28 protein-coding genes and 1 pseudogene (1 of these 29 running past the window's edge) are annotated in these 57,671 nt (G+C 63.1%); 17 read left to right on the plus strand and 12 right to left on the minus strand.

Features of this window, described 5'->3' with window-relative positions; translation table 11 throughout:
• Positions 1 to 524 precede the first annotated feature (524 nt).
• The 4 genes from PAN08_RS09155 to PAN08_RS09170 form a co-directional block, all read right to left on the minus strand.
• Complete coding sequence (locus tag PAN08_RS09155) at positions 525 to 1,361, minus strand: IS3 family transposase (protein ID WP_269791884.1); 837 nt, start codon at positions 1,359 to 1,361, stop codon at positions 525 to 527.
• Positions 1,331 to 1,687, minus strand: a complete 357-nt coding sequence (locus tag PAN08_RS09160) for a transposase (protein WP_269791217.1) — start codon at positions 1,685 to 1,687, stop codon at positions 1,331 to 1,333. The genes PAN08_RS09155 and PAN08_RS09160 overlap by 31 nt, the downstream gene beginning before the upstream one ends.
• 86 nt (positions 1,688 to 1,773) lie before the next feature.
• Positions 1,774 to 2,274: a hypothetical protein gene (locus PAN08_RS09165; RefSeq protein WP_269791218.1), complete on the minus strand. Its 501-nt coding sequence runs from the start codon at positions 2,272 to 2,274 to the stop codon at positions 1,774 to 1,776.
• A 446-nt stretch (positions 2,275 to 2,720) separates the two neighbouring features.
• On the minus strand, positions 2,721 to 2,915 hold the full coding sequence (locus PAN08_RS09170) for a hypothetical protein (protein ID WP_269791219.1): 195 nt from the start codon (positions 2,913 to 2,915) through the stop codon (positions 2,721 to 2,723).
• A gap of 786 nt (positions 2,916 to 3,701) precedes the next feature.
• Between PAN08_RS09170 and PAN08_RS09175 the strand changes: the two genes are divergently transcribed.
• Positions 3,702 to 7,631 carry an Ig-like domain-containing protein gene (locus PAN08_RS09175; RefSeq protein WP_269791220.1) on the plus strand — a complete coding sequence of 1,310 codons (3,930 nt, stop codon included), beginning with the start codon at positions 3,702 to 3,704 and terminating at the stop codon, positions 7,629 to 7,631.
• A 383-nt stretch (positions 7,632 to 8,014) separates the two neighbouring features.
• Here PAN08_RS09175 and PAN08_RS09180 read toward each other — a convergent pair.
• Positions 8,015 to 8,239 (minus strand): annotated as a pseudogene (locus PAN08_RS09180) (DDE-type integrase/transposase/recombinase); the annotation flags it as partial.
• 406 nt (positions 8,240 to 8,645) lie between these two features.
• Between PAN08_RS09180 and PAN08_RS09185 the strand changes: the two are divergent.
• The 5 genes from PAN08_RS09185 (at position 8,646) to PAN08_RS09205 (ending at position 33,062) form a co-directional block, all read left to right on the plus strand.
• The gene (locus PAN08_RS09185) at positions 8,646 to 9,221 is read left to right on the plus strand and encodes an ECF-type sigma factor (RefSeq protein ID WP_269791221.1); all 576 of its coding nucleotides are present in this window, start codon (positions 8,646 to 8,648) and stop codon (positions 9,219 to 9,221) included.
• Between the two features lie 22 nt (positions 9,222 to 9,243).
• A complete protein-coding gene (locus PAN08_RS09190) occupies positions 9,244 to 12,006 on the plus strand; it encodes a serine/threonine-protein kinase (RefSeq protein WP_269791222.1) in 2,763 nt (920 codons plus the stop codon).
• Positions 12,007 to 12,198: 192 nt separating this feature from the next.
• Complete coding sequence (locus tag PAN08_RS09195) at positions 12,199 to 12,954, plus strand: SapC family protein (RefSeq protein WP_269791223.1); 756 nt, start codon at positions 12,199 to 12,201, stop codon at positions 12,952 to 12,954.
• 99 nt (positions 12,955 to 13,053) lie between these two features.
• Positions 13,054 to 31,431: a leukotoxin LktA family filamentous adhesin gene (locus tag PAN08_RS09200; protein ID WP_269791224.1), complete on the plus strand. Its 18,378-nt coding sequence runs from the start codon at positions 13,054 to 13,056 to the stop codon at positions 31,429 to 31,431.
• 20 nt (positions 31,432 to 31,451) lie between these two features.
• Positions 31,452 to 33,062, plus strand: a complete 1,611-nt coding sequence (locus PAN08_RS09205) for a ShlB/FhaC/HecB family hemolysin secretion/activation protein (RefSeq protein WP_269791225.1) — start codon at positions 31,452 to 31,454, stop codon at positions 33,060 to 33,062.
• Between the two features lie 27 nt (positions 33,063 to 33,089).
• Here the strand turns inward: PAN08_RS09205 and recQ are convergent, their stop codons facing one another.
• A complete protein-coding gene (recQ, locus tag PAN08_RS09210) occupies positions 33,090 to 34,898 on the minus strand; it encodes a DNA helicase RecQ (protein ID WP_269791226.1) in 1,809 nt (602 codons plus the stop codon).
• 436 nt (positions 34,899 to 35,334) lie between these two features.
• Positions 35,335 to 35,895 (minus strand): Dps family protein, encoded by a 561-nt coding sequence (locus PAN08_RS09215; RefSeq protein WP_269791227.1) that lies wholly within the window; start codon positions 35,893 to 35,895, stop codon positions 35,335 to 35,337.
• 89 nt (positions 35,896 to 35,984) lie between these two features.
• Here PAN08_RS09215 and hrpA point away from each other — a divergent pair, with 89 nt between their 5' ends.
• Complete coding sequence (gene hrpA, locus PAN08_RS09220) at positions 35,985 to 40,082, plus strand: ATP-dependent RNA helicase HrpA (protein ID WP_269791228.1); 4,098 nt, start codon at positions 35,985 to 35,987, stop codon at positions 40,080 to 40,082.
• Between the two features lie 99 nt (positions 40,083 to 40,181).
• On the opposite strand, the gene PAN08_RS09225 is transcribed toward hrpA, so the two are convergent.
• Both PAN08_RS09225 and PAN08_RS09230 read right to left on the minus strand, forming a co-directional pair.
• On the minus strand, positions 40,182 to 40,718 hold the full coding sequence (locus PAN08_RS09225) for a DUF4124 domain-containing protein (protein WP_269791229.1): 537 nt from the start codon (positions 40,716 to 40,718) through the stop codon (positions 40,182 to 40,184).
• 90 nt (positions 40,719 to 40,808) lie between these two features.
• The gene (locus PAN08_RS09230) at positions 40,809 to 41,324 is read right to left on the minus strand and encodes a hypothetical protein (protein ID WP_269791230.1); all 516 of its coding nucleotides are present in this window, start codon (positions 41,322 to 41,324) and stop codon (positions 40,809 to 40,811) included.
• A 63-nt stretch (positions 41,325 to 41,387) separates the two neighbouring features.
• Between PAN08_RS09230 and PAN08_RS09235 the strand changes: the two genes are divergently transcribed.
• The gene (locus PAN08_RS09235) at positions 41,388 to 43,547 is read left to right on the plus strand and encodes a bifunctional (p)ppGpp synthetase/guanosine-3',5'-bis(diphosphate) 3'-pyrophosphohydrolase (RefSeq protein ID WP_269791231.1); all 2,160 of its coding nucleotides are present in this window, start codon (positions 41,388 to 41,390) and stop codon (positions 43,545 to 43,547) included.
• A 60-nt stretch (positions 43,548 to 43,607) separates the two neighbouring features.
• The gene (locus PAN08_RS09240) at positions 43,608 to 45,155 is read left to right on the plus strand and encodes a hypothetical protein (protein ID WP_269791232.1); all 1,548 of its coding nucleotides are present in this window, start codon (positions 43,608 to 43,610) and stop codon (positions 45,153 to 45,155) included.
• 24 nt (positions 45,156 to 45,179) lie between these two features.
• On the opposite strand, the gene PAN08_RS09245 is transcribed toward PAN08_RS09240, so the two are convergent.
• Positions 45,180 to 47,303: a glycosyltransferase gene (locus tag PAN08_RS09245; protein ID WP_269791233.1), complete on the minus strand. Its 2,124-nt coding sequence runs from the start codon at positions 47,301 to 47,303 to the stop codon at positions 45,180 to 45,182.
• A gap of 96 nt (positions 47,304 to 47,399) precedes the next feature.
• On the opposite strand from PAN08_RS09245, the gene mrcB reads away from it, so the two are divergent.
• From mrcB to tsaB, 4 genes are all read left to right on the plus strand, one after another.
• Entirely contained in the window at positions 47,400 to 49,814 is a 2,415-nt protein-coding gene (gene mrcB / locus PAN08_RS09250) for a penicillin-binding protein 1B (protein ID WP_269791234.1), read from the plus strand.
• Positions 49,815 to 49,831: 17 nt separating this feature from the next.
• Positions 49,832 to 50,353 (plus strand): hypothetical protein, encoded by a 522-nt coding sequence (locus PAN08_RS09255; protein ID WP_269791885.1) that lies wholly within the window; start codon positions 49,832 to 49,834, stop codon positions 50,351 to 50,353.
• Between the two features lie 129 nt (positions 50,354 to 50,482).
• The gene (locus PAN08_RS09260) at positions 50,483 to 52,609 is read left to right on the plus strand and encodes an ATP-dependent DNA helicase (RefSeq protein ID WP_269791235.1); all 2,127 of its coding nucleotides are present in this window, start codon (positions 50,483 to 50,485) and stop codon (positions 52,607 to 52,609) included.
• A gap of 10 nt (positions 52,610 to 52,619) precedes the next feature.
• Positions 52,620 to 53,330: a tRNA (adenosine(37)-N6)-threonylcarbamoyltransferase complex dimerization subunit type 1 TsaB gene (tsaB, locus tag PAN08_RS09265; RefSeq protein WP_269791236.1), complete on the plus strand. Its 711-nt coding sequence runs from the start codon at positions 52,620 to 52,622 to the stop codon at positions 53,328 to 53,330.
• A gap of 65 nt (positions 53,331 to 53,395) precedes the next feature.
• Here the strand turns inward: tsaB and PAN08_RS09270 are convergent, their stop codons facing one another.
• Entirely contained in the window at positions 53,396 to 54,286 is an 891-nt protein-coding gene (locus PAN08_RS09270; protein WP_269791237.1) for an energy transducer TonB, read from the minus strand.
• Positions 54,283 to 55,233, minus strand: coding sequence for a glutathione synthase (gshB, locus tag PAN08_RS09275; RefSeq protein WP_269791238.1), 951 nt, complete (start codon positions 55,231 to 55,233; stop codon positions 54,283 to 54,285). Before gshB ends, PAN08_RS09270 begins: the two co-directional genes overlap by 4 nt.
• Before the next feature lie 240 nt (positions 55,234 to 55,473).
• On the opposite strand from gshB, the gene pilG reads away from it, so the two are divergent.
• The 4 genes in view from pilG to PAN08_RS09295 are tightly spaced (at most 42 nt apart) and all read left to right on the plus strand, a layout consistent with a single transcriptional unit that may run on beyond the window.
• On the plus strand, positions 55,474 to 55,875 hold the full coding sequence (pilG, locus tag PAN08_RS09280; RefSeq protein ID WP_057632755.1) for a twitching motility response regulator PilG: 402 nt from the start codon (positions 55,474 to 55,476) through the stop codon (positions 55,873 to 55,875).
• Between the two features lie 18 nt (positions 55,876 to 55,893).
• The gene (locus PAN08_RS09285; protein WP_057632756.1) at positions 55,894 to 56,256 is read left to right on the plus strand and encodes a response regulator; all 363 of its coding nucleotides are present in this window, start codon (positions 55,894 to 55,896) and stop codon (positions 56,254 to 56,256) included.
• Positions 56,256 to 56,786 carry a chemotaxis protein CheW gene (locus tag PAN08_RS09290; RefSeq protein WP_269791239.1) on the plus strand — a complete coding sequence of 177 codons (531 nt, stop codon included), beginning with the start codon at positions 56,256 to 56,258 and terminating at the stop codon, positions 56,784 to 56,786. Before PAN08_RS09285 ends, PAN08_RS09290 begins: the two co-directional genes overlap by 1 nt.
• 42 nt (positions 56,787 to 56,828) lie before the next feature.
• Positions 56,829 to 57,671, plus strand: partial view of a methyl-accepting chemotaxis protein gene (locus PAN08_RS09295; RefSeq protein ID WP_269791240.1) — the 5' portion only. The gene runs 1,194 nt beyond the window's last position; only the first 843 of its 2,037 coding nucleotides appear in the window; its start codon is at positions 56,829 to 56,831; its stop codon lies off the right edge, out of view.

Consider the following 57,671-nt stretch of genomic DNA (forward strand, 5'->3'; position numbering starts at 1 on the left):
GGGCAAGGTCGCGTTGGTGGCCTGCATGCGCAAGCTGCTGGGAATCGTCAATGCCAGGCGACGTGATGAACTGCGTGCCGAGGAGTTAGCCATGGCCTGAGCTGCAGCTTCACAAGACAGTTGCTGAATTAAGCCGAGCCGCGAAGCGGCTTCGGCTTGAATGAATTGTTAGGCCCCATGCGACTGACCGCTGGACCTTGAACTGAGACTCAAAGCCTCGTCAAGCAACTCATACATGAGCTGGCATCCGTCACTCTCTGAAAGGCCGCTACGGATTTCACGGAACTGACCGCGCTCTTTGTAAAGGACTTTCCAAGTGGCCCCGTCCGTTACCAATGAGTAGGACTCACTATCCGACGCCGGTCCGTCAAGCGAATAAAGGCTCAGGTGGACGTCTGCGCGAATCAGTTTGTCTTGGAGCTCTTGTCGGTTCACATGAGTGCTCGGTAATGGGGCCTAACGCCAAAATTAAGCCGCGCCGCGAAGCGGCGGGGACTTCCTTCGAAAAAATGGACACCTGTTGCTCAATGGCAGGTGCGCTCGAATTCCACGGGTGTTTGATAATCCAATGCCGAGTGTAGGCGCTGGTGATTGTAAAAATCCATGTAGCTGCGGACGGCGGCCAGCAGGGATCGGTCGGTCTCAAATACACGTTGGTGGTAGAAGTCGGATTTCATGGATTTGTTCCACGATTCCATATGCGCATTGTCAGTCATCCGGCGAGGTCGATTGGCCGACTGCAAGAATCCTGCCCGCTGCAGGCGCTGTTTGAATTCGCCACTTAGAAACTCGATGCGGCGATCGCTATGGAAGATGATGCCAGGCTTGGGCCGCCGGGTGCGCAGCGCTGAGGCCAGTGCACGCTGCGTCAAAGCGGCCGTCCGGACCTTGCCCAGCGACCAGCCAAGCAGGCGTCTGGAGCAGCGGTCCATGACCGTGGCCAGGTAGCGCCAATGGCCGGCGACTTTCAAGTAGGTGACGTCGCCGACCCACACCTGGTCCGGCTTGCTGGCCTGGACCAGATGCGCACGACTTTCCACGCTGGCAAGAAAGCGCTTCAGTCCCGGGCGCTGCCGATACAGGCCAGCGGAGCGAGCGCGGATGCCTTCCTGACGCATCAATCGTTCAACACGCCGTCGCCCGACTGTCTGGCCGGTTCGGTTGATAGCCGCATGCACACGCGGACTGCCATAGGTGTACCGGCTCTGCGCATGCGCACCGCGAATGCGCTCGATCAGTGCCGCGTCTTCGATTGAACGCGTGCTTGGTGGGCGCTGTAGCCACGCATAGAAGCCTGCGGCGCTGACGCCGAGAAGATGGCACATCGTCCTCACCGGACAGGCTTCTTGATGGTGCGCGATGAAGGCAAAGACATCGCTTTTTGTTTGGAAGTGAACGCGATGGCTTTTTTTAAAAGGTCATGCTCAACCTGCAGTCGCTCATACCTGCGCTTCACTTCGCGCAGTTCCTTCAGCTCAGCGCTGATCGCTTGGTCCAACTCAATCCCCTTGGTCACGATTGATCCTTCGCGGGCAAGCTTGCGCCAACGAGACAACATGAAAGGGTGGATGTAAAGCGAGTGGGCGACATCCCGAACTGACACGCCGGGTAACTCGCTCAAACGCACAGCGGTGGCCTTGAAATGCGCGCTGTAGCGATAGGTGGTTCTGGGACCTGGGGCTGGCATAACGACACTCCTGAGGGTTAGGTCAGGGTGTCCACTAAACCGAAGGAACTACCGCGTCGGCTTGAATGAACTGTTAGGCATGCGTGCTATGGCGCCCATTCTTCTATGTTGCGGATTCTGCCGAACATGCAGCACTCATCCGTGTCCTTTCGCCGATCACCTAACGCATCTGGTTTGAATACTTCGAAGTCGCCCGTCAGTCCGAGTTGGCGGGGCATCGCTTGTGCACCAGACCCTTCCAGAAGTTCAATAATTTCGGAGAGCGCGGGCCCCTCTAAAATCACGGCCGATTGCCTCGCCCCTACTTCAAAATTGTCTTGAGTCAAATACAGCCATACAACAGGTTTGTTTGGATTGTGACGGCCAACGATTGCCCATGCGCGCAAACTGATGCGATGTCCATCGTAAATTTGTGGATTCGCGAGTAGTTGGGTTCCGGTAGTGGCGCACGAGTGGTAATTAGCCCTGTTTCCTACGAAGACGCAAGCACCTGCAGGGGCCCAGCCGCGTTCGAGTGCTGGAGTCGAATCTCTGCTGCAACCAGCGATACTCAGTAGTGTCACAACGATAAGGATACGGATGAGCACGTCTAACTACCTAATAGACGGACCCGTGAGTCCGGTTATACGACTTATCCACAGCACACCGTATGGTGGGCTATCCCCTTGATACGGCTCGATCTTAGGGCGGCGGGGTTCGGCTAACAAGCCAGCGTATAACCGGACCCAGCGTTAAGCTCGGGCGCGGCACCAATGACCGCTTTGGGTCGATTGCGCTCAGCGGCCAGCAGTACGCCTTCTGCCTAGGAGATCCTGGGCTGCCCAGGGCGTTTGGGAAAAACGAAGGAAGAACCATCATGAAAGCCGTCATTTCTGCTTTCGCCTTGGGAAAATAAATTTGGCTAAGCAATTGTTTTTGCAGTTAAGTTGGCAAAACTTTTAATCTTTTGGTCGAAGGTTCGAATCCTTCACGGCCCACCATGAAAACAACAACTTAGGCGCCTCTCAGGGCGCCTTTTTTGTGTCTCCGCAATTCACTCCGTAATTCCAGACGGTTTTACGCGAGAAACATACTTGTCGTAGACCTTCATCATCGCGTCACTGACGCCAAGCGCGTCTTGCCTCTCCGACTTGCTCCCGGCCGCATCGGTACCGCCTTTCCGCTTCAAGTCATGCAGGCTGAAGCGCTCGTCTGCCGCGATGACACCTTCGGCAATGGCAAGCTTCACGAGCCTCTGCCACGCTATCCCTCGACCGCTTGCGGCGGTTCGTCTCCAGCCCCTCTGGTGAGGCCGCTGCCTCTGTGAGGGTCCAAGCAGCTGCCGCGTGCTGCAATCGATCAGCAGCGCAAGGCTGAGCCAATCCTCCCTTAGCCATCCCATACCCGGCACAGGACCGTGGCCCAGTGTTGATCAGGACGCTCGGCTCGGGACACCTTGGCCTCAACTAGAGGGCGCCGGCCGAGTACTCGCTTGCGTACTTGCCAACCTTTGAGTGGGGAGATTTCGATGTCCCGCTTGCCGTCCTCGACCCAGCTCTCGATCTGGGCCGGCCTCAGATCGAACCGGCCGCTGGTAGCGGCCACGCTCGTCGTGCCCTGGATGTTTCAAAGAGCAGCGCTGACTTACATCGGGCCGTCCAGCACTTGATCTCTTCGTCCATCACTTCGCTCATCGGTGTCTCCTTTTGGGGGAAATAACACCTGAGTAGAAAATCAGTGGGTCATTGCACGCTGGTGTTGCGGCGGAGAAATTGGCGGCGCTTGTCTTTTTAGATGCCTGCTTCGGAAAGGCTGGACTACGGCTAATTTCCGGCTGAAATCCTTTCCGGTTGCACCCTAGGACTCATCCCAGTCTCCGCAGCTAGATATCGGGCGAAGTCCGATGTTCCCCGCGTTCCGCAGCAAAGATCATGGACAGCCATACCGGGATAGCTAAGTTCCATGGCTTTCCTCTGCCCAGAATTCCGGAAAAAGCATTCCGGGAAATGCCTCTGACTAGACGAGTAACCTGAGAATGACTGCAACTGTGCGCGTAGGTGCCGATAATTCCATTACAACCAACGGCGAACTGATCGTCGGAGCTGCCGGCATCGCCGCCAGCGTGCGCAGTTCCACACCCGCTGTGGGGGCGGTGTTGGACGACAAGGGGGCCAAGCTGGGCCTTGTTGCAGACGGCGGGTATACCGATGACAGTCGTCCGGAGATCACCGGCAAGGCCGCTGCCGGGACGATGGTGCACCTGTACAACGATTCGGAGCTGATTGGCCGAATCACGGTCGGCGCCAGTGGTGAGTGGTCGTTCATTCCGCGCGCGCCGCTGGTGGATGGGCGTCATGAAATTTCCGTCGTCTATGAATACACCGACGGTGACATCAGTGATCTGTCCGAGCCCTATGTGATCTTCGTGGACAAGATCGCTCCGGACACGCCGATCATTCAGGACATGGTGGATGACGAAGGCCGCATCACCGGCAACCTTGGCAGTGAGGACATTACCGATGACAGCCGGCCGACGGTTGCTGGCACCACCGAAGCGAACGCAACGGTCATTGTTTATGACAAGGGCAAAGAGATCGGCCGCGTGCAGGCCGATGACAATGGCGCGTGGCGCTTCACGCCGGAGCCGCCGCTGGCCGATGGCACGCACATTCTGGAGTACATGGCGATGGACCCGGCCGGTAACCAGAGCGAGAAATCCGAGGCGTTCGAGTTCGTGGTGGATACGCGACCGGAACTGGTCAATATTTTCATGGCCGACGACGACGCGGGCAGCATCACCGGCCTGCTGTTGTCGGGCAGCGCCACTGACGATACGACCCCGACTCTGATTGGCTCGGCCACGGCCGGTGGCATCGTGAAGTTCTACGAAGGTGACGTGTACCTGGGTCAGGTGACGGCAGGAATCGATGGTCGCTGGACGTTCACCCCGATCATCCCGCTGAGCGAAGGTCCACACACCCTGCAGGCCACGGTGACGCTGCCAGCCAAGGGTGAGAGTGACCGGAGCAAGCCCTTCCTCCTCACGGTGGACGTGACCGTGCCGGACAGGCCGAGCATTGACGCAGTAATCGACGACATGGGCGCGGTGACCGGCAACCTGGCACAGGGCCAGAAGACGGACGACATCACTCCGACCCTGTCGGGCAAGGCTGAAGCAGGTAGCACGGTGCATATTTACGACCAGAGTGGTCGGTTGGGCAGTACCCAGGCTGACGTTCATGGCAATTGGAGCTTTACCCCCATGCCATTGGCTGAAGGTGAGCACCGCTTCACCGTGACCAGCGAAGACAAGGCCGGCAACCTCAGTGAGCCGTCCGATCTGTTTGCAATCGACATCGACCTGATGCCTCCGGCCACGCCGAGCATCGAGGCCGCCTACGACGATCACGGCATTGTCACCGGTTCGATCATCAGCGGTGGTTTTACCGATGACACCACCCCGACGCTGTCGGGCAAGGCCGAAGCAGGCAGCACGGTGCATGTTTTCGACCAAAATGGTCGGTTGGGCAGTGTCCAGTCCGATGAAAATGGCAAATGGAGCTTCACGCCAAACGCGGTATTGAACGACGGCGCATACCGTTTCACCGTGACCAGCGAAGACAAGGCCGGCAACGTCAGCGCGCCATCAAATTCGTTCGTAGTGAACGTTGACACCGTGGCGCCAAGCAAGCCGACCATCGAAACGGTTTATGACGATCAGGGTGCGGTGACTGGCAATCTGGTCACGGGTGCCATTACTGATGATGTCCAGCCTGCCATCAGTGGCAAAGCCGTCGCCAATAGCACCGTCATCATCTATGACAAGGATGTTGAAATCGGCCGTGTGCCAGCGGACGCTTCGGGCAACTGGACATTCACGCCGGCCACCGCGCTCAGCGAGGGCGCTCATGGTTTGACGGTGAAAGCTCAGACTGAGGTCAACATCAGCGAGGCATCCGATCTATTTGAATTCACTGTAAGCCTTGTCCCAACCCAGACGGTCACGATTACGTCTTTGGGCAAGGACTCGGGCTTCAGCAATACCGACGGGTTGACCAACGATGGTTCTGCTGGGCGTTTGATGCAGGGCCAACTATCGGCCGCGCTGCGCGCTGGCGAAACGCTGCAGGTGTCCAGCGATGGTGGCAAGACCTGGAAGGCCGCTATTGTGAACGACGTTACGTGGGTGGCGCAGGATGACATGAGCCATGCGGGCAGTTGGACGGTGCAGGCGCGTGTGATGAACGAGGCCGGCAGCACGGGCCCGATGCAGTCGCAGGCGGTTGTGTTGGATTCGGCTCCACTAGGTGTGCCAAATTCGTACAGCACCAATGGCAGTAACCCCTCTCTGATTTCGATCAATATCTCCGGCTGCGGCGCAGAGGAGGGGGACAAGGTGCATGTTATTTATGGCGGAATCAGTGCCGAACATGTTTTGACAAAAACTGATCTGCTGAATCCGAAGGAGATTTCAATCAAGGTCGAGGGGGTCTCTGCAGGCTCCACTGGCCTGATGGTTGGACTGATTGATAAGGCTGGAAACGTTTCAGACTACAGGGTCAATTATGAAAAAAATCTCAGCGAAGATTTTTCCTCTGCTCCTTTGGGGGATATCGGTCATGGCGATTCCATAGATATAGGGTCGATGACGATCAAAAATATCAACGGTCTATTTTCTGTGGACGGAGATGAGGGTGGTGTCAGCTCGGGAATTACAAGTACGGGTAACGCTGCTTTGAATTCAGCATCTCTGGTTGTTTATGAGGGATATTTAAGTATTGATCTGAAAGGAGGAAAGGGTACGTCGCTTTCAGGAATTCTATTTGACGTGCAAACCGGCTTCTTCGATCAAGCCATAAGATTTTATGATGAAGACAATAATCTGGTTCATGTTGAGGATTTGCACAAGTACGCAAATAGTGTCTATAGCGGCTATGTCTCCGGACTTGTGACGATAAATGTTCCGGAAGGGAAAACGTTCAGCCGCTTTGAATTTGATGCGGGAAATGACTACATCGGCTTGGATGACATTTCAATCGTCATGATCGGTGATTCGATAGTTTCCGCCAACGGAATTCAGACAATCACCGCCGACACCACCTCCCTCTATGGGGGAGCTCTGGATAACGTTTTTGATTTGAACAATGTCTCCCACTTCGACAACACCAAAGTCGAGGTTCACGGTGGCTCTGGTAGCGACACGCTGAAGCTAACCGGAACAAACCAGACCTTGAACCTGACCACGCTCGCCGGAAAGCTCAGCTCCGTCGAAGTCATCGACATCACCGGCACGGGCAACAACACGCTTGAGCTCTCACTGGCTGATGTGATGAACAACGGCGGCATGAATCAGTACGTGACCGATGGCCGCGTGCAGATGATGGTCAAGGGCAATGCCGGTGACAAGGTGACCCTGACCGATCTGCTGCCCAACGGCGTAGATGCGGGTGACTGGGCCCAGAAGGCCAATGTCACGGTGTCGAGTGTGGTGTACGAGGTGTATCAACATTCGGGCCTCGGCGCGGAGCTGTTGGTACAGCAGGGCGTGACGGTGACGTTGCAGAACGAGGTGGACACGTTCAGTGCAGTGCTCGAAGGTGACGTGGCAGCTGGGGGTGACAGCCTCGCCAACGTTGACGATGCTGGAGACCGCATTGGCCATGCCCATACCAAGCTCGTCATGCAGGACGGTGGCTACAAGCTCAACTTGTCGCTGTCGGATGTGATGGACAACGGTGCCAGGAATTTCTTCGAGGGCAGTGACAACGTCCAGATGATGATCAAGGGCGGTGCGGGTGATCGTGTGGAACTGGACGATCTTTTGGCCGACGGTATGACCGACCTCGGCGACTGGGCAGCAAGTGGCAGCCAGACCGTTGACGATGTGATCTACAACGTTTACCAGCATTCCGGCATGGTCGCCGAATTGCTGGTGCAGGACGCGGTAACGGTCAACCTGGTCTAATCTCGCTTTACGGCGACCCGCTTTGATGCGGGTCGCCTTTTTTCTGGGCGCTGCCCCATCCGGAAATCTGGGATCGAGTGTGCTGACTAACCGGCCGTGTTTTGTCCAAACGCGGCAAATTCATGCGCTTGAGTGGATTGATCAGACCTTCCCTAGCAGCAAGCGCATGGCACCCGAACAAGCCGGTCCATGGGCGGCTAGTTCGTGCCCGGTCTCCGGTCAGTAAGAAAACTGAAAACTCCGTATGGAGTTCGTCCTCCAGTCCCTGACGCGCGCACTCGTCTCCCCGCCACGCCTAGCTTTGCAGGGAATTTTTAGGGTAATTACCCTTTCCCCGAACCGTGCCGGAAAATTTCCTATAAGGGGTTGGAAAGCTGTTCTGCCTCGCTGCCGCGATCGGTATGCATGATCAGCCCGGGCTTGGGCTGGCGCAGGATGATGGCCATCTGTAGGGCCGTGCACACCAGTTCAGCGGGCTTGTTCGGGGCCATCGCCCAACCTACGACCTTGCGTGAGTACAGGTCCAGCACGGCGGCCAGATACAGCCAGCCGAGTGCGGTACGGATGTAGGTGATATCGGCCACCCAGGCCCGATCAAGACTGCCGGGATTGACGCGGCGGTCCAATCGGCAACCTGCTGATTTGCAAGCACAGTTGAAAGAAATTTTAATCTTTTGGTCGAAGGTTCGAATCCTTCATGGCCCATCATGGAAACAACAATTTAGGCGCCTTTTAGGGCGCCTTTTTTTTGCCTCCCAATAATGCACCCAACAATTGCGAAGGGAGACCGCTGCGCGCTGCCGGTAGTTCGTAGTCTCACCGCTGAGGCATCGCCTCGGTTCTGTAGTCGTCGTCTGCCTTGGCCGCTCCGCCGTGCAGGGCAGGTGCCCTCGGTGCTTGTTTGACGTGGATCAACGTGCGGGGATGAGCGAATGTTCCCTTTTGCTGGCACAGATGGGCGCGCGGGCCTACCATGTCGCGATGCAGCCTGCTTGCACGGAACGTGGGCGGGGCATGATCACCGGCGCGGGGGCACGTTTGAGCCAGCAGATAACCCAACTACTGCATCGTTGGCAGCAGGGTGACCTGGATGCCCGCGAGCACCTGTTTGAGGCGTTGTACTCGGATCTGATGCAGATCGCGCGGCACCGTTTGTCCAATCACACCAACGGCACGCTGCAGCCGGCCGCGTTGGTGAACGAGTCGCTGATGCGCCTGCTGGGCACCAGCGCCAACTACAACGACCGCACCCATTTCATCGCCATCGCCGCATTGAAGATGCGCTCGGTGCTGGTGGATCACCTGCGCGCGCGCTCTGCGGACAAGCGCGGTGGCAATGCCGAACAACTGACGCTGTCACATGCGGTAGAAATGCAGGATGACAGCGCCATCGGTTATGACGTACTGGCGCTGCACCAAGCGTTGAATCAGTTGGCGGAGATGGAGCCGCGTGCGGCCAGCACCATCGAGTTGACCTACTTCGGTGGCATGAGTCGCGATGAGATCGCTTTGGTGCTGGGTGTGTCTGCGCCCACGGTCGACCGCGACCTGCGTTTTGCGCGGGCCTGGCTGAACCGCCAGCTCCGCTGACCGGCGCGGGAACTGCCACCACATGGGCGCCGAACGTTGGAGACAAGTCCGCGATCTGTTTGATGCTGTCTGCGAATTACCACGTGAGCAGTGGCGGCCGGCATTGCTTGAGCGTTGCGACGACGCATCGATACGTGACGAGGTGGAACAGTTACTGCGCTCGCAGACAGTGGGCCTGAGCTGCGTCAGCAACCGTCTGGATACCGCGCTTGCGCACGCCCTTGCCCCTGAGTTTGGTGTGGGCGAGCGGCTGGGGCCGTGGCGGTTGATCGAACGCATCGCTCAAGGCGGCATGGGCACCGTGTTCAAGGCCGAGCGCGCCGATGGTGTTTACCAGCGCACCGTGGCGATCAAGTTGCTGCACGGCTTGCCCGGTGCGATCGAAGTCGAGCGACTTGGCGCAGAGCGACAGGTGCTGGCGAATCTGCAGTTGCCGCAGGTGGCACGGCTGTATGACGGTGGCACCACGCCTGATGGCCATCCTTATCTGGTGATGGAGTACGTCGACGGCGTGCCGTTGGACCGCTGGTGCATGGCGCACCAGTTGGGTCTGGAGCAGCGGCTGCAGTTGTTCCTGGATATCTGCCGCATCGTGCAGTCCGCGCACGAACAGCTGGTGCTGCATTGCGACCTGAAACCCAGCAACGTGCTGGTGATGAGCAATGGCAAGCCCGTGTTGTTGGACTTCGGCCTGGCGCGGTTACTCAACGAAGCGCGTGACAGTGGGAACTCCGGCTTCTGCACGCCTGCTTACGCCAGCCCGGAAATGATTGCCGGGCAAACCGTGGGTGCGGCCAGCGATGTATATAGCCTCGGCGTGATGCTGGTGGAGTTGTTGTCCATGCAGCCATGCGAGCGTGAACCGTTGAACACCGAGGTGCCGGTGGCGCTGCCCAGCGCCAATGCGGCGCAAGCGCTGCCTTGGCGCGGCAAGCTGCGTGGCGATCTTGATGCCATCGCCAGCAAGGCGTGCGCATTGGAGGTGGGCGAGCGCTATCGCTCCGTGGAGGCGTTGATTGCCGATGTGCGTCGCTATCTGGAGCACAAGCCGGTGGTCGCGCGCGGCGGCGGGCGTTTGTATCAGCTGCGCAAGGGCTTGCGTCGCAATTGGTATGGCGCAGCCCTCATGGCGAGCGCGGCGGTGGTGTTGCTGATTTTCGTCACGGGGTTGTTGCAGACCCGCCATCAAGCCCAGGAAGAAGCGGCGGTGGCGCAGCAGGTCAGCAATTTTATGGTGGGGGTGTTTGAAACCGCCGATCCGTTCCTGCGTACCGAGCGCGGTCAGGAAGAACTCACCGCGCGGCAGTTGTTGGACAAGGCCGCGTTGCAGGTGTCGCATGATCTGGCCGATGCTCCCGCGCAGTTGGCGCGGATGCGCGCGGTGCTGGGTGTGGCTTACCAGAACTCGGGTGTGTCGCATCAATCCGAGGCGCTGTTGCAGCAGGCTTACAACGGGTTCATGGACCCTGGCGTCGGGCGCAAGGATGACGCTGCAGCGGTACTGGCCGATCTGTCGGTGCAGAAAACCCTGGATGGCAACGGCCACCTTGGCCAGCAGATGGCCGACCAGGGCCTGGCGCTGTTGAGTGGTGCTGAAGTGCCAGCGATAAGGGCAAAGCTGCTTGGCGCCAAGGGCTTGGCGTTGATCAACCTGCAGGCATTCGACCAAGCGGAAGTGGCGTTGGATGCCGCGACGGATCTGTACGCAGAGCAGGCGGATCCAACCGCAGCGGCCAAGCGTCTGGAGCTGACCTACAACAAGGGTTTGATGTACCTGCGCTGGGGGCGGCAGCAGGCCGCCGAGCGCGAATTCCGTGAGGTATTGGCCAGTCTGCATGGGCGCCGGACCAGCATGGCGCTGGCATCGGAAGTGCGGCTGGCGCAGGTGCTGCGTGAGCAGGGGAGGTACGAGCAGGCGTTGCCGCTGCTGCAGTCGGGTATGCGGCATGCACTCGATCTCTACGGGCCGAAAAGCCGCTTCGTGTTGATCCAGCACGACGGCTTGGCCGATCTGTACAGCGATTCCGGCGACTACGCGGCCGCCGACCGGCAGTATGAAGAGCGCCATGCATTGAGCGCGTTGTTGGACGGCACGGATTCGGTGGAATATTCGATGGGCCTGTTCAACCACGGCACGTTGCGCGAGCTGCATGGTGACCTGCCCGCCGCCGAGCGGTTGTATCGGCAGGCGTTGGAGATCCGGGTCGAAAAGCTGGGCCGCGATTCGCCCACCAGCATGCGCGCCGAGACCGGGCTGGGGCAGCTGCTGATGCGGCAAGGGCGTATGGAAGAAGCCGGAGCGTTGTTGTTGCACGCCGACCTGGGCCTGACCGAGGCGTTGCCAGCGGACGCGCCCGGTCGCGTCGAGGCGCGCTTGAACCGGATCGACTGGTTGGTGCGCATGGGCCAGACCCAGCAGGCGGGCCAGTTGCTGGAGGAGATGGCCACGCAGGTGCCGACGGGCTTCCATCTACGCATGTTGCAGGTGCGCTCGGCATTGGCCTGGCGGTTGAACGAGGGGGGCCAGGCGTTGGCGTTGCGGCGCGCGGCGTTGGAGTTCGCCAGCAGCCGTTACGGACAAGCCAGCGGGGATGCTGCCAGCAGCCGCCTGGCGCTGGCCGAAACGCTGCTGTTGTTGGGCCATGCCCAGCCGGCGCTTGAGGAACTACAGAAGGTCGAGCCGGTGCTGCGCAGGTTGCAGCTGCCGGCTTCGCCGGAGCGTCGCCAGCTCGATGGCTTGATGTTGCTTGCGCGCACGAGTCTGGATGGCGGGCAGGGCCACTGAGAGGCTGTCTGTTATAGAGCCGGGGGCACCGCTGGCGGCGTAAGACAAAAGAAAACCTTGCCCGCCTTCTTCACATACATGACTTAATTCAGTTTTTGACGGCCTTTCCGCTTGGCGGGTGATCGAAATGTGCTGCTTTCCACGGTTTATCAGATAGGGAGCATCTTTTCGTCACTACCCAGGGGGATATCCATGAAGCAGTTGCTTATCTATGAGCGCCCGGTGCAGTTGAACCGCGTTGCGCATCGCAATCATCGGGTTGTGGCCAGTCAAGGGGATTTCCGTTTCGCCGATGCGGTGAACTCGGTACCGCTGGCCTGTGTGGAATTCGCGCAGGTCGCGCGGCAATACCCGATTGTCTTTGCCGGCAACAGCGCCGATGCGGTGGTCCCGGCGGCCTTGCTGGGCCTGCGCAGCGGCCAGAACCTGATGGTCGATAGTGAGGGCCGGTGGGCGGACGGAGCCTATGTGCCGGCGTTCCTGCGCCGCTACCCGTTCGTATTGGCCGAGCGTGAACCCGATGCCGGTGATTTCACGGTTTGCCTGGATGCTGCCTACGACGGCATCCGCGAGGGCGGCGAGGAAGGCGTGCCGCTGTTTGACGAAGAAGGCAAGGACAGCGCCCTGCTGACCAACGCCCTGCAGTTCCTGCAGGAGTACCAATTGCACCTGGCACGCACCCGTGAGTTCAGTGCCGCATTGGCGGCTCACGGCCTGCTGGTGTCAAAGCAGATCAACGTACAGAGCGCGCAAGGCGAGACCTCCTCGCTGGACGGCTTCTTTGTCGTCGACGAGCAGAAGCTGCGTGATCTGAAGGGCAAGGCGCTGCAGGAGCTGGCCAAGTCCGGCGACCTGGGTTGGATCTACGCCCACCTTCTGTCGTTGGGGAATGTGGAGCTGCTCAGCCGTGCGCTGGACCGGTCCGCCGTTCCCACCGCCACGCACTAAGCCCCACCGTCAGACCGCATCGGCGCGGCTGCATGTGCAGCCGCGCGTCCGCATACCTGAGCGTTGCAGCCCTGCCTGCGATGCTGCCCGGAGCCAGCCATGAACCGCATCAACGCCACCAGCAAGAACCGTCCGTCCGCCAAGACTTCGATGCGCGGGGAGCTGCATCCACGTCCGGCCGGATTGGCCGCTGCGATTGGCTCGGTACTGGGCATCGCGCTGCCTTTGACGGTGTGGGCTGGTGATGCGGGCAGTTCCATCACCACCGACGGCAATACCGCGACCACGGTGACATCGACCGCGCAGGATCGCTGGAAAGTCGCCACCTCCACGATCAAGGGCCGCCAACCGGGCAACCAGGTGGCTTTCAACTCGTTCAAGGATTTCGGCGTTGAGGCGGGGCAGACGGTGGATCTGATCCTGCCCACCAAGGATGGCGCCCAGGTGCACAACCTGGTCAATCTGGTGAGCGACTCACGGGCCTACATCAACGGCAACTTGAACGGCTTTCTCGCCGATGAAAGCACCGTGGGTGGACGTGTGTTCTTCGTTGACCCGCATGGCTTGCTGGTGGGCAAGAGCGGCGTGCTCAATGTGGGTTCGTTGTCGGTGGCGACACCGACGCGCGCGGTGATGGATGACATTCTTGCTGCGGGCGAAGGCCTGGATGGCCTGATGTACGGCACATTGAAGCCGGAGCAGCTCAGCCGCACGGGCGTGGTCACTATCGACGGCACCATCAACGCCAGCAATGGCGTGCGGGTGCAGGCGCGGGCAATCGATGTCACCGGCACCATTCTGGTGGCCGTGGCGCCGGCCGCCGGGCGCGATGCAAACGCCAGCCTGCAGCGGGTGGACGAAACCGCAGTCAATACCGGCGGTGCGGGGGCACCGCTGGCATTGGTCAACGATGGCGGCAAGATCCAGCTGCGCGCGGCGGCGATTTCCGATACCGGTTTGGGCGTGCGCAGCGCCGAAGCCACGGTCACCGTCGGTGGTGTGGCGAAACTGAGTGCCGATGACATTGAGCTGACCGCGACTGCGGTGGTCGATTCCGGCTATGACAAGGACTCGGCGGCGTTCGACGAAGTGAAGGCCGACCTGACCGGCAGCCTCACCGATATGTCCACGTTGCAGGACCTTGGCGACGCGCTGGTGAACCTGGGCGTGGACAAGGTGCTGGGCGAACAGATTTCGTTCCTGCATGCCAGCACCACCGCGCGTGTGGAAGTAAAGGACAGCGCGACGCTGGAAGCGCGCAACGACATCGCGCTGCATGCCAGCACCCGTCAGAACATCGACAACTCTGCAGCCGGCACGGCCTACGAGAAAGGTGACTTCGTCACCGATGCCAACGGCGATCCAGTCAAGGACGCCACCGGCAATCCGGTGCCGAAGAAGCACCTGCTGAGCCTGGGCGCGGCCTACGGGCAGATCAACGCCACCACCGAGGCCATCATCCGCTCCGGCGCGAGGGTCGAAGCAGGCGGCGATGTATCGGTGAAGGCCGATGCGGACACGGCGATGAAACTCGCTGCCGAATCCTTCGCGGTCAACAACACGACGGCGGCTTTCACTGCAGCCATCAGTAATGTCAACGTCGACACCAAGGCCGTTATCGAGGCTGGCAACGCGCCGATAACTGCCGGCAGTGTCAACGTCTCGGCGGTGAATACGTCATCGATTGAGACTTCGGCCACTGCGCGTGCGGACAACCAGGGTGCGGTCGGTCTGGCCGGTGCGATCAGCCTGCAGGACATCGCCGCCGAAGCCCGTCTGAACCGCAATGTGACCACGCATACGACGGGTGGCAACAGCGGCGACGTGACGGTTCAGGCGGCCAGCATTACCTCGCTCAACAAGACCAGCACGCTTGTCGCCGGGCCGAAGAGCGAGCCATTGCCGGGCCAGGAGCAGGTCGAGGCCATCAGCAGTGGCGGCGATGGCCTGATGACCATGGCGCAGTCGCTCGCCGGTGCCGGCATTGGTGCAGCGCTGGGCAAGATCAGTGGCGATAGCGCCGGTGGTGGCAGCGGTGGCGGTACCACGCCGACCACGCCGCCGAAGCCGGCACCGTTCCGATTGGGCGGCGCGATCAGCTTCGTGGATGGCGAGCACACGGCGAAAGCATCGATTGGTGCCAATGCACAGATCATCAGTGCGGGCGACATCGTGGTCGACAGCCAGGTGATTGATGCACAGATCGGCAACCATGCCATCAGCAATGTGCTGGCCAAGGGCAAGAGTGCCGATGGCTCGGCATTTGCGCTTTCCGGCGCGATCACGATTGCCAACCTTGAGCACGACGCGCAGACGCTGGTGGGCAGTGGCGCACAGCTGAGTGCGGCACATATTGGCCTGGCATCAGACGTGCGCCTGCCGCGCGATTTCAGCGCGCTAACCGGCGCGGTGCCGAACTTCAGCAGCTTCGACGCATTCAAGGATTCGCTGAGTGCGGCCAAGGACCTGATCACCGATCCATCCGATCTGTTCACGTCTTACTCCGCGGCCAAGGGCTCGGCCGAGGAAGTGGCCATCGGTGGCGCGGTGAGCTATTTCAAGGCGAAGAACAGCGCCCGCACCGACGTGGCCAGCGGCGCATCGTTGAAGACCACGGATACCTCCGGTACGCCGTGGACCGCCGCATTGGACGGTGATGACCATGCCGGCGACGCGCGCACGCGTACGTTCGACGCCGCCACCGACATCAGCGCGACCACCGATGTCACGGCGTTGCATGCGGCCGGTGATCTGGCACTGAAGAATCTCAAGACCAGCAATGTCGGCAAGGGCGGCACCGCACTTGGTGGCAGCGTCGGCTACATGGATTACGACAACACCGCAGCGGTCATCGTCAACGATGGCGTCAGCATCGATGCGGGGGCCGGCTCCATTGCGATTGATGCGGCCAACAAGGAAACCATCGTCTCGTTGGCATTGCAGTCCGGGCAGGGCGGCAGTATCGGTGTCAGCGGCACGGCCTCGGCGTTGGATCTGGACAGCCGCACGCTCGCAGGCGTGAGCAATCGCGCCACGTTGACCGGCGGCAAGATTGGCATCTCGGCCGACGAAGACATGTTTGTCTGGTCGGTTGCTGGTGCGGTGGCGATGAGCGACAGCATCTCGGTGGGCGCCAGCGTTGCTTATCAGCAGATGGATACCGATACGCACGCCTTCATCGGTGCGATACCGGCAGACTTCAAGACCGGTTCGAGCGGTGCGACTGGTCAGGTCAATACCGGTGATCTGTCGGTGAAGGCGAACAGCGAGGGCTTGTCCGGCGCAGTGGCTGCCGCAGGTGCGATTGCCAAGAGCAGCTCGGAGCAGCTCAAGCAGCAACAGGATGCGTTGGCGCAGAAACAGAACGCGGAGAACCCGGGCTTCCTGGATTCACTCAAGACGCGCGCGCTGGGCAAAGTGACCGCGCTGGAAAGCATGGGCAAGAAGGCCGACAGCGACGGTAGCGCGGGTCTCACCCAATATTTCGACAAGGCCAAGGGCTTGCTGGGCTCGGGCGGCGGACAACCGGGGCAGGGCGCGCAGACGCCGCAGCCGAAGTTTGGTATCGCGCTGTCCGGCAGTGCCACCGTCAACCGCGCACGCCAGAACACCAAGGCCGACATCAGCGGTGCGGTGGTCAAGGACAACAGCGGCAATGGCGTGAAGCTGGATATCACGGCGATCAACAAAACGTTGTTGGTCAGCATCAGCGGCGCGTTGTCGGTAGCTGCTGCCGGTTCGGACAACAGCCAGGGCAGCGCATCGCTGGCCGGTGGCGTGGCATATGGCGATATCCAGAACACCACCACCGCCGGGCTGCTGAGCAGCAGCGTGCAAGATGCCGGTGATGTGACTGTGACCGCGCGCAATGAAAGTGAGCAGGTCAACGTGGGCCTGAGCGTGGGCGTCAATGCCTCTTCCGACCAGACCACCGCCGCCGCGGGAGCGATCTCGGCCACGGTGGCGATGTCGAAGAACGAAACGGCAGCGACCCTGCGCGGCTCCAGCATTCAAGGCAAGGCCGGCGCAGCCGGTGACGTGGACGTCAAGGCAGTCAACGAATCGAAGATCGCCAATGGCGGCGGCGCGCTGTATGCCGGCGGCAAGGCAGGCATGGGCGCGGCGGTGACCTATGCCGAGATCAAAGACGACACACGTGCCGGCATCAGCGGCGGCAGCATCCATGGCGTGAACGACGTGCGTGTGCGTGCGGCCGATGCCTCGCGCATCGTGGCTGCGGCTGCCAGTGGCGGTGCCTCCACGCAGAGTAACGGCGTGGCGATCGCCGGCTCGGTGTTGGTCAACCAGGTGGCCAATACCACCATTGCCAGCATCAATGACGGCGCCAGCATCAGCTTCGACGGCGACCTGGAGGCATTTGCAGGCACCGCCAGCATCAGCGATGTGCGCGCCACCACGGATGGCTGCGACTCCGGTGCAGGTGTGGACTACTGCGGCAATGCCATCGGCGGCATCCAGGTGGATGCCAATGCCGACAATGGCAGCAAGGACAGCACCAGCGTCGATGCGGCGGGCCGTAATGCTGGCAAGAGCTCGATCATTGCCGTGGCCGGCATGATGCAGGTGGGCGGCAACAACGCCGGTGTCGCGTTCGCTTACAACACCATCAAGAACACCCACGCGGTATCGGTGAACGATGCCACGCTGACCGCGACGTCGGCGGGCAACATCGTGCTGACCGCCGCCGACAAGGCCGACATCCTGGCGGTAAGCGCCGGCATTGGCGGCAGCACCGGCAACTTCACCGGCGTGGGCAGCGCCTCGTACAACGCCATCGGCAACACCACGGCAGTGCGGGTCGGCAGCAATGTTCCGGGTGCACCGGGCACGGCACTCAATGCGGGCAACATCACGCTGGATGCGAGCGATGAATCCTTCATCGGTTCGTTTGCCGGTGCGGCCACGCTTGGCTCCAAGGTTGCAGTGGGCGCGGCGCTGACCATCAACGATATCGGCAACGGCACGTTGGCATTGGCCGAAGGCGCCAACCTGGATGCGGACAGTGGCAATGTGGCCCTGAAGGCGTCCAACAAAGCCAAGATTCTTTCCGGCGCGGTGGCTGCGGGTGCGGCCAACAACGTGGCGATCCAGGGCTCGGTGGGTTGGAGCACCATAGCCAACACCGCCGAAGCGGCATTGCGGGGTGGCACGCTGAAAACGGGCGGCCTGGGCCTGCATGCAAACAATAGTTCGAAGGTCTACACCCTGGCTGGTGCGGTAGCAGGCAGCGGCACGGCGGCTATCGGCGCAGCGATCAATGTGGCCACCATTGGCGACACGACGCGTGCCACCGTGGACGGCACCGCGCTTGAGGTCACCGGCAAGCTGGACGTCATCGCCGCTGCCGATGCAACCACCAAGACACTGGCCATTGCCGGTGCGTTGGCCGGCACGGCATCGATCGCAGGCAGCAACGCCAGCAATTTCATCAACAGCACTACCGAAGCCAGCCTCAACAATGTCATCGCGCAGGGCGCGGGCGTCACCGGTGATGTCACGGTCAGCGCCGATACCGACGGCAAAACCTATTCGCTGGCCGGTGCATTGGCCGTGGGTGGTACCGCCGGTGTCGGTGCAGCGTCCAGCGTCAACAGCATTGGGGGCAGCACCACGGCGCGCATTGCCGGCTCCGTGCTGGACGGGGCCAAAGGCTTGGATGTGGAAGCCGAATCCAACAGCCTGATCCGCACCGCTGCCGTATCGGGCGCAGGTGCGGGAGCGGCAGCGGTCGCTGGCAGCGTCACCACCAATTTCATCACCACCGATACGTTGGCCGAGTTGAAGGACACGCGCCTGGACAGCAACAGCGCGGATGTCCGCGTTGTCGCAAAGGATGGGCGCAGCATCGATTCGCTGGCAGGCGCAGCTGCCGTGGCCGGTACGGTGGGCGTCGGGGCGGCGGTGGCCTTCAATCAGATTGGTGGTAGCACCCGGGCCACGCTGTCCGGTGGCAGCAAGGGTTATCAGATACATGCGCGCGATGTGGAGGTGTCCGCGCAGGCTACCAACGCCAATGGCGCGGCAAACATCCGCACCATCGCCGCTGGCTTGGGTGGCGGTGGCATGGTGGGGGGCGCCGCCTCGGTGGCGGTCAATCTGATGGAAGGCGAGGTCAAGGCAAGCATTGCTGATGGCGCCGATGTGGTGGCCGACCGCAACGTTACGGTGAAGGCCAGCCAGCAGCAGGGCATTGATGTCTGGACCGGCAGCGTTGCCGTTGGCGGCGGTGCGGCCGGTGTCGGCCTGGGCACGGTGGTCAACCTGATGACCGGCAAGACCAGCGCGCAGATCGCAGGCGCGCAGACCAAGGTGAGTGCGTTGGCCTGGAACGGCGGTCATGGGCTGACCGTGGATGCGGCGACGCGCCAGGCGGTGAGCACGGTGGGCATGAGTGCGGCGGTGACCTTTGCGCCGATTGTCGGCCAGAGCATCGCGGTGATGGCAGGTGTGAACGTTATTGGCACCGCCACTGAAGCGAGCATCATCTCGGCATCGATCAACCAGCACGATCTGCGCAGTTGGGTAGGCAACTGGTTGCCTGCACAGCCCGCGACGCAGCCCGGCAGCGGTAGCGGCCAAGGCACCGATGGTCAGGGTGATTTCGATTTCTACAGTGCCTCCGCACAGGGCAGCGCGGAGCAGAACGTTCAGGTCAGGGCGAACAGCACCGTCAGCAGCAACTCGGTGCTGACAGGTGCCGCCGCCGGTGCGGGTGGCAGCGCTTCGGGCGCGGCTTCAAGCACCGTGCTGCAGACCTCGACGGTTGCCAAGCTGGAGAATGCAAACGTTGCCGCCAGTGGTGACATCGGTGTGGATGCGCGGGCCAGCCAGTCCGCTCAAACGACGGTGGTAGGTGTTGCGGCAGGTCTGGTCGGCGGCGCCGGTACGGGTGTGGTCAATGTGTTCTCCAGCAACACCGATGCCTCGGTGGTGGGCGGGAAAACGCGCGGTTCCAGCTTGACCGTCAATGCCGAGAACACGGTGGACAGCAGCATCAACGCAGGTACCGGTGCAGCGGGTGCTGCAGCGGTGGCGGGCACGCTGGTGGTGAATCTGGCACAGACACGTACGGGTGCCAGCATCGGCCGCACCGGCGTGCCGACGCTGATTGATGTCGACGGAAAGGTCGCGGTGTCCGCACACACGGATACACGCTTTGTGAACACGGTGGTCAGCGGTGCGCTTGGCGGAGGCGCGGCTATTGCCGGCATGGCGCAGTACCAGCAGATCGCCAACACCACTGAAGCGGGCATCTTTGATGCGACGGTGACATCGGGCGGTGTGGATGTTTCCGCATTGGAAGAACTTGAAATCAAGGCCAGCAGCGGCGTCGTTGCCGGTGGTCTGGGAACCGGTGTCGGTGCGGCAGCCAACATCACGCTGCTGGGCAGCAAGGTGGCGGCAACCATCAGCGGCGGTGACATCCACAGCGGTGGCGCGGTGAATGTGGATGCGGCATCGGTGCGTGATATCCAGATGACCACGGCCACAGCGGGCATCGGCATGAGTACCGGTATCGGTGGCGCGGCATCGGTGTTGTTGTCCGGTATCGGTGATATTGGTGACGTGCTGGGTGAGGTGTCCGGTACCAAGGGTGCCTTGAATGACCTGGCATCCAGCAGCAAGCTGGATTCGAGCGTGACCGGCGATGCGGCATTGGCCGGCAAACTGGACAGTGGCCACCTTGCACAGCTCAACGGCGCCACATCCAACAGTCTGTTGACGCTGGGCGGCAAGCAGGACCAGGTGATCGCGGCGATCAAGGGCGCGCGTGTGGATGCGCACAGTGTTGATGTGAACGCGCAGACCAAATTGAACGCCAGCAACACTGCCGGTGCGATTGCTGCAGGTGGCCTGGGTGCAGGCGGTGCGGTGGCCTATAGCGGTCTGTTCGGCCAGACCTCGGCAGCGATTGATGGCGGTACGGTCAATGCGGGCAACATCGCGGTCACGGCGCACAGCGGCAGCGGCAACAACCAGCCCAGTTCGTCGGTGAACGCAGTGGCCGGCGCGGCGGGATTGGTGGGCCTGGGCGCGGCGGTGGCATGGAACGATCTGGGCCAGACCACCACGGCATCGGTATCGGGCAACCTCACCGCCAATGGCCAGGGCGGCAACCTCAACGTCTCGGCGACGGACCAGAACAGTGCGCGCGTCGATGCCACGGGTGCGGCGGTAGGCGCATTGGCGGCCGGCGCGGTCATCGCCCACGTGTCGCGCAATGCGACGGTGGCGGCAACCGTGGGAGCCAACACCGCGGTGGCTGGCTTCGAGAAAGTGGGGCTCAACGCGCTGCATGGCGGTGGCGTCACCGCCAATGGCATCGGTGCCGTGGGTGGCCTGGCGGGTGCGGTCAATGCGGTGGTGGTGCTGGCCAAGGACAACAGTGCGGTGAACGCCGATGTCGGCGACTTGGCATCGATCATTACCCAGGGCAGTGGTGATGCCGGCGATGCAAAGGGCGATGGCTCTTCGCTGAAAGTGGCTGCCAGCTCCGACGCGACGGTCCGGGCTACCGGCCTGGGTGTGACGGTGTCAGCCGGTGCCGCAGTGGGAGCGGTGGTGGTAGATGCGCAGGCAACAACAGCGTTGCAGGCCTCGTTGGGCAACCGTGTCAACGTGAGCGGCGATGGCGATGTCAGCGTGACCGCAACGCGCGGTGGCGCGCTGGCCAATGGCGACGGTGTGTATGCCAAAGCCACAGCCGGCGCGGGCGGTATTTACTTTGCAGCCAATGCTGCCAGTGCTACAGCAGGCGACAACAGCCAGACCGTCGCCAAGGTCGGCAACGACGTGGTCATCGGTGATCGCGGCAACTTCAACGTGGTAGCCAACAGCACCACACGTCAGCGCGCTGAAGCGACCGGCATCACCGTCGGTGGCCTTGCCCTGGGTGCTGCACTGGCCAATGCCACCTCCAACACGCGCACTGCCGCGACCATCGGCACCAACCTTGGCGGAGTGAATGCCGGCAGCACGGCCACACCGAAGATGATGGGCAGTCTGTCGGTGTTGGCGAACGGCAATGACACCAATCTGGCCAGCACCTTTGCGGGCGGCGGCGGCCTGATCTCGGGTGCTGCCAGCGTGGCCACCACCAATGGAAAATCGAATGTCGATGCCACGGTGGGTGCCAATGCAGGGCGCACGTCCGGCATCCTGGCCGACAGCATCACCGTGTCGGCCACGCATGAAGGCAACTACGGCGGCAGTGCGGATTCGACCAATGCGGCAATCGCCGGCGCCAGCGGCTCGGCGGTCAGGAATACCGTCGACAGTACGGTCAACGCCAATGTTGGCAACGGCGCCCGGTTGTTCGCAGCCAAGGATCTTTCCGTCACGGCCAACAATCTGTTCAAAAGTACGCTCGATGGCGCTGCGGTGGTGGCGGCTGCCGGCGGTGTGTTCAACGGCAGCGCGGCGTTGATCGACACCAAGCTGATCGGCAAGACCACTGCTGCCGTCGGTGACAACGTGATGCTGCGCTCGGGCGTGGGCGGCGATCCCAATCGCGCCGGAAACATCGATATCGTGGCGCGCACCAAGGTGATGGCAACCGACAAGGCGCAGCTGTCCACGGGCGGTGCCATCCAGGTGGCGGTGGTCGACACCTCGATGAAGGGCAACTTCAACAACGCGGTGCGCGTAGGCAACAACGCCAAGCTCAGCAGCCTGGGCTATCTGAATCTGGGGACCACGACCACCGGTTCGCTCAACAGCCAGGCGCTGGTCAATACCTGGGGCCTGGCGGCGGTGGGTACGGCACGTTCCGAAGTGGATGCGCAGATCACCGAGAGCGTCGACGTGGGCAGCAATGGCCTCCTTCAATCGCTGCAGAATGCCTACCTGTCGGCCGGCAAGGACGGCACCGGGTTGCTGGAAAGCAACCTGTTGGTCAATGCATCGGCCGAAGGCTATGTGCGTGGGCTGGTGGCGGTGCCGGTGGTCAAAGCGGTAGCCAACAGCAATGCGCAGATGCGCGCTGCGATTGGCGCCGGTTCTACCCTGATCAGCTCGGGCGACGTCTACATGGGCACATGGGGAGACTACTTCTCCCATCAGGCCAGCGGACGGGCCACCGGCTACCAGTTGGGCTTCATCCCGGTCACCGTGACGAACTCGTCCTCCGAGGGCTCGGTCGTCGGCAATGTGCTGGTCAACGGCAAGGTGGTGGCGGGTACCGCGAACGATGTGAACCTCACCATCGGCAACAACTTCAGCTGCAGCACCGATCTGGGCATTGGTTACGCCTGCCTGAGCATCGGTCAGCTCAAGGCGTTGGACGCCGGGTTCGATCCGGGCCAGACGGTCAACGATGCCGACAACGTGCTGCTGATCGACGATATCTATGCGGCCGGTGCCGACGTTTATCTGAAGGGCACCAACATCAATATCGGCAGTACCGGTTCGGTGGAAGCGCACGGCGCGCCATCGGTGGATATCGTCAACAACTCCACCTATCACCTGGCCTTCGGCAATATCTATATCCCTGACTACGCCGGCGGCAATGTGCTGGTGTCGGGCACCATCAGCAATGGCACCGACCGCATTACCTCGGACAGTTCGGGCAGCAATCCGCACATCAACATCTTTGGCAATTACAACCTGGGTAACGGCACCTCGATCCTGCAGATGGGTGTGGTCAACAGCATCGGCGCCGATGTGCGTTACGAGACCAAGAAGGGCTCCATCGTCAGTGGCCCGGTCTATGCCGCCAGCTTCAACACCGTGGCGCCCAACGGTACCTTCATGTTCAACGACCCGACCCGCAACAAGAGCGTGGCGTCGGCCGAAGGCCTGTGGAGCGAGTACCTGAAAGGCCTGCTCGGTGGCGCCTATAGCAGCGCCGATAAAGTGGCCGGACTGCTTGCCAATCTTCAATATGGTGGCGGTGCGACCAACACCGAACAGCTCAACAACAATCTGTTCAAGCAGCCGGGGGATGCGAGTTACGGTGGTACGGCCATCATCGTCTATGGTGCCTGCCTGCCGCATGTAGGGGGTTCGCGTTGTGGCACCAATCAGCCTGGCTATACCGACTACACGACCTTCCCCTACAACTACGAGGGCAGCGTAAAGATTCCGACGGTCGCCTATGTGGGGACGCGCAACGGCACGGCCAGCTACGGAAGCAATGCGGCCATCGCCAATGACAACAGTGCCATCCGCGCGCGTGAGGTGAACATCCGCGCCAAGTACATCGACATCAATGGCACGATCGAAGCCGGTGCCGGCATCGACTGGTCGGTGAAGATCGTCGATAACCAGTTCACGCGTGGTTGGTTGCAAATGGTTGAAAGCAGGCCGGGCGTCTATGACGTCCCGACCTACATGCTCGAAACCGTAGGTAGAGCTTCCAGCCTGATCGGAGTGAAGTACGACTCGGTCAGCAAGCGTTTCATCGTGGATGACGTCAATGCGTCCGGTGGCGGCAAGGTGACGCTGGACGGCAGCATCGTCAGTACCACCAACAAGGGCAAGATCAACGTCACCAGCGGCTTCGGCCGGGTAGAGGTTGGGGTGGACCTGGACCGCGATGTGCAGCTGAGCGGCATGAACGTGGCGACCGGCCAGGACGGCGTGGTGCAGATCATCGATCGGCTGAAGAAAGGTGCCAACAACCAGCCCTACACCGTCTGGTACGTGCAGCAAGCCGGAAAGGCGGCGGCTGCTTATGACAATGCAATCTGCGGCGCTGCCTGCACCACCTGGGAGGATGCGAGCCAGATCAGCAATACCACTACCTACAAACCGAAGGAGGGCATGCGTTATCGCTGGAACATGTCCGCTCGGGTCGGCCGCAAGGTTGACTGGGACAGTGGCACGGCTGGTACCTGGAGGTTCTTGAACAGCAGCGGCTTGGAAGCTTCTGGCGCGCAGCGCTGGAACACGGGTAATGGCACCTACTATCAGGACACACCGGGTGGTGCCGATTTCGCGTGGGATTACTCGGGTTCATTCAACTCGTACTCCAGTGCGACGGTCGGATACGGTTGCGGTGTTGTTCAAAAGGGATGCAATTTCGGCTTCCCGGAACCGTCGAACGGGCTGCATTGGGACCCGAGCCGCGAAGGCGGCGACGGCGGCTGGGAAACCTGGTACCGCTACCGGATGCCAACCGACGGCAACCTCACGCTCAACGCCAGCGTCCGGGCCGACAATCCGATCTCCATTGGTTTTGTCACCCGCGACAAGGGCAGCGTGGATGTCAGCGTCGGCAACAACCTGTATCTCAACGGGACCATCAACAACAAGGCCGGCACCACCACCCTGGAGTCGCGCAACGGCAGCATCATTCAGGGCAATGACCGCGCCACCCTGTATGCGCAGGAGCTGGTACTAAAGGCCAACAACAACATTGGTGCGCTGGCTGGACAAGCGATCGATGTAGCACTTTCCGATGGCGGCACGCTGAAGGCCACCACCAAGGGTGGCGATATCGCGCTGGACATCCATTCCGACGCGACGCTGCGCCTCAACGCCGGCAATAGTCAGTCCGGTTATGGCAACGTCAGCGTGATTGCATCGGGTGACATCAAGGGCATCGGCGGTGACGCGGTGTCCATCGTCGGCAGCAACATCAACCTGGTCAGTACCACGGGCAGCATCGGCAGTATCAGCAAGGATGGGGCGTTGGTGATTGGTGCCCATGAAACCCTCGGTGCGGACAACCGCCTGCGCGGTGGCAACGTGGTGGCGGTGGCACGCAATGATGTGTCGCTCAAGGATGTGGACGGCGATTTCTGGGTGGGCAAGGTGACCGCGCTGACGGGTGACGTGTACCTGGAAGCCGCCGCCGGCTCCTTGCTGGACGCTTCCCAGCGTGAAGATGCCAATGCACTGACCGACAGCCAGATTGCCGACATCCGCACCCGCCTCAAGCTTGATGGTGGTGGTGTGGCCGATACCGTGGCGACCTATGAACGCCAGGTGGAAAGCCGCTACGCCGAGTATTGGAATCTGAAGAGCCACGGTGAGTTCGTGGGGGGCGTGTTCGTCCCCGACTCCACTGCTATCGACGCCTTCCGCGCCCGTGCCACCGTGGCGGCAGGGGCGATGCAGAGTGATGCCCAGATTTTGGCTTACATCGCCAGCATGGCCGAAGAGGTGGGCGCACAGTTTGCCGAACTCTATGGCTCAGGTTGGGCGACGCAGACGGCGTTCCAGACGCGGGATGCGGGCTACAACTTCGTGCTCGACACCGGCTCGGACACGTACAGCAAGCTTGCTGCGCGCTCCAAGTGGGATGACGACCAGCTGCGCTTCGCCATCAGTGCCAGCGCGTTGGAGCCGGCCAAGTCATCCAGTGGCAGCGTGACGGAACCCACCATCTCTGGCCGCAATGTCGAACTGGTTGCCCGTGACAGCTTGGGCCGTCTGGCCGAAAGCGTGGATGTGGACTATGCACGCGTCTTCGCGGGGAACCTGAGTTCGCAGGAAGCAATGGCGCTGGCCATGGCTACCGCTCCTGGCGATGTACAGCTGATCGGTCATGCCGGGCAGGTCATCTCCATCGACGAACTGCGGGCGATGAGCGAGGCCGAGCTGCAGGCTGGCCCCGTGGCATCCATCCGCATCAAGCAGACCTCGCCGTTGTATGTGGCCGCCAGTGGCAGCTTGACTGCCAAAGCCGGCGATGCGGCTTATCTGCATGCCACCAATGACCTGGCGATTGCCGCATTGGACGTGGGTGGTTCGGCGCAGATCGCCGTTGAAGGCAACCTCACCGGGGCGACAGCCAATGCGATGCTGAGCGTTGGCGGCGACTTGGCGTTGGAAACCAAGGGCGATATCGGGCAGAACATTGCCAGTGCCAACCCGTCGCTGTTGAACCTGAAGTTGGGCGGGACGTTGTCCGGCAACGCGGGCGGGGCGATGGGCATCCGTCAGCACGGCGGCGATCTGGTATTTGATTCGCTGTACAGCGGCGACCGCATGCGCATTGATGTGGCCGACGGCAGCCTGCTGTCCACCTCCTCTAGTCTCGTGACGCTGCGCTCGGAGAAGGGCGGCGTTGAACTGACTGCCCGCGACGACATCCGTGCCGTTGATGGTGGTTCGCTCAACCTGCAGCTGGACAGCGGCAAACTGGACGGCGTGGCCGGCGGTGAAGTCCGCATCAGCAGCCCGAAAAATGCGCTCAACATCGGCTCGCTGGTCAGCGGTCGCGACATGTTGATCGGATCGATATCCGACCTGACCGCGACCTTGTTGCGCTCGGGCGGCGCGCTGTACGCCGATGCCAAGGGCATCATGCGGATTGGCTCAGCCGAATCAGAAAGTGATGTCGCGCTGTCTGCCAATGGTGATTTGTCGGCCGATAGCGTGGTCTCACGCACGGGCGATGCTTCGCTTGTCGCGGGCGGTGGCGTGGACCTAGGTGACCTGCAGGCTGCTACGGTCATTCTGGATGCCGGCGACGTGCTGCAGTTGCGGGCCGGAGGGCGGGTTGCTGGTGACAGCATTGTGGCCAAGGCCGGCAGCCTGGACATGGGTAACGGTGCCCGGATGCAGGCCGGAACGTCTTTGAGTGTGGATACGACCGGTGACATGACGCTGGGGCAGCTGCAGGTCAGTGCAGCCGCAGGCGCAGGTACGCTGGATCTGGTCGCCGGAGGCGGGATTGTCGGCAACGGCGATGGCCAGGTGAATCTGTTGTCTGGCAACGACGTGCAGGTGAACATCGCAGCGCAGACGGGGATCGGCCAGACGGGTGAGCGGCTCACGCTCGACGGTGGTCAGGTCAATGCCAGCACGCAGAACGGGGACGCAATGCTGTCCTTCGTGAGTGCCGCGCAGATCGGCACGGTGCAGGCGCAGGGCGGCAACATCGATCTGCTGGGTGCCGCAGATGTCGACTTCGGCCTGCTGCAGGCCTCGGGCGACGTGCGTGTGGATGCCGTATCGCTGCAGGGCGGTGATATCGATGCAGGCGGCGGCATCACTGCCGAAACTGCTGGTGCGATGGATCTGCACAATGCGATGGCTGGGGCGGGCATGCAGCTGACGGCAGGTGGCGCGCTCAGTGCCAATGGGCTGCAGTCGAACGACGCGATGACACTGTCGTCGGGCAACACCCTGGATGTGAAGCAGCTGACCAGTGGCGCGCATCTGGATGCTGACGCTGTGGGCACGTTGTCCATCGCCGACGCCAAGGTGACCGGCAATGCCGCCATCGACGGTCAGGCGGATGTGGTGCTGGGGCAGGCGGTCGTGGGTCAGGCGCTGGCAGTCGACGCTGGCACCGATCTGACCGCCACCACGCTGGACGTGACTGGCAACAGCACGTTGACCAGCGGCGGCGATACCTCGGTGACCACCTTCAAGGGTCGCGGCGATCTGTCGGCGAAGGCTGGCGGTGATCTGGCATTGGGTACCGGCACCGTTGGCGGCAACGCCACGCTGTCGAGCATTGGCAGCACGACGATCGACACGCTGTCGGCACAGGGCTCGCTGGATGCAACGTCGGGTGCGGCATTGGCTGCACGCACGCTGTCCTCCGGCGCTTCGATGACCCTGTCGTCGGGCAACACCCTGGATGTGCAGCAGCTGACCAGTGGCGCGAATCTGGATGCTGACGCTGTGGGCACGCTGTCCATCGCCGACGCCAAGGTGACCGGCAATGCCGCCATCGACGGCCAGAGGGATGTGGTGCTGGGCCAGGCAGTCGTGGGTCAGACGCTGGCCGTCAATGCGGCTACCGATCTGACTGCCACCACGCTGGACGTGGTCGGCAACAGCACGTTGACCAGTGGCGGCGATACCTCGGTGACCACCTTCAATGGTCGCGGCGATCTGACTGCGAAGGCTGGCGGTGATCTGGCCTTGGGTACCGGCACCGTTGGCGGCAACGCCACGCTGGCGAGCGTTGGCAGCACCACGATCGACACGCTGTCGGCACAGGGCTCGCTGGATGCAACGTCGGGCGCGGCATTGGCTGCACGCACGCTGTCCTCCGGCGCTTCGATGACGCTGGCGTCGGGCAACACCCTGGATGTTCAGCAGCTGACCAGTGGCGCGAATCTGGATGCTGACGCCGTGGACACGTTGTCAATCGCCGACGCCAAGGTGACCGGCAATGCCGCCATCGACAGTCAGGCGGATGTGGTACTGGGCCAGGCGGTCGTGGGTCAGACGCTGGCAGTCAACGCGGCTACCGATCTGACCGCCACGACGCTGGACGTGACTGGCAACAGCACGTTGACCAGCGGCGGCGATACCTCGGTGACCACCTTCAATGGTCGCGGCGATCTGTCGGCGAAGGCTGACGGTGATCTGGCATTGGGTAACGGCACCGTTGGCGGCAACGCCACGCTGTCGAGCATTGGCCGCACGACGATCGACACGCTGTCGGCACAGGGCTCGCTGGATGCAACGTCGGGCGCGGCATTGGCTGCACGCACGCTGTCCTCCGGCGCTTCGATGACCCTGTCGTCGGGCAACACCCTGGATGTGCAGCAGCTGACCAGTGGCGCGAATCTGGATGCTGACGCTGTGGGCACGCTGTCCATCGCCGATGCCAAGGTGACCGGTAATGCGGCCATCGATGGTCAAGCGGATGTGGTGCTGGGTCAGGCGGTCGTGGGTCAGGCGCTGGCCGTCAACGCGGCTACCGATCTGACCGCCACCACGCTGGACGTGACTGGCAACAGCACGTTGACCAGCGGCGGCGATACCTCGGTGACCACCTTCAATGGCCAGAGCGATCTGTCGGCGAAGGCTGGCGGTGATCTGGCACTGGGTAATGGCACCGTCGGCGGCAACGCCACGCTGTCGAGCATTGGCAGCACCACGATCGACACGCTGTCGACACAGGGCTCGCTGGATGCAACGTCGGGTGCGGCATTGGCGGCACGCACGCTGTCCTCCGGCGCTTCGATGACGCTGTCGTCGGGCAACACCCTGGATGTGCAGCAGCTGACCAGTGGCGCGAATCTGGATGCTGACGCTGTGGGCACGTTGTCCATCGCCGATGCCAAGGTGACCGGTAATGCATCCATCGACGGCCAAGCGGATGTGGTGCTGGGCCAGGCGGTCGTGGGTCAGACGCTGGCAGTCAACGCGGCTGCCGATCTGACTGTCACCACGCTGGACGTGACTGGCAACAGCACGTTGACCAGCGGCGGCGATACCTCTGTGACCACCTTCAATGGCCAGGGCGATCTGACTGCGAAGGCCGGTGACAATGCCGCGTTCGAGACCGTCACGGTGGGCGGCTCCATGCACCTGCAGGCCGGCAAGGCTATTGATGTGGGCACGGCCGTGATCGGTGTGGATGCTACCTGGGTGGCAGGTACCGACTTGACTGCCGATGAGGTAACGACAGGCTGCAATTTCAGCGGCGACGCCGGCGGCACGCTCGCCATCGGTTCGGTGAAGGCCGGTTGCGGCCTGCAGTTGGCGTCCACTGAGAGTCTGTCCTTCGACAGTCTGCAAGCCGGGGCTGATATCGGATTGACCTCACGTCGCGGCGACGTACAAGGTCGCAGCGCTGATGCTGGCGGCTCGTTGCAGGTCAATGCGGCCACCGCAATCGGCATCAACACCGCGATGGCCGGCACCGATATCACCGCCAACAGCGGTGGTGCCCAGCAGTGGGGCAGCTACCGCGCTGGCCGCGATGCGCGCTTGACCGCCGTTGGCGATGTGGTGACGGGGAGCGGTGACAGCGGCGGCCTGCAGTCAATCACCTCTGGCGGCAGCATCCACTTTGATCGCATCCAGGCCGGCACTACTGCCAGCATGGATGCACAGGGTGGCTCGCTGACTGGTGGGGTGCTGCGTGCGGCATCGGGTGATTTGGCGGCACGCGATCACCTATCGCTGGCAGCCGGCATGGTGGACACACGTTTGAATCTGGCGGCCACTGACATCACTGCCCACATCACGCAATCCAGCCAGGGGCAGGGCCCGTTGACGACCACGCTCACCGGCTATCGCAATGGTGTGGCGCATCAGGTGGTAGTTGAAGTGGATCCGCGTGATGCCTGGTTGATTGACCAGATCAAGGCAGTGGATGCGCAACTGGCTTCGACCGCGGCACGTGCCGACATCGCGCAGGGTTACATCGAGAAGACCATGACCTTGGCCTCCTCTGGCATGAAGGTGCTGATGGACAACACCAGCCCGGTGCTGCGTTCGGCCGATGTGCAGTTGACCCAGTTGGACAAGACGTTCCGTTTGTCGGCTAACGGCACCTTCCTGGATACCAATGCTTATGTGGTCCGCTTTGCCGATGGCTTCCGCGTGACCAGCCCGAACTACAACCCGGACCACGTAGTAGGCGGCCCCGACTATCTGGGCGAGAGTGCGGTGCGCTACATGAGCCGCATGCTCAGGCTGGAGACGACGGACCGCAACAATGCACCGGCATCGGGTTGGCTGGACGACGGGCAGGAGAAGGATGACGTCATCTCCTCTGCCGACGGTGCGGTCAACCTCGGGGCCCCCAACTGATGAACCACAGGAACAGAAACATGTATCGAGGGATGCTCCTCATCGGCAGCGCCTTGTTGCCCTGCATTGCCAGCGCGCAGTCGACAGACGCAAGCCAGGGGCAAGCGGCTGCGCAGCGTATCGACGGCTACTACGAGCAGCGTCAGCCGCTGCAGCCACGCAAACCGGTGGTGGATCCCCTGCAGCAGGAAGCGCCGGTCAGCGACTCGTCAACGGCCGGTGACGCCACAACGCGATTCGTGTTGAAGGAAGTCAGCTTCAGTCCTTCCGAGCTGCTGGCGAGCGAAACGCTGGACACCATTCGCGCCCGCTACCAGGGTCGCGAAGTAAGCCTGGCGGAGTTGAACCAGATGGTCGCCGAGGTCAACGCGGCCTATGAGGCGCAGGGCATCACCACCGCCAAGGCACTGTTGCGCGAACAATCCATCGAAGACGGACGCGTTGAAGTCACCCTGTTGGAAGGGCGGCTGGGGCAGTTGCAGGTAACCGGTGAAGGCAAGGTGCCGGTGCGCTTTGTCGAAAAGCGTGTTCACCAGCCCGTAGGCGAGGTGGTGCAGACCAATCGTCTGCGCGATGACCTGGTCTACCTCAACCGCACCAGCGACCTGCAGGTGCGCGCACTGTTGCGTCCAGGTAAAACCGCCGGGCAGACCGACATCGTGTTGATGACCGAAATGCCAGACCGCAGCAACTGGGGCGTGTTCGTCGACAACTCCGGTGTGGAGAGCACGGGTCGCGAACGGTATGGCGTGCAGGGACAATTCTGGGGGCTGGCAAGCATCAACGACCTGCTGTCGGGCTCGGTGGCGTACTCGCGCGGCGGCCTGGAAGGGCGTGTTTCCTATTCGGGCATCATCAACAAGCGCAACGGTCGCCTGGGTGTGAATGTCTCGCGCAACCAGATCAACATCATTGACGGTGCCTACCGCGACCTCGATATCACAGGTGAATCCACCAACTATGGTTTGGAGTTCACCCAGCCGTGGATCGCAAACCAGCATTGGCTGTTGTCCACCGTGGCCAGCATTGGTCGCAGCAATTCGATCTCGGAAATCGCCGATGTGCGCGTTTCGGAAATCGACTCGACCGTCATGACACTGGGGTTGAACACCGGCTATCGCAACGATGGCTATGACTGGACCTTCTACCAAGGCGTGTCACGCATCCAGACCGATGAAACCCTGGCCAAGGGGCGCAATTTCACCACCGCCAACGGCAGTACCTCGTGGACGCAGCGCATCGGTGCAAGCGGCTTCCTGTACCGCGCGCAGTTGGGTTGGCAGTTCACCAGTGGTGACTTCCTGCCATCGAGCAACCTGTTTCAGGTGGGCGGTATCGGCAGCGTGCGTGGTTACGTGCGCGGTGCCTTGTCGGGTGTGAAGGGCTACTTCGGCAGCGTGGAACTGCACCGGCCGTATCGGCAGGCGCACGATGTGTATGTGTTCTTCGACCACGGCGATGTGCGCGGTGACTTCCCGACGGCCGCCAGCATCAGCAGCGTGGGGCTGGGCATGAATGGACAGTTCGCCAGCCGCTACAGCTACAGCCTGGATCTGGGTCATCCGCTGGATGACGTGCTCAAGGATCAGGACAGCGTGCGCGCCGATTTCCGCATCAGCGCACGCTGGTAACCGCCATCAGGTGCGAGCAGCGGCGAATCAGCCCTGCTCGCGCACGATTTCCACCAACCGCGGGCCGTAGCGCGAAAGCTTGCTGCCGCCAATACCACCGACGCGGCCCAGGGCATCGACACTGGTCGGGCGTTGTTCGGCGATGTTGCGCAGGGTGCTGTCGTGGAAGATCACGAATGCCGGCACGTTCTGCTCGCGCGCCAGCTCTGCACGCAGTCCGCGCAGCGCGTTGAACAGCACCAGATCGTGTGGCTGCACCGGCAGCCCGGTGCGTGAACCACCACTGCGCTCGCGTTCGCGGGTGGTGGCTGGGCTTTCTCGACGCATCATCATCTGCCGGCGACCCTTGAGCACATCGCGGCTGGCATCAGTCAGGCGCAGGCCGCCGTGGGCGGTCGGGTCCACTTCCAGCAGGCTGGCGGCGACCAATTGCCGGAACACGCCGCGCCAGCTGCGCGCGTCCAGGTCGCGACCGATACCGTAGGTGCTCAACTTGTCGTGGCCCAGCTGAAGCAGCCGCTCGGCGTCACTGCCGCGCAGGATGTCGATCAAATGGCCGACGCCAAAACGTTGGCCGCTACGGTAGACGCAGCTCAAGGCTTTCTGCGCCGGTACGGTGGCGTCCCATGCGGCGGGCGGGGTAAGGCAGTTGTCGCAGTTGCCACAGGGTTTTGGGTAAGTCTCACCAAAGCCGGCGAGCAATACCTGACGGCGGCACTGCATGGATTCGCAGTAGCCGAGCAGGTGGTCGAGCTTGGCGCGTTCGAGCTGCTTGCGCTCCTCACCGGCTTCGGACTGCTCGATCATCTGCTTGAGCAACACCACATCGCCGAGCCCGTAACACAGCCAGGCTTCGGCAGGCTCGCCGTCGCGGCCAGCGCGGCCGGTTTCCTGGTAGTAACCCTCCATCGACTTGGGCAGATCGGTATGTGCGACGAAGCGCACGTCCGGTTTGTCGATACCCATGCCGAAGGCGATGGTGGCGCACATCACGATGCCGTCTTCGCGCAGAAAGCGGCGTTGGTTGACCGCGCGTACCTCGGCCGGCAGGCCGGCGTGGTAGGGCAGGGCGGTCATCCCCTCCCTGCACAGAAACTCAGCGGTCTCCTCGACCTTGCGCCGGGACATGCAATAGACGATGCCGGCTTCGTCGCGATGGTCCTTGAGGAAACCCAGCAGCTGGCGCTTGGCGTTGTCCTTCTGCACCACGGTGTAGCGGATATTGGGGCGGTCGAACGAGCTGACGAAGTGGCGAGCGGTGGTCAGGTCCAGGCGCTCGGCGATCTCGCGCTGTGTCGGCGGGTCGGCGGTGGCGGTCAGGGCGATGCGCGGGATTTCCGGCCAGCGCTCGTGCAGTACGGTCAGCTGGCGGTATTCCGGGCGGAAATCGTGGCCCCATTGCGACACGCAATGCGCCTCGTCAATGGCGAATAGCGCAATCCGGCTGCGTTCCAGCAGCGACAGAAAGCGCCCGGTCAGCAGCCGCTCCGGCGCGACATACAGCAACTGCAGTTCGCCTGAGAGCAGTTCGCGCTCGACCCGCGCGGCGGTTTCGGCATCCAGCGTGGAATTGAGGAACTCGGCGCGTACACCGGCCTGGCGCAATGCTTCTACCTGGTCCTGCATCAGCGCGATCAACGGCGAGATGACGATGCCGCAGCCATCGCGCAGCAGCGCGGGGATCTGATAACACAGGGATTTACCGCCACCGGTGGGCATCAGCACCAGGGCATCGTTGCCGCTGGCGACGTGTTCGACGATGGCCTGCTGGTCGCCGCGGAAACTGTCGTAACCGAAAACGCTGGAAAGCAGCTCTTGCGCGGGACTGTGGGGCATCGGCGTAGTTTACCCGTTGCCGGGCGCGCGCCGGGTTGCCGGTTTCCGGGCTTTGGCGTGCGACGGGTTGAAATCCGTTGCAGGGCTGGCGACCGCAAGGTTTGCAGCGGTTGAGGCAATCGTGAAGGGTGCGCTTCCCATCATTGCCCTTCGCATCCCGCAGAAGGGACGGGGCTGGAAGCCGCAACAGCGTGGGCCAAGCGGCCGTCAGACCGAACAATCCAACGCGAGTAGAGCCCTTTTGAGCCCGAAGACGAGGGAATCTGGGGCTGGGACCCTGGAGTTTGCGTTACAGGCTCCCGGAAGGGTGCGCGGGACGACTGCCACGCCTTGAGCCACGGGGCAAAGACGGGGGATATGGCCGGAAGATGAGGCCGGATCCGGGATTTCGCAGGCGAAATCCCGGAAAGCCCAAGGGGGCAAAGGCCCGGTAGGGTTACTGCAGCAGCGAACGCAGCATCCAGGCGTACTTCTCGTGGGTTTGCAGGCGCTGTGTCATCAGATCTTCGGTTGGGGCGTCGTCGGCGTCGTCGGCCACGTCCAGAACCTTGCGTGCGGTGCGGCACACGGCCTCGTTGGCGGTGACCAACTGGCGTACCATCTCCCGCCAGTCTGCGCTGTCGGTCAGGCCCGGTTCTTCGGGGATCGAGGTCAGGGCGGCGAATTCGCGGTAGGAGCCCGGGGCATTGAAGCCCAATGCGCGGATGCGTTCAGCAACGTCGTCCAGGGCTGCCCACTGCTCGGTGTACTGGGTTTCAAACATGGTGTGCAGCGAGTTGAACATCGACCCGGTGACATTCCAATGGAAGTTGTGGGTCTTCAGGTAGAGCGTGAATGCGTCCGCCTGGAAGGCGGCCAGCCCATCGGCGATCTTCTTGCGATCGCCTTCCTTGATCCCGATATCGATGTTCGGGGCCGATGGGGCCGCCGATGCCAGCTTCTGCTTGCCGGTCTTGGTCTTTACCGGTGCTGCCTTTACTGCCTTGGTCTTCGCCATGGGGGAAATCCTCCTTGTGGATGAGATGGTTTTCACAATAGATCAGACTAACCCTTCAGATGTGATCAAAGTTTTAAACGATTCGATTGATGAGCACTATCAACAAACCTTCCGCTTCCTCCCTGCACCCGCAGCAGCTCGCCATTGACGGGGCCATGAGCCGCGATCGCGGCCGCTTGCTGGGGATGCTCGCGCGCGTGCGCGCCAAACCCAACGATGCCGCTGTGGGGGCCGCGTTTGAGCAGGCCTTGCAGACATCGGTGCAGCGACGTGAGACGCGGGCGCTGAACCAGCCGGCAATCAGTCTGGACGACAGTCTGCCGATTGCGCGTGAAGCCGAGCGCATCACCGCATTGATTCGCGAGCATCAAGTGGTGGTGATCGCGGGTGAGACCGGGTCGGGCAAAACCACGCAGTTGCCCAAGCTGTGTCTGGCCGCCGGCCGTGGCCAGGCCGGGATGATCGGCTGTACCCAGCCGCGACGGATTGCCGCCCGTGCGGTGGCTACCCGTGTCGCGCAGGAGCTGAAGTCCGAGCTAGGCACGGTGGTTGGCTATCAGGTGCGCTTCACCGATCGCGTCGGTGATGACACCCGTATCAAGTTCATGACCGACGGCATCCTGCTGGCTGAAATCAGCAGCGACCGCTGGCTGTCCAACTACGACACGATCATTGTTGATGAGGCGCACGAACGCAGCCTCAACATCGACTTCCTGCTCGGCTATCTCAAGCAGCTGCTGAAAAAGCGCCCCGACCTAAAGCTGATCGTCACCTCGGCCACCATCGACACCTCCCGCTTCGCCCAGCATTTCGACGACGCGCCGGTGATCAGTGTGGAAGGCCGCACGTTCCCGGTGGAAGTACGTTATCGCCCGCTGGAAGGCGAATCCGGTGGTGACAGCCAGGATCGCGATGGCGAGCGCACCGTCAATGAAGCAGTGGTGGCGGCGGTGGATGAGATTACCCGGCTCGACCCGCGCGGCGACATCCTGATGTTCTTCCCGGGCGAGCGCGAGATCCGCGACGCGCATCAGGCGCTGGAGCGTCGTAAGTACCGCGAAACCGAGGTGCTGCCGCTGTACGCGCGGCTGTCGGTGAAGGATCAGGACCAGGTATTCAATCCGGGCGGCAAGCGTCGCATCGTGTTGGCCACCAACGTGGCGGAAACCTCGCTGACGGTGCCGCGTATTCGTTATGTGGTCGATCCGGGGTTTGCCCGGATCAAACGCTACAGTCCGCGGCAGAAGCTGGACCGCCTGCATATCGAAGCCGTCTCACAGGCCAGCGCCAACCAGCGCAAGGGCCGTTGCGGACGTGTTTCCGAGGGCATCTGCTACCGGTTGTATTCGGAAGCCGATTTCCAGTCGCGCGCCGAGTTCACCGATCCGGAAATCCGCCGTTCCTCGCTGTCTGGCGTGATCCTGCGGATGTTGCAGCTGGGCCTGGGCCAGATCGAGGACTTCCCGTTCCTGGAAGCGCCGGACGAACGCGCCGTGGCCGACGGTTGGCAGCAGCTGGGCGAGCTTGGCGCGGTGGATGGTGAGCGCAAGCTCACCGCGATCGGCCGGCAAATGGCGCGCCTGCCGGTGGACGTGAAACTGGCACGCATGCTGGTGGCTGCGCAGGCACAAGGGTGTCTGCGTCCGATGCTGGTGATTGCCTCGTTCCTCGGTATCCAGGACCCGCGTGAGCGTCCGCCGGAAGCACGTGCCGCTGCCGACAACGCGCACGCATTGTTCGCCGATGGTCGTTCCGAATTCGTCGGTGTGCTGCGGCTGTGGGATGGCTACCGTCAGGCACACGAAGACTTGACCCAATCCAAGCTGCGCGATTGGTGTGGCCGGCATTTTCTCGGCTTCCTGCGGATGCGGGAATGGCGCGAACTGCATCGCCAGTTGCGTTTGCTGTGCGAGGAATTGGGCTGGAACGAGGAGCCCGCAGTAGCCTCGCTTGAACCGTTGTTGGCGGGTTCTTCCGCACCGGCACCGGTGCGTGACGATGAAGCCAAGGCCAAAGTCACCCGTGGCCAGCAACACCGTGCCGCGCGTCTGGCTCGCGAAGGCAAGAGCGAGCCGGTGGCGGATACCGCCAAGGCCGCACCAACGAAATCCCGCAACGAGGAAGTAGGTGGTGGCTTCAGCGAAAAATTACGCGCTGCCGCCTACCAGACGCTGCACCGTGCGCTGATCGCCGGTCTGCCTACGCAGATCGGGCATCGCAGCGAGAAGGGGGATTTCCTCGCCCCACGCCAGCGCCGCTTCCTGCCATTCCCCGGCTCCACCCTGGCCAAGCGTCCGCCGCCGTGGCTGTTGACCGCCACGCTGCTGGACACCCAGAAAATCTGGGGCCTGACCAATGCGGCGATCGAGCCGGATTGGGTGATTGCCGAGCTGCCGCATCTGCTGCTGCGCAAGCACTTCGATCCGCACTGGTCGCGGGCGCAGGGCCAGGTGCTGGCTTCGGAGCAGATCAGTCTGTTCGGGTTGGTGCTGGCGCCGAAAAAGCCAGTGCACTACGGCCGCATCGCGCCGGGCGAAGCGCACGATATTTTCGTGCGGCAAGGTCTGGTCACCGGTGAAATCACCACCCGCGCAGGCTTTGTCGCCGATAATCTCAAGGTGTTGGAGCACGCACGCGAGGAAGAAGCCAAACTGCGCCGCGCCGGTATCGTTGCCGACGAAAACTGGCAGGCACGTTGGTACCTGGATCGGATTCCCTCGGACATCTATTCGGCCACGGGCCTGGACAGCTGGTGGAAGGCACTGCCAATAGAGCAGCGCCGCAACCTGCATTGGGCGATGGCCGACCTGTTGCCGGGCGAGGGCAGTGAACAGGACCGCTATCCGAAGTACTTCCCGCTGGGCGATGCGCGACTGGCGCTGCACTACCGTTTCGAGCCGGGTGCAGAGGCCGATGGTGTGACGCTGGATGTGCCGCTGCACCTGCTCAATGCGTTGGACCCGGCACGGTTGTCGTGGCTGGCGCCGGGCTTTGTTGCCGAAAAAGCGTCGGCGTTGATCCGTAGCCTGCCCAAGGCGATGCGCCGCAACTACGTGCCGGCGCCGGACTTTGGTCGTGCGTTCTTTGAAGCATGGCAGGAGCCGTCGGCCGATGACATCCGTGGCGAACTGGCGCGCTTCCTGTCCAAGGCAACGGGCGCGACGGTCGCGGCAACCGATTTCGATCTTGAAGCGTTGGATTCGCACCTGCTCATGAATCTGCGCCTGTGCGACGAGCACGGCACGTTGTTGGCGATGTCACGCGATCTGGATGCCTTGCGCGCACGCTTCGGTGAGCGCGCCGGCAGTGCGTTCGCAGAGCGGGCAGGCAAGGCGCTGGCCGCGGAAGGGCTGCGTGAATTTCCTGCAGTCGCCATTCCCCAGCAGGTGCCAGGCGAAGCGGGTGTACCGGCGTACCCGGCGCTGGTGGATACCGGTGATGCAGCGGCGCTGCGTATTTTTGCCGACCGCAACGAAGCCGCGTTGGCGCATCCGGGCGGCGTGCGGCGGTTGTTGGAAATCGCCCTGGCCGACAAGGTCAAGCAGGCACGCAAGCAATTGCCGGTGCCGCCCAAGACCGGCCTGTTGTATGCCGCGATTGAATCGCAAGAGCGCCTGCGCGGGGATCTGGTAGATGCGGCGATGAACGCTGTCTTGGCCGATGGCCTGGCGGACATTCGGACACCCGACGCCTTCGAACAACGCCACGCAGATGCCGCCAAACGCCTGTTCGCCGAAGCGATGGCGCGGCTCAAGCTGGCCGAGAGCATTCTTGGGCTGGTCGGCGAATTGCGGCCTCAGCTGGAGGCGCCGTTGATGGGTTGGGCGCGCGGCAATCTGGACGACATGGAAGCGCAGTTGGCGGGGCTGGTGCACGCAGGTTTCCTGCGTGAAACGCCCGCCGATGCATTGGCGCAGTACCCGCGCTACCTCAAGGCGATGATCCTGCGTGCCGAGCGGGCCAAGCGTGATCCGCCCCGCGATCAGGCCCGGATGCTGGAGTTGAAGCCGTTCGTTGATGCGTTGAACGAAGCACGAGTGCAGGGCCGTGCCGGTCGCCCGGAGTGGGCCGCATTGCGCTGGGACATCGAAGAACTGCGAGTGTCGCTGTTCGCGCAGGAGCTGGGCTTCCGCTCCGGTATTTCGGCCAAGAAACTCGCGCAGCGCGTGGCGGCATTGCGTGGTTGATTCGCCCAGCCGCTAGCGGGGCGAGGCCCTGCGCAATTTCGGCGTTGCGCAGGCCGCCGCAGACAGGCGGGCAATTTCATCGCCCGCCTATCGAAAACCTCAGCGTGCCGGCGTCTGCGCTGGCCGGTGCAACTCAAGACAGCGCTGGCGAGCCGTAGTCATCTGCGTATGCGCGTTGCCATGCTCACGGGTAATGGCCTGGCGGAAGGTGGCCATGCGCGTGCGCAAGGCTTGGCTGCGTTGCGCGTCCGGAGCGTTGGCCAGCTGCTCGCCGAGCATTGTCATCTGCTGTTGCAACGTGCTCACGCGGTCATTGGACGGGCCATACACCGAGGCGGTGGCGTTGGCGATGCAGGTACGTTCGGCGGCGCGGTTTGCTTCCAGCTCGCTGTTGGCTGCTGCGGCACTGGCACTTTCACTGGCTTGCCCGGGCTCCGTGCTCACTGTTGGCTCCGAAGCCACAGGGGCTGCTACCGGCGCGGGCACCGAATGCTCGCGCAGTTTCATCGGTTCGGCACGCGCATCGCAGGGATGCTCGGAGTACATGGTTTCGCCGGATTTGCCTTTGCATTTGTAAACCTGGGCAAAGGCGCTGGCCGGGAGCAGCAACAGCAGGAGCATCAAGAGTGCGCGCATGGTGGTGACGTTGTCTGGCGATGGGCGGGCTGCTGCAGCCTGGCCTCCACCGAGGTTCGCCTCGGGGAGGGGCCAGACCAAGAGGGGAACTTACTTGGTGCGGCGGACCTTGGCGCGGGTGTTGAGCCCGTCAACCTGCAGGTACCACACGCCCATCAGGCCGGGGGTGATGCGTACGTCCGGGGTCTGTTTGCGCACGCCAGCGGCGCGGGCGTCATCGGTCTGCTCCCAGATCTGGCCGTTGTCCAGGGAGAACTGGCGGCCTTTGCCAAACCCGGTGAACTCGCCGGTCATCCGCGACTGGATTGGCTCGCTGGAACCAAAGTCATAAAACCCCCGGTTCTTGACGATGACTTCCTGGCGACCTTCCTCGCGAGCCTGCTCCAATGCCACTGTGGTGGCGTGTTCGACCTTGCCCTGCAGCCAGTTGTTCAAGGTGGCAAGTTCCTGCGCACTGAGCTTGTCCAGGCCAGCGGCCTTGAATTCGGTCTCAGACATCTGCTGCTGCAGGTCGCCGGTCACCGTGCGCTGCGCATGGGCGCTGGGCATGGCGGAAAGTGAAAGAGCGGTGAAGGCAAACAGTACGGCCAGGCGCGGAAGCTTCATGGGCAATTGTTCCGGAATGCGGTTGGGCGCTAGTGTAGGGGCAACTGTCTGCAATTGAATGCTGTGAACCGCACCTCCTCCCCTGGCCTGGATACGCTGCTGCAGCGTGCTTCCACCCGAGCCCTGTCCGAGCCGCTGCAACAGGCGTTGCTGGCGTGCTGGCAGCAATCCGACACCGATCACACCCCGCGCCTGCCCTGGCCGGTGCTGGCCGACACCCTGGACTCGCTGGCGCTGCTGTCCGCCGACGAAGGCGTGATCGTGGCCGCGCTGTTGTTCGACCTGCCTGGCCTGCGTACGCGCCTGGCCGAGTTGCCGCTGGGGGCTGCGGCCGCCGCAGTGAGCGGTTTGCTCGACGGCCAGGAAGCGGCCGACCAGGTCTGGGCGCTGCACGCCGGGCGCGAGGCCGGCCGCAACTCTGAAGGGCTGCGGCGCCTGCTGCTGTCCATCATTCACGACCTGCGGGTGGTGCCGATCCTGCTGTCGCGCCAGCTGGCCAGCATGCGTGCGGCAGACAAGCTGCCTGACGCCGAGCGTCGCGCGCTGGCCCAACTGACCCGTGACATCCACGCCCCCTTGGCCAATCGCCTGGGTATCTGGCAGTTGAAATGGGAGCTGGAAGACCTGGCCTTCCGTTTCCTCGAACCGGAAACCTATCGCCACATTGCGCGCGAAGTGGACGAAACCCGCATCGCCCGCGAGCGCTATGTCGAGGCGGTGAAGAAAAAACTGTCTGCGGCATTGGCCGAGCAGGGCATCCGCGGCGAAGTCAGCGGCCGGCCAAAGCACATCTACAGCATCTGGCGAAAGATGCAGAAGAAGCAGCTGGCCTTCGAGCAGCTGTATGACCTGCGTGCGGTACGGGTGATGGTGGACGATGTTGCAGCCTGCTACGCCGCGCTGGGCGCGGTGCATGCGTTGTGGACGCCGATTCCCAGCGAGTTCGACGACTACATCGCCCGGCCCAAGGCCAACGATTACCGCTCGTTGCATACCGCGGTGATCGGCCCGGAAGGGCGCACCATCGAAGTGCAGATACGGACCCACGAAATGCACGCGCAGGCCGAGCTGGGTGTGGCCGCGCACTGGAAGTACAAGGAAGGCGGCAAAGGTGCGGAAAAGGCATTCGACCGCAAGATCACCTGGATGCGGCAGCTGCTGGAACACGCCCAGGACCCGGGCAGCCCCGAGGACCTGGCCGGTGCACTGGATGCCGAACTGATCGAAGACCGGGTCTACGCGCTCAGCCCCAAGGGCGAGGTCATGGACCTGCCGGCTGGCGCCACGCCGCTGGATTTTGCTTACCACGTACACACGATGGTCGGGCACCGTTGCCGCGGGGCCAAGGTCAACGGGCGCATCGTGCCGTTGGGCTACAAGCTGCGCAGCGGGGATCGGGTTGAGATCCTGACGGGCAAGGAGGCTGATCCCCGTCGCGATTGGCTGCTGCTGTCCAACGGCTTCCTCGCCAGTGCCCGTTCGCGTGAAAAAGTGCGCAACTGGTTCCATAAGCTGGACCGTGCCCGCAACGTGCAGGCTGGCCGCGATTTGCTGGACCGCGAACTCAAGCGGTTGGGTCTGCAGCACTCGGACCTGATGGTGGCTGCGCGCAAGTTCCACGCCGACAGCGTGGACGATCTCTACATCCAGGTGGCACTGGGCGACACCGGCCCGAATCAGGTCAGCCGAGCCTTGCTGGAGGCGGAGAAGGCATTGCTGGCGCCACCGACGGCGCCCATCCTGCCACGCCCGACGGCACGTCGTGGCAGTACGGGGAAATCGGATTTCACCGTGCAGGGCGTGGGTAATCTGCTGGTACAGCTGGCGCGGTGCTGTCAGCCGGTGGCCGGCGAGCCGATCCAGGGTTACCTCACCCGTACCCGTGGCGTCACCGTGCATCGCATGGACTGCGTCGCGTTGGCGCGTTTGGCTGCCGCCCATCCCGAGCGCGTATTGCCGGTGGAGTGGGGCCGCACCGGCACCGGTTACGAGGTGGATATCATGGTGCGCGCGATGGACCGGCGTTGGTTGTTGAAGGACATCACCAACCTGATCGCACAGGAAGACGCCTACGTCACCGACATCAACAGTGACAACGTGCGCGACAGCGGCCGGGTGCAATTGCGCCTGCGCCTGAAGGTGAGCGACTACGGGCAGCTTTCCACCTTGCTGGGAAAACTGGACGCGCTGCCGGGCGTTGATGAGGCACGCAGGCTCGGATAACGGGTCTGCGCGCAACACCGCAACAAACCGTCGACGGCGTCTGACAGTAAGCTTGTCGGCATGGAGAACTGGCGGCAGCGCTGCGGACAGGCATTGGAAACGCTCGGCGAACGGCTGCGGCTGTATTTGCGGTGGTGGGTGGCACGTGGCTGGAACAGCCCGCGCGCATGGCGCTGGATCGCCTTGGGTGTGGCCGTGCTGGCGGTGGTGCTGGCAATTTTTCGCCAGCCATTGGCAGACACCCTATGGCCGGAAACCAAGGTTCAGCAGTTGCTCGATGATGGCCGCAAAGCATTGCAGCAAGGGCGCTTGAGTGCGCAGGACGGCAGTGGAGCGCGGGAGTTGTTCGAGGCTGCCGCGGCGTTGGATCCGGACCGGAGTGATGCCCAACAGGCATTGGCATTGACTGGGCAGACCGCCTTGAACCAGGCCCGCGCATCCTTGGCTGCGGGTGACTACCCGGCCGCTACCGCCTCCCTTGAGCTGGCGCAGCAATTGCAGGCGCCGGCGACGGAGATCGCCCCATTGGTCGCCGCACTGCCGCGCAATGCGCACGAACGCGCCAGTGTTGAACAGTTGCTGCACCAAGCCGAGGCCGCGCAGGCGGACGGGCGATTGGACGAGGGCCCGGACAGCGCGCTCCCGCTGTATCAGCGCGTGCTCGCCGTGCAGCCGGATCGAATGCATGCGCTGGAAGGTCGCGATGAAGCGCTGTCCGACCTATTGGCGCAAGCCACGCGACGTGCTTCGTCAGGGGATCTCGCTGCTGCCGCTGCATTGCTCAAGCGTGTGGAAAGCTACGACCCGGGGCATGCCAACCTGCCGTCAGCGAAGGCCGCATTGAACGGCGCGCTGGAACGGCGCAGCCGTCAGGCCGAGCGCGATCTATCGCGCGGGCAACTCAAAAAAGCGGCGGAAGGTTTCCAGCAAGTGTTGGCGGTGGGCGAAGACGCTGTCGCCCGGCAAGGGCTGCAGCGTGTGGCTCTGTTGCAGACGCAGGAAGTGACGCGGCTGGCTGGGGATTTCCATTTCGACCAGGCCGAGGCGGCATTGGCGCAAGCGCGGGAACTTGCTCCAGACAGTGCGGAAGTCAGCGCGGCCGCTCGCACCCTTCAGCGCGCGCGTGCCGCCCAGAAATCCATGGAAGCGCCGCTGCCGGCGGCCGGCCGTGAGCGCCGTTTGAAGGAATTGCTCGCCCAACTGGAGGTTGCCGAAGCGCGTGAGCAATGGCTGCTGCCGCCGGGCAACAGCGCCTATGACCGATTCAAGGCCGCGCAGGCACTGGCCCCACAGGACGCGCGGGTGAAGCGCGCAGCGGCCCGCATTCTGCCGGCGGCGCGCACCTGCTTTGAAGACAACCTGCGCGGGAACCGGCTACGCGGCGCACGTACTTGCCTGGACGCTTGGCAGGCGCTGGCGCCGACCGATGCCGGCCAGGCACCGGCCCGTCGGCGTTTGGCGCAGCGTTGGATTGCGGTGGGCAGTGAGCGGTTGGGCGCAGGCGATACGGCCTTCGCTGTGCAGGCTTTGGCACAGGCGCAGGAAATTGACGGCACCACCCCGGAAATCCGTGATTTCGCCGAACGCGTGCGCACGGCGGTGCCCTAACCGTGGAAGAGGCTGCGGCGGCCGTCAGTGGCCGCTTGTGTCCGATGCGGGGTTGAAGAACGCGCGCTGTACCGCCTCGCGTGCGGCATCCATCGAGAAATGTTGGGCGATGTTGCGCAAGCCATTCTCCGAGAGCTGCTGCCAGAGTGCCTGATCGTTGTACAAACGCACCGTTGCATTGGCAAAGGCCTGTGCGTCATCGGCGACGAGCACATCCTGACCATCGTGCAGGTGCATGCCTTCCACCGCACAGGTGGTCGCGACGAGAGGTTGGCCGTGGGCCATGCTCAGGTTGATCTTGCCCTTCACCCCGGCACCAAAACGTAGAGGCGCCACGGCAATGCGCTTGCCGTCCATGTAGGGCGTCACGTCGGGGACGTAACCGTGGACAGTGACACCTGATTGGTTTGCGGCCAGCGTGCGGATGCTGTCTGGCACGTCGGCACCAATGCAGTGGAAGTGCACATCGGGGAGCTGTGTGCGGATGAGCGGGAACACCTCGCCGATGAACCACTGCATGGCATCCAGGTTGGGCAGGTGCAGAAAGCCGCCGACAAACACCAGATCGTGGCGCTGGGCCCAATCCGCACCGTGGCCCGCGATTTCGTGCAGGTTGGAGATCAGCTCGACCTGCACGCGCGGTGCGTCGGCGGCCAGTTGTTCCTTCTCTGCGGCACTTACCAAAACAGTCACGTCGGTGGCGTCCATCACCGCGAGTTCGCTGGTCCGGGTGCGTTCGGCGCTGCGCAGCAATCCAGCATCAGCGGCTACTTCTGCGCCACGTCGCTCGCGCAGGTAATGCAGGTCAACCGTGTCGAACACGGTGCGCGCCTGTGGTGCGAATTGCTTGACCAGCGCGAGGCATTCGTTGGCGACGTGATAACGCACCATCATCACCGCCGTGAAGCGGGCACCGTTGTCGCGCAACCAGCGGGTCACGCCCTTCAGGAATGGCGCATGCCAGACCTCTACGCCCATGGCTTGCAATGCCTCGGTGGCCTTGCCGGCATGCAGGCCGCGGGTAGGGACAAACACCACATGCGCACCGCCTTCCAGCAGCATGCGGATCAGGTTGACCTGGCGCAGCGAGGCCGAGTCGCGATCTGGCTGCGGCACGGATTCGTCCAGGATCAGGATCTGCGCTTGATGGCGATGCTGGTTGGCCGGTGAGGGCACCGTGCCGGCGGCTAGCTGCTGACGCAATGCGTCGTGCCACTTCGCAGCGAACACCTGTTGATTGCGTACCTGGTAGGCCTTGATGCCGCTTCCGGTATCGGTGCCGTTGCTGGTGCCTTCGTCATGCACCACGCGGCTGGCCGGTTGCACCAGCACGCGACGCCCGGCCGCACGCACCTTGAACGCCAGATCGGTGTCTTCGTAATAGGCCGGCGCGTAGCGCGTATCCAGCCCGCCGAGCTGTTCAAACAGCGCTTTCGGGATGGCCAATGCCGCGCCTGAGCAATAGTCGGTATCGCGCAGGCTGGCGAAGCGGGGATCTTCAGCTGACTCAAAGCGGCCATAGCTCCAGCAGCTGCCATCGGCAAATACCACGCCGCCGGATTCCTGCAGGCGTCCGTCCGGATAGAGCAGCTGAGAGCCGACCAGCCCGGCATCGGGATTGCGCGCGAAGGTGTTGAGCAGTGCGTCCAGCCAGCCGGGCTGCGGAATGGTGTCGTTGTTCAACAGCACGACATACTGGCCGCGACTCAAGCGCAGGCCGTCATTGCAGGCCGCGATGAAGCCGCCATTCTGCGCGCGGACGTGGTAGTGCAGGCCTTTGATCTGCGGCATCCACTCGGCGGTAGCGTCGCTGCTGCCGTCGTCGATCACCAGGATTTCGCAGCTGGCGATGGGCGGGTGCGCGGCCAGCGCCCGCAGGCAGGCCAGCGTGTGATCGCAATGGTTGTAGACCGGGATGACGATGCTGGCCCGGGGGCTGTCGCTGCTGGGCACGCTGAACGGCGCGAACGGGCCGCCGGCAGGCTGATACAACGGCTCGCGACGCGGAGGCGGCTGCTGGCGGGTATGCACCCCCACCCGATGCAGGGTGGCGCGCCAGCCGCGGGTGCGCAGACTGGCAAGACCGCGGCGGATCAAGCCGATGACGCGTTTTACGTGGTAATGCGCGTCGGCCAGTGACATCGACATTCCGTTGGAACTCCAGCTTAAGCAGGGAAGAACAGCGCGCGACGCCTTGGGATGCGGCTGCGTTAGACTCGCGGCAGCCCACATTCTCGCATCCCCGTGCCACGACGCTACGAAACCGACGACGATACCGACAGCAGCACACCGCTATGGCGCAACCGCCTCATTACCTGGGGGCTGGCCGCTGTTGCGTTGGGACTGGGCTTCCTGATCCCCTATACGCTGTACCTGAACGGCCAAGTCACACAGCGGTTCGGTGAGCTGCGTTGGCAGATCCCCACCCGCGTCTATGCGCGCCCATTGGTGCTCAGCCCCGGTGTGGCGATGAACGCCGCCACGCTCAAGACCGAGTTGGCAGCGTCGGGGTATCGCGACGATGGCACCGGCAGCAGCCCGGGTACCTACAAGGTGCAGGGCGGCACGTTCACCATTTCCAGCCGTGGTTACAACGACGTTGACGGCCGCGTGGCCCCGCGCCAGTTGAGCGTTTCGTTGTCCGATGGGCAGGTGGGCTCGGTACGCGAAGGCGGCAGTCGCACGGCGGTCAAGGCCGCGCGCCTGGACCCGGCACGTATCGCCACGCTTTACGGACAGAAGCAGGAAGAGCGCCGATTGGTGCGGGTTTCGGAGACACCGGAGCTGTTGGTCACCGGCTTGCAGGCGGTGGAAGACAAGGACTTCGCGCGCCATCACGGCATCGACCTGAGCGGCATCATGCGAGCGGTGTGGGTGGCGGTGCGCAGTGGCGGTGAAACCCGGCAGGGCGCCAGCACGTTGACCCAGCAGTTGGCCCGCAGCGGCCTGCTGGGCATCGGCAAGGAACAGACGTTCACCCGCAAGTTCAATGAAGTGCTGTACGCGCTGATCATGGAAGCGCGTTACGACAAGGCCACCATTCTGGAGGCCTATCTCAACCAGGTTTACCTGGGCCAACGCGGCGGTCAGGCTATCCATGGCGTGTCTTCGGCGGCGGAATTCTGGTTCGGGCGCGATCTCAATGCGCTGACCACCGAGCAGGTGGCGCTGTTGATCGGTTTGGTGAAGGGGCCGTCGTACTACGACCCGCGCCGCAATCCGGAGCGGGCATTGGATCGCCGTAACTTCGTGCTGGGCAAGCTGCACGAAAGCAATCTGATCGACGATGCCGAATACCAGCGTGCACTGAAAGCACCGCTGGGCGTGTCCAAGACCGCCGGTCTGGCTGCTGCCAATCGCTTCCCGGCGTATATCGACCTGGTGCGTCGTCAGCTCGGCCACGACTACCCGGAGAACGTGCTGCAGGGCGCGGGCCTGAATGTCTTCACTGGCATGTCGCCCTCGGCCCAGGCGTATGCCGAAGGCGCGGTGGCACACACCATCAAGTCGCTGGAAAACAAGCGTCGTCCTGAACTGCAGGCCGGCCTGGTGGTGACCGATGTCCACAACGGCGACGTGCTGGCCGTGATCGGCAGCCGCGACGTGGCCGAGCCGGGCTTCAATCGCGCCATTGAGGCGCAGCGGCAGGTGGGTTCGCTGCTCAAGCCGTTCGTCTATCTGTTGGCGCTGGCGCAACCAGATCGCTTCTCGCTGGCCAGTTGGGTCGATGACTCACCGGTGACGGTCAAGCTGAGCCGGGGCCGCAACTGGACGCCGGGCAATGCCGACAACCGCAGTCACGGCACGGTGCGGCTGATCGACGCGTTGGCACGTTCCTACAACCAGGCCACGGTGCGAGTGGGCATGCAGGTCGGGCCGGAACGGCTGACCCAACTGATCAATGTGCTGGCCGGGCTCAAGGCCGAGTCCAATCCGGCGGTGATTCTGGGCGCGACCGACCAGAGCCCGTACGGCATGGCGCAGCTGTATCAATTCCTGGCGTCGGGCGGTGAAATCCAACCGCTGCACGCGGTGCGAGGCGTAGTCGATGCGCAGGGCAAGCTGCTCAAGCGTTACGACAAGAGCCCGGCTCCGGCGCAGGAAGGTGACTCCATCGCCGCCAACCTGATCAGCGTCGCGTTGCAGCAGGTGGTGTCCAGCGGCACCGCCGCGCGCCTCAACGCCGATGGCCTGTCGCGACTGCAGCCGGCCGGCAAGACCGGCACTTCCAACGATGGCCGCGACAGCTGGTATGCCGGCTACACCGGCGACCACTTGGCGGTGATCTGGATGGGCAACGACCAGAATGAGCAGACCGGTTTGTTTGGTTCCACCGGTTCGATGCGGGTGTGGTCGGGCATTTTCCGCAACCTGCCCAGCAAGCCGCTGCATGTGAATAACAAGGGGCTGGACTGGCAGTACGTCGAGGCCGCCGGCAGCAATGCCACCGATGAAGGCTGCCCCGGCGCGCGTCGCTTCCCGTTCGTGGTCGGTTTCGCGCCACAGTACGTTCCCTGCACGATGCCGGCCGAAGCTGCGCCGGTGGAAGGCCAGGGCGACAGCCAGCAGGAAGGTGGCGGTTGGCGCAGCTGGTTTGGCATGGAACCCAAGCAGCCTGAACCTTCCGCTGCTCCCCCTGCAGAAACCCCTGCGCGATAATGCCAGCCATGAACAACATGCCCTTGATCCGCTCCGCCTTGGTTGCCACGGCCACCTCCCTGTTGCTCAGCGCCTGCATCAGTGCGCCACCGTCCACACCGAAGGTGGTCGACAGCACCACCCCGGCACAGCGATTGGCCGCAGTGGAAGCCATTGCCGGCGTTGATGACACCGAGCTGTCAGTGCAGCCGTTGCGTGATGCTGAGGTGTCTGACCTGCATGCCGCTGCCATCGCCAAGCGTCAGGCCGGCGACTTGGACGGCGCCGCCGAAGCCTTGAACCAGGCATTGTTGCTGGTCGATAACGACCCAGCCATCCTGCAGGAGCGCGCCGAAGTGGCGCTGTTGCAGGCCGATTGGCCGCGCGCCGAGGCGCTGGCCAAGAAAGCGGTGGACCTGGGCTCGCGTACCGGCCCGTTGTGCCGCCGTCACTGGGCCACCATCGAACAATCGCGCCTTGCCCGTGCCGAGAAGGAAAACGCTGTCTCCGCACACGCACAGATCGAAGGCTGCACGGTGCCGGGGATCAAGCGCTTTTGATGCCGGAGCGGGGAATAGGGGCTGGGAGACAGGGAATGCCGGGTTCGATGCCAGATTCCAGGAAATGCACCGGTTGACCATGGCCCTTTTATTTCCTGCCCTCCGTTCGCCAGTCTCCGTTTTGCAGCTATGTCCTCGTTAGCCACCGCCAGCCTTGAAGCGTTGAGTGAAGGTGGTGCGCTTGCGCGCCAGCTGGATGCGTTTGTGCCCCGTCCGGCGCAGCTGCGCCTGACCGGCGCCATCGCCGAAGCGTTCCAGCAGCGCGATGTGCTGCTCGCCGAAGCAGGCACTGGTACGGGCAAAACGTTTGCTTATCTGGTGCCGGCGTTGTTGTCGGGATTGAAGACGATTGTCTCCACCGGTACCCGCGCGCTGCAGGATCAGCTGTATCACCGCGATCTGCCGCGCGTGCGCGCTGCGCTGGGCGTGGGCCACCGTGCCGCGCTGCTGAAAGGGCGCTCCAATTATCTGTGCCGCTACCGGCTCGACCAGGCGCGCGGTGAGCCGCGTTTCACCAGCAACGAGCAGGTGGCGCAGTTCCAGCGCATCGTGACGTGGTCCGGGCGCACCCAGTACGGCGATGTCGCCGAGCTGGATGGGCTGGCCGATGATTCACCGTTGCTGCCGATGGTCACGTCGACCGTGGACAACTGCCTGGGCACCGATTGCCCGTTCTGGGATGACTGCTTCGTGGTGCGTGCGCGGCAGCGCGCGCAGGAAGCGGACCTGGTGGTGGTCAATCATCATCTGCTGCTTGCTGACCTGGCGCTCAAGCAGGAAGGCTTTGGCGAGATATTGCCGGGCGCGCAGGCGTTCATTATCGATGAGGCCCATCAGCTGCCAGAACTGGCAGCGAACTTTTTTGGCGAAGGTTTTGGCATGCGCCCGTGGCAGGAGCTGGCCCGCGACTGCCTGGCCGAATGCCGCAGCGTCGCCGGTGCGCAAGCCACGTTGCAGCAACCTGTTGCCACGTTGGAGTTGGCGCTGCGTGAACTGCGCGACGCCATGGAAAAACTGCCGCAGCGCGGTACGCGTTGGCGCGCCTTGGCAGTGCCGCAGGTTGCTGAGGGTTTCGATGCGGTTTCGGCGGCACTGGCGCAACTGCGTGATGCGCTGACACTGCTGCGTGAAGCATCGCCCGGCCTGGATGCCTGCCACGCACGGGCACAGGAAGGCATGGCGCGGCTGGCGCGCTGGCTGGATGAAGGGACCGTATCGGCAGTCGACGAATGGGACATCGATGAGGCGTCGCCTGCTGCCGAGCCGCACGGGCTGGCAACGGAAGCAGGCGCTCCCATTCCCGACTCCCTGTTCCCCGTTCCCGGCGCCGACAACGATGTGCTCTGGTACGAACTCACCCCGCGCGGCTTCCGCTGCCAACGCACACCGATGGATGTCTCCGGCCCGCTGCGTGAGCATCGCGAACGTTCCATGGCGGCCTGGGTGTTCACCTCGGCCACGCTGACCGTGGGTGGGGAATTCGGGCATTTGGCGACGCGGCTGGGTCTGGATGATCCCAATACGTTGGTCCAGCCCAGCCCGTTTGATTGGCAGCAGCAGGCGCTGTGTTATCTCCCGCAGCAATTGCCCGATCCGGCTGCGCGTGGTTTTGGTACGGCTTTGATCGCCACATTGTGGCCGGTGCTGGAAGCCTCGCAGGGGCGCGCGTTCCTGCTGTTCGCGTCGCACCGTGCGTTGCGGGAAGCGGCCGAGGCATTGCGCGATGGTCCATGGCCGTTGTTCGTGCAAGGTGAGGCGCCGCGCGCCAGCCTGCTGCAGCGCTTCCGCGAATCCGGCAATGGCGTGCTGCTTGGCTCGGCCAGCTTCCGCGAGGGCGTGGACGTGGTCGGTGATGCGCTGAGCGTGGTGGTCATCGACAAATTGCCGTTTGCCGCGCCCGATGATCCCGTGTTCGAGGCGCGGTTGGATGCCATTCGTCGCAATGGCGGCAATCCGTTTCGCGACGAGCAGCTGCCTCAGGCAGTCATCGCGCTGAAGCAGGGCGTAGGCCGGCTGATCCGCAGCGAGACCGATCGCGGCGTACTGGTGTTGTGTGACCCGCGATTGTTGACCAAGGGCTATGGCCGCGTGTTCCTGGATTCGCTGCCGCCGTTCCGGCGCACACGGGAGTTGACCGATGTGCAGGCCTTCTTTGCGCGACAATGGGCGCCGGAGTTGGATGCGCCGGCCGCCGTCACTGCCGATGCGTCATCCTCCGATCCTGGCTCCATCGAGCCACCTTTTTCCCTGTCGTGACCGTCCTGCCATGAAGCTGCTTGCCTTTGAAACCGCCACCGAAGCCTGTTCCGTCGCCCTGCATGTGGATGGTCAGGTGCTGGAACGGTTTGAAATCGCACCGCGCCGGCATGCCGAACTGAGTTTGCCGTGGGCCGAGCAGTTGTTGGCCGAAGCCGGTATCCATCGCAACCAGCTCGACGGTATCGCCTTGAGCCGTGGCCCCGGTGCCTTCACTGGCGTGCGCTTGGCGATCGCCATCGCGCAAGGCATCGCGCTGGCGCTGGACCGCCCGCTGTTGCCGGTATCCACGCTGCAGGCGCTGGCGATGCGCGCACCGCAGACGGCACAACACGTGCTGGCCAGCATCGATGCGCGCATGGGTGAAATCTATGCGGCGTGTTTCGTGCGCAACGCCGAAGGTGAGTTGCAGTTGCAGGGCAGCGAAGTAGTGATCGCGCCGGATGCATTTGAATTATCCAGCGACGCATCCGAATGGGCTGGCGTCGGCACCGGTTTCGGTGCGGTGGACGGCGTGCTTGCAAGTCGCTTCCACTCGCGGTTGATCTCGCTGGATGCACAGGCGCTGCCATGTGCATCGGACGTATTGAAGATCGCCGTACCGGCAATGCTGCGCGGCGAAGGCATCGCCCCCGAGTTGGTGCAGCCGGCCTATCTGCGCGACAACGTCGCGCTTACCCTGATCGAGCAGCAGGCACTGCGCGCCGCCAAGGGCGGTTGAAGCGCCGCGTAGGCGGGGATCATCCCCCGCGCTCGGTTCGCATGCACTTCAATGAGCGGGGTTGCTCAACGATCGTCATGGAGCTGCCCGCCGGGCAGGAACACCCAGGTGCGGGTGACCTGCAGGATGTCGATGTCGTCTTCGGTCTTGGGCAGGGCGGGGAACGGCTGCGCCAGTTCAATCACCCGCAACGCGGTGGAATCCAGCAACGGCACGCCACTGCTGCGCAGCACGCGGCTGCTTTCGACGCTGCCATCGCGGCGCACACCGACGCTGATCACCACCTGCCCACCGAGGCGACGGCGGCGGGCTTCGTCGGGATAGTTCAGGTTGCCCACACGCTCGGCGCGATCCACCCAGGCGCGCAGGTAGTTGGCATAGGCGTACTCGCGGGTGCTGGCCGAGACGAACTTGCGGTTCGGACGCTTGGCGTACTGCTCCGAGCGCAGATGTACTTCGGCGGCCAGGCGTGCCATTTCCGCATCGCGCTGTTCGCGTGCAGTCATTGCAGCGGTGGGGTCGGGACGGTCTGGCAGTGGTTGCGACTGCGCGTCGGCCACGCTGTCCTCACCGTGCGCGCTGGTCACCACCCGCGCCTGCGGTGGGGGTGGTGCGGCGGCGGCCTGCTGCTGCAGCGGGATGGGTGCCAGGCCATCCTGTGCCTGCGGCACGACACCGGCCTGACTGTCGCGGGGGCGCTGCGCTTTGTCGTGGTCACCGCCGCCTTGCTGATTGGCCTGGGCCAGGAAGTCGGCCTGCTTGGGTGTCAGTGGCGTACTGGTCTGGCTGAAGATCACATCCAGCGTCGGCACCAACGGTGCGTTGTCACTCACCGCAAAGCCCACGCCCAGAATCAACAGGCCATGCACCAACAGCGACAGCACCAGCGTTGCCGTCAGGCGTTGTTGATCGGTGACGCGGGGCGCCACGGGCAGTGAGCCGGCGATGGCACTCATTGCTTCAGGCCGGCCTCGATCACGTCGAACAGCTGCCCGGCAATGTTCAACCCGTACTGTGCATCCAGCTCACGCACACAGGTGGGGCTGGTGACGTTCACTTCGGTCAGGTAGTCGCCAATCACGTCCAGCCCGACGAAGCGCATGCCGCGTCGTTTCATCTCCGGGCCGACCTGGGCGGCGATCCAGCGGTCGCGCTCGCTCAGCGGGCGGCCTTCGCCACGGCCGCCTGCGGCAAGGTTGCCGCGGAATTCGTCGCCCTGCGGGATGCGCGCCAGACAGTAGTCCACCGGTACACCGTCCACCAGCAGGATGCGCTTGTCGCCGGCGCTGATGTCCGGGATGAAGCGCTGCGCCAGCGTCTGGTTGCGGCCACCGTCAGTGAGCGTTTCCAGGATCACGTTGAGATTCGGGTCGCCGGTGCCGCTGCGGAAAATCGAACGCCCGCCCATGCCGTCCAGCGGTTTGAGTACCGCCTGGCCGTGTTCGTGCACGAAGGCCTTCAGTTCGGCCGCATTGCGGCTGACCAGCGTCGGCGGGCAGCACTGGGGGAACAGCAGCGCGGCCAGCTTCTCGTTGAAGTCGCGCAGGCCTTGCGGGTCGTTGACCACCAGCGCACCGGCCTGCTGGGCGATGCCCAGGATGTGCGTGTCGTACAGGTACTCGCCGTCGAACGGCGGGTCCTTGCGCATCAGCACCACCTGGCCGGGGCCGAAGTCCAGTGGCGCGAACTCGCCCAGAGTGAACCAATCGGCCTTGTCGTCGCGCACCTGCAGCGGCGCAACATGCGCCACGGCCTTGCCGCCGTGCAGGGACAAGCCGCCCGGGCGCACGTAGTGCAGACGGTGGCCACGTCGCTGGGCTTCCAGCAGCATGGCGAAGGTGGTGTCCTTGCTGATCTTGATGTGGGCGATGGGGTCCATCACCACGATGACGTCTAAAAGCATCGGGGGAATCCGTCAGGTCAGGGGGCGATGTTAGCGGTTCGGGACGGGGGCGCCCAGCGCGCGCGGCGGCGGCGAGAGGCTGAATGGAGCTGCGCTGAAATTGAGAACTGGCTCACATGGATGCTTGTTACAGACGTATCTGATGGACGTCGCTTGACAGTTTGCTGCAGGGCTGGGATATAGATGCGCTTTCACGGTGGCATCGCGTTCGATGTGCGCCGCGTGTCCGGGGACTAGCAAATGGTTGAAAACATGACTGCGGGTGGGGAACTCGCAGGGTTGAAGGTGATGGTCATCGATGACTCGAAGACCATCCGGCGCACGGCGGAAACATTGCTCAAGCGTGAAGGCTGTGAGGTCGTGACCGCGACCGATGGCTTCGAAGCCTTGGCCAAAATCGCCGACCAGCAGCCGCAGATTATTTTTGTCGACATCATGATGCCGCGCCTGGATGGCTACCAGACATGCGCGCTGATCAAGGGCAACCAGCTCTTCAAGTCGACCCCGGTGATCATGCTTTCTTCCAAGGATGGCCTGTTCGACAAGGCGCGTGGCCGCATCGTCGGCTCCGAGCAATATCTCACCAAGCCATTTACCCGCGACGAACTTTTGGGTGCCATCCGCACATACGTCAACGCCTGACCAGGGGGGAAAGGCACAATGGCTCGAATTCTTTTGATCGAGGACTCACCGACCGACAGGGCGGTGTTTACGCAATGGCTGGTCAAGGCCGGCCACGAAGTTCTGGCAGCCGACAACGCCGAAGAAGGCCTGCAGATGGCCCGCGACCAAGGCCCACAGCTGGTGCTGATGGACGTGGTGTTGCCGGGCATGAGCGGTTTCCAGGCCACCCGCGCGCTGTCGCGTGACGAGGCCACACGGAACATCCCGGTGCTGATCGTCAGCACCAAGGGCATGGAAACCGACAAGGCCTGGGGCATGCGCCAGGGCGCTACCGATTACATCGTCAAACCGCCGCGTGAGGATGACCTGATCGCGCGGATCAACAAACTGGTGGGTTGATGCGCGCTCCCTTCGACATCCTTGAAGCCTACGAACGGCGCAGTCTGGCGCATGCCGTGCAGTTGCCTGAGCGCAGCTATTCCCGGGATGTCTGGCGTGGCGTGGGTTACCGCGTCGGCAGCCGCCATCTGGTGTCGGATTTCCGCGAAGTCGTGGAAATCGTGCCGATGCCGCCGGTCACTCCCGTGCCAGGTGCGCAGGGCTGGTTGCTGGGCGTGGGCAACCTGCGCGGCAACCTGTTCCCGGTGGTTGACCTGAAGTACTTCCTCGAAGGTGAGCGCACTGCGCCGCAAGAGGGCCAGCGCGTGTTGATCATGCGCCAGGCCGGCGGTGACGTTGCGTTGGTCATCGACGAGTTGTACGGCCAGCGCAGTTTCGAGCAGCAACTGGAAGTGCCCGCGGCGGATATCGCACAGGGCCGTTACGCGCATTTCGTTGAGCGCGCATTTAACGATGACGGGCGCCACTGGGGCGTTTTCTCGCTTTCGCTGCTTTCCCGCACTCCTGAATTCCGGCAAGCGGCCGCCTGATCGGCGCGCTTGCCTCTCCGCATTGGATATCGAGGTCGAACGATGAGTACTGCTTCCGAAGGCGCCAGGGCTGGCAAGCTTGGCAATGTGGGTACCAATTTCTGGCTGGGCCTGCTGGTGCTCTCGATGGTTGTTTTCGGCGCCAATACCGGCGTGGCGACCTGGCAGGGCAGCCGTCTGGCAGGGGCCAGTACCGGCGCGGCCGATCTGCAGGTGCTGTCGCAGCAGCTGGCCAACCAGGGCCGAGAGGCCGTGGCCGGTAGCCGCACCAGCTACGGCGCGTTCAAAGACACCCGCAACAAGATCGAAAGCACGGTGAGCGAGCTGCAGGGCCGCTTCGGCAACGAGACCGGCGTGTCCGGCCCGCTGCGCGATCTGGTCGAAACCTGGAAGCCGCTGTCCAAGAACGCCGAGCAGATCGTGGCCAGTGAGCCGGCGGTACTGGCGCTGGCCGGTAACGCTGACAACTTCGTCGGCGCCGTGCCGCAGCTGCAGGCGCAGTTGAACGAAGTGGTGCGTGCGATGACCGCCGGTGGCGCGCAGGCGTCGCAGGTCTACAACGGTCTGCAGCAGGTGGTGGTGGTCGGCACCATGGCCCGCCGCGTTACGGAAATTCGTGCCGGTGGCCCGGGTGCCAGCGGCGCCGGTGACGCACTGGCGCGCGACATGGTGGTGTTCTCGCAGGTGCTTGAAGGCCTGCGTCAGGGCAACGAAGAAATGGGCATCGCGGCAGTACGCAATGCCAATGCACAGGTTGCGCTGGAACAGTCGGCCAACCAGTGGGCAAAGATGAAGAAGGACGCCGACGCCATTCTGGCCAGCTCGCGCAACCTGTTCGCCGCACAGTCCTCGGCCGCTGCAATGACCAGCGGCTCGGACAAGATG

The sequence above is a fragment of the Stenotrophomonas sp. Iso1 genome (assembly GCF_027497995.1).
Taxonomy (GTDB): Bacteria; Pseudomonadota; Gammaproteobacteria; order Xanthomonadales; family Xanthomonadaceae; genus Stenotrophomonas.

Bases quoted from the DNA above. Each gene is read 5' to 3' on its own strand.
- PAN08_RS09160 (WP_269791217.1), bottom strand. From the start codon at position 1,687: ATGCCAGCCCCAGGTCCCAGAACCACCTATCGCTACAGCGCGCATTTC.
- PAN08_RS09175 (WP_269791220.1), top strand. From the start codon at position 3,702: ATGACTGCAACTGTGCGCGTAGGTGCCGATAATTCCATTACAACCAAC.
- PAN08_RS09185 (WP_269791221.1), top strand. From the start codon at position 8,646: ATGATCACCGGCGCGGGGGCACGTTTGAGCCAGCAGATAACCCAACTA.
- PAN08_RS09190 (WP_269791222.1), top strand. From the start codon at position 9,244: ATGGGCGCCGAACGTTGGAGACAAGTCCGCGATCTGTTTGATGCTGTC.
- PAN08_RS09195 (WP_269791223.1), top strand. From the start codon at position 12,199: ATGAAGCAGTTGCTTATCTATGAGCGCCCGGTGCAGTTGAACCGCGTT.
- PAN08_RS09200 (WP_269791224.1), top strand. From the start codon at position 13,054: ATGAACCGCATCAACGCCACCAGCAAGAACCGTCCGTCCGCCAAGACT.
- PAN08_RS09205 (WP_269791225.1), top strand. From the start codon at position 31,452: ATGTATCGAGGGATGCTCCTCATCGGCAGCGCCTTGTTGCCCTGCATT.
- recQ (WP_269791226.1), bottom strand. From the start codon at position 34,898: ATGCCCCACAGTCCCGCGCAAGAGCTGCTTTCCAGCGTTTTCGGTTAC.
- PAN08_RS09215 (WP_269791227.1), bottom strand. From the start codon at position 35,895: ATGGCGAAGACCAAGGCAGTAAAGGCAGCACCGGTAAAGACCAAGACC.
- hrpA (WP_269791228.1), top strand. From the start codon at position 35,985: ATGAGCACTATCAACAAACCTTCCGCTTCCTCCCTGCACCCGCAGCAG.
- PAN08_RS09225 (WP_269791229.1), bottom strand. From the start codon at position 40,718: ATGCGCGCACTCTTGATGCTCCTGCTGTTGCTGCTCCCGGCCAGCGCC.
- PAN08_RS09230 (WP_269791230.1), bottom strand. From the start codon at position 41,324: ATGAAGCTTCCGCGCCTGGCCGTACTGTTTGCCTTCACCGCTCTTTCA.
- PAN08_RS09240 (WP_269791232.1), top strand. From the start codon at position 43,608: ATGGAGAACTGGCGGCAGCGCTGCGGACAGGCATTGGAAACGCTCGGC.
- PAN08_RS09245 (WP_269791233.1), bottom strand. From the start codon at position 47,303: ATGTCGATGTCACTGGCCGACGCGCATTACCACGTAAAACGCGTCATC.
- PAN08_RS09255 (WP_269791885.1), top strand. From the start codon at position 49,832: ATGCCCTTGATCCGCTCCGCCTTGGTTGCCACGGCCACCTCCCTGTTG.
- PAN08_RS09260 (WP_269791235.1), top strand. From the start codon at position 50,483: ATGTCCTCGTTAGCCACCGCCAGCCTTGAAGCGTTGAGTGAAGGTGGT.
- tsaB (WP_269791236.1), top strand. From the start codon at position 52,620: ATGAAGCTGCTTGCCTTTGAAACCGCCACCGAAGCCTGTTCCGTCGCC.
- PAN08_RS09270 (WP_269791237.1), bottom strand. From the start codon at position 54,286: ATGAGTGCCATCGCCGGCTCACTGCCCGTGGCGCCCCGCGTCACCGAT.
- gshB (WP_269791238.1), bottom strand. From the start codon at position 55,233: ATGCTTTTAGACGTCATCGTGGTGATGGACCCCATCGCCCACATCAAG.
- pilG (WP_057632755.1), top strand. From the start codon at position 55,474: ATGGTTGAAAACATGACTGCGGGTGGGGAACTCGCAGGGTTGAAGGTG.
- PAN08_RS09285 (WP_057632756.1), top strand. From the start codon at position 55,894: ATGGCTCGAATTCTTTTGATCGAGGACTCACCGACCGACAGGGCGGTG.
- PAN08_RS09290 (WP_269791239.1), top strand. From the start codon at position 56,256: ATGCGCGCTCCCTTCGACATCCTTGAAGCCTACGAACGGCGCAGTCTG.